At 71.5% G+C, this 47,812-nt stretch carries 40 protein-coding genes; 35 read left to right on the top strand and 5 right to left on the bottom strand.

Annotated features, from left to right (window positions below):
- The first annotated feature begins 494 nt into the window (after window positions 1–494).
- The 25 genes from VLK66_RS03705 (at window position 495) to hslU (ending at window position 29,567) form a co-directional block, all read left to right on the top strand.
- Window positions 495–1,214, top strand: coding sequence for a ribonuclease HII (locus VLK66_RS03705; protein WP_325308026.1), 720 nt, complete (start codon window positions 495–497; stop codon window positions 1,212–1,214).
- Window positions 1,204–1,626, top strand: a complete 423-nt coding sequence (locus VLK66_RS03710) for a hypothetical protein (RefSeq protein WP_325308027.1) — start codon at window positions 1,204–1,206, stop codon at window positions 1,624–1,626. The genes VLK66_RS03705 and VLK66_RS03710 overlap by 11 nt, the downstream gene beginning before the upstream one ends.
- Before the next feature lie 193 nt (window positions 1,627–1,819).
- The gene (locus VLK66_RS03715) at window positions 1,820–2,644 is read left to right on the top strand and encodes an energy transducer TonB (RefSeq protein ID WP_325308028.1); all 825 of its coding nucleotides are present in this window, start codon (window positions 1,820–1,822) and stop codon (window positions 2,642–2,644) included.
- A 198-nt stretch (window positions 2,645–2,842) separates the two neighbouring features.
- On the top strand, window positions 2,843–4,351 hold the full coding sequence (locus tag VLK66_RS03720) for an APC family permease (protein ID WP_325308029.1): 1,509 nt from the start codon (window positions 2,843–2,845) through the stop codon (window positions 4,349–4,351).
- A 271-nt stretch (window positions 4,352–4,622) separates the two neighbouring features.
- Window positions 4,623–4,823 carry a hypothetical protein gene (locus tag VLK66_RS03725; RefSeq protein WP_325308030.1) on the top strand — a complete coding sequence of 67 codons (201 nt, stop codon included), beginning with the start codon at window positions 4,623–4,625 and terminating at the stop codon, window positions 4,821–4,823.
- 82 nt (window positions 4,824–4,905) lie between these two features.
- Window positions 4,906–6,105, top strand: a complete 1,200-nt coding sequence (locus VLK66_RS03730) for a sensor histidine kinase (protein WP_325308031.1) — start codon at window positions 4,906–4,908, stop codon at window positions 6,103–6,105.
- Window positions 6,102–7,463: a sigma-54 dependent transcriptional regulator gene (locus tag VLK66_RS03735; RefSeq protein ID WP_325308032.1), complete on the top strand. Its 1,362-nt coding sequence runs from the start codon at window positions 6,102–6,104 to the stop codon at window positions 7,461–7,463. The genes VLK66_RS03730 and VLK66_RS03735 overlap by 4 nt, the downstream gene beginning before the upstream one ends.
- Window positions 7,464–8,078: 615 nt before the next feature.
- Window positions 8,079–8,543, top strand: coding sequence for a GspH/FimT family pseudopilin (locus tag VLK66_RS03740; RefSeq protein WP_325308033.1), 465 nt, complete (start codon window positions 8,079–8,081; stop codon window positions 8,541–8,543).
- A gap of 143 nt (window positions 8,544–8,686) precedes the next feature.
- A complete protein-coding gene (locus VLK66_RS03745; protein ID WP_325308034.1) occupies window positions 8,687–9,154 on the top strand; it encodes a GspH/FimT family pseudopilin in 468 nt (155 codons plus the stop codon).
- On the top strand, window positions 9,144–9,548 hold the full coding sequence (locus tag VLK66_RS03750) for a type IV pilus modification PilV family protein (protein ID WP_325308035.1): 405 nt from the start codon (window positions 9,144–9,146) through the stop codon (window positions 9,546–9,548). The genes VLK66_RS03745 and VLK66_RS03750 overlap by 11 nt, the downstream gene beginning before the upstream one ends.
- The gene (locus tag VLK66_RS03755) at window positions 9,535–10,431 is read left to right on the top strand and encodes a type II secretion system protein (protein WP_325308036.1); all 897 of its coding nucleotides are present in this window, start codon (window positions 9,535–9,537) and stop codon (window positions 10,429–10,431) included. Before VLK66_RS03750 ends, VLK66_RS03755 begins: the two co-directional genes overlap by 14 nt.
- Before the next feature lie 2 nt (window positions 10,432–10,433).
- Window positions 10,434–11,708: a hypothetical protein gene (locus VLK66_RS03760; RefSeq protein WP_325308037.1), complete on the top strand. Its 1,275-nt coding sequence runs from the start codon at window positions 10,434–10,436 to the stop codon at window positions 11,706–11,708.
- Between the two features lie 140 nt (window positions 11,709–11,848).
- Window positions 11,849–12,895, top strand: coding sequence for a type IV pilus assembly protein PilM (pilM, locus tag VLK66_RS03765; RefSeq protein ID WP_325308038.1), 1,047 nt, complete (start codon window positions 11,849–11,851; stop codon window positions 12,893–12,895).
- 46 nt (window positions 12,896–12,941) lie between these two features.
- Complete coding sequence (locus tag VLK66_RS03770; protein ID WP_325308039.1) at window positions 12,942–13,700, top strand: PilN domain-containing protein; 759 nt, start codon at window positions 12,942–12,944, stop codon at window positions 13,698–13,700.
- Window positions 13,700–14,326: a type 4a pilus biogenesis protein PilO gene (locus tag VLK66_RS03775; protein ID WP_325308040.1), complete on the top strand. Its 627-nt coding sequence runs from the start codon at window positions 13,700–13,702 to the stop codon at window positions 14,324–14,326. Before VLK66_RS03770 ends, VLK66_RS03775 begins: the two co-directional genes overlap by 1 nt.
- The gene (locus tag VLK66_RS03780) at window positions 14,310–14,969 is read left to right on the top strand and encodes a hypothetical protein (protein ID WP_325308041.1); all 660 of its coding nucleotides are present in this window, start codon (window positions 14,310–14,312) and stop codon (window positions 14,967–14,969) included. The genes VLK66_RS03775 and VLK66_RS03780 overlap by 17 nt, the downstream gene beginning before the upstream one ends.
- 32 nt (window positions 14,970–15,001) lie before the next feature.
- The gene (locus VLK66_RS03785) at window positions 15,002–16,789 is read left to right on the top strand and encodes an AMIN domain-containing protein (protein WP_325308042.1); all 1,788 of its coding nucleotides are present in this window, start codon (window positions 15,002–15,004) and stop codon (window positions 16,787–16,789) included.
- Window positions 16,790–16,827: 38 nt separating this feature from the next.
- Window positions 16,828–19,386 carry a hypothetical protein gene (locus tag VLK66_RS03790; protein ID WP_325308043.1) on the top strand — a complete coding sequence of 853 codons (2,559 nt, stop codon included), beginning with the start codon at window positions 16,828–16,830 and terminating at the stop codon, window positions 19,384–19,386.
- A gap of 74 nt (window positions 19,387–19,460) precedes the next feature.
- Window positions 19,461–20,669, top strand: coding sequence for a chorismate synthase (gene aroC / locus VLK66_RS03795; RefSeq protein WP_325308044.1), 1,209 nt, complete (start codon window positions 19,461–19,463; stop codon window positions 20,667–20,669).
- A 216-nt stretch (window positions 20,670–20,885) separates the two neighbouring features.
- Window positions 20,886–21,431 carry a shikimate kinase gene (locus tag VLK66_RS03800; RefSeq protein WP_325308045.1) on the top strand — a complete coding sequence of 182 codons (546 nt, stop codon included), beginning with the start codon at window positions 20,886–20,888 and terminating at the stop codon, window positions 21,429–21,431.
- A 20-nt stretch (window positions 21,432–21,451) separates the two neighbouring features.
- Entirely contained in the window at window positions 21,452–24,199 is a 2,748-nt protein-coding gene (topA, locus tag VLK66_RS03805) for a type I DNA topoisomerase (RefSeq protein WP_325308046.1), read from the top strand.
- A gap of 510 nt (window positions 24,200–24,709) precedes the next feature.
- A complete protein-coding gene (gene trmFO / locus VLK66_RS03810) occupies window positions 24,710–26,068 on the top strand; it encodes a methylenetetrahydrofolate--tRNA-(uracil(54)-C(5))-methyltransferase (FADH(2)-oxidizing) TrmFO (RefSeq protein WP_325308047.1) in 1,359 nt (452 codons plus the stop codon).
- The gene (locus tag VLK66_RS03815; RefSeq protein WP_325308048.1) at window positions 26,065–27,018 is read left to right on the top strand and encodes a tyrosine recombinase XerC; all 954 of its coding nucleotides are present in this window, start codon (window positions 26,065–26,067) and stop codon (window positions 27,016–27,018) included. The genes trmFO and VLK66_RS03815 overlap by 4 nt, the downstream gene beginning before the upstream one ends.
- A 437-nt stretch (window positions 27,019–27,455) precedes the next feature.
- Window positions 27,456–27,998, top strand: a complete 543-nt coding sequence (hslV, locus tag VLK66_RS03820; protein WP_325308049.1) for an ATP-dependent protease subunit HslV — start codon at window positions 27,456–27,458, stop codon at window positions 27,996–27,998.
- 45 nt (window positions 27,999–28,043) lie between these two features.
- Entirely contained in the window at window positions 28,044–29,567 is a 1,524-nt protein-coding gene (gene hslU, locus VLK66_RS03825) for an ATP-dependent protease ATPase subunit HslU (protein WP_325308050.1), read from the top strand.
- Window positions 29,568–29,726: 159 nt separating this feature from the next.
- On the opposite strand, the gene VLK66_RS03830 is transcribed toward hslU, so the two are convergent.
- Window positions 29,727–30,065, bottom strand: coding sequence for a hypothetical protein (locus tag VLK66_RS03830; RefSeq protein ID WP_325308051.1), 339 nt, complete (start codon window positions 30,063–30,065; stop codon window positions 29,727–29,729).
- Window positions 30,066–30,136: 71 nt separating this feature from the next.
- Complete coding sequence (gene hutH, locus VLK66_RS03835; RefSeq protein ID WP_325308052.1) at window positions 30,137–31,666, bottom strand: histidine ammonia-lyase; 1,530 nt, start codon at window positions 31,664–31,666, stop codon at window positions 30,137–30,139.
- A gap of 706 nt (window positions 31,667–32,372) precedes the next feature.
- On the opposite strand from hutH, the gene VLK66_RS03840 reads away from it, so the two are divergent.
- Complete coding sequence (locus VLK66_RS03840; RefSeq protein WP_325308053.1) at window positions 32,373–33,266, top strand: hypothetical protein; 894 nt, start codon at window positions 32,373–32,375, stop codon at window positions 33,264–33,266.
- 160 nt (window positions 33,267–33,426) lie between these two features.
- Here the strand turns inward: VLK66_RS03840 and VLK66_RS03845 are convergent, their stop codons facing one another.
- From VLK66_RS03845 to VLK66_RS03855, 3 genes are all read right to left on the bottom strand, one after another.
- Window positions 33,427–34,080 (bottom strand): energy transducer TonB, encoded by a 654-nt coding sequence (locus tag VLK66_RS03845; protein WP_325308054.1) that lies wholly within the window; start codon window positions 34,078–34,080, stop codon window positions 33,427–33,429.
- 141 nt (window positions 34,081–34,221) lie between these two features.
- Complete coding sequence (locus VLK66_RS03850; RefSeq protein WP_325308055.1) at window positions 34,222–34,644, bottom strand: hypothetical protein; 423 nt, start codon at window positions 34,642–34,644, stop codon at window positions 34,222–34,224.
- A 157-nt stretch (window positions 34,645–34,801) separates the two neighbouring features.
- Window positions 34,802–35,839 carry a ComEC/Rec2 family competence protein gene (locus VLK66_RS03855; RefSeq protein WP_325308056.1) on the bottom strand — a complete coding sequence of 346 codons (1,038 nt, stop codon included), beginning with the start codon at window positions 35,837–35,839 and terminating at the stop codon, window positions 34,802–34,804.
- 531 nt (window positions 35,840–36,370) lie between these two features.
- Between VLK66_RS03855 and VLK66_RS03860 the strand changes: the two genes are divergently transcribed.
- From VLK66_RS03860 to VLK66_RS03900, 9 genes are all read left to right on the top strand, one after another.
- Complete coding sequence (locus tag VLK66_RS03860) at window positions 36,371–37,267, top strand: cytochrome c oxidase assembly protein (protein ID WP_325308057.1); 897 nt, start codon at window positions 36,371–36,373, stop codon at window positions 37,265–37,267.
- 352 nt (window positions 37,268–37,619) lie between these two features.
- The gene (locus VLK66_RS03865; RefSeq protein WP_325308058.1) at window positions 37,620–38,123 is read left to right on the top strand and encodes a YMGG-like glycine zipper-containing protein; all 504 of its coding nucleotides are present in this window, start codon (window positions 37,620–37,622) and stop codon (window positions 38,121–38,123) included.
- Between the two features lie 236 nt (window positions 38,124–38,359).
- On the top strand, window positions 38,360–39,028 hold the full coding sequence (locus VLK66_RS03870) for a response regulator transcription factor (RefSeq protein ID WP_325308059.1): 669 nt from the start codon (window positions 38,360–38,362) through the stop codon (window positions 39,026–39,028).
- A gap of 5 nt (window positions 39,029–39,033) precedes the next feature.
- On the top strand, window positions 39,034–40,296 hold the full coding sequence (locus VLK66_RS03875; protein WP_325308060.1) for a sensor histidine kinase: 1,263 nt from the start codon (window positions 39,034–39,036) through the stop codon (window positions 40,294–40,296).
- Between the two features lie 424 nt (window positions 40,297–40,720).
- Window positions 40,721–41,467: an AcvB/VirJ family lysyl-phosphatidylglycerol hydrolase gene (locus VLK66_RS03880; RefSeq protein ID WP_325308061.1), complete on the top strand. Its 747-nt coding sequence runs from the start codon at window positions 40,721–40,723 to the stop codon at window positions 41,465–41,467.
- 766 nt (window positions 41,468–42,233) lie between these two features.
- Window positions 42,234–43,577 carry an NAD(P)/FAD-dependent oxidoreductase gene (locus tag VLK66_RS03885; RefSeq protein ID WP_325308062.1) on the top strand — a complete coding sequence of 448 codons (1,344 nt, stop codon included), beginning with the start codon at window positions 42,234–42,236 and terminating at the stop codon, window positions 43,575–43,577.
- A 196-nt stretch (window positions 43,578–43,773) separates the two neighbouring features.
- Window positions 43,774–44,358 (top strand): hypothetical protein, encoded by a 585-nt coding sequence (locus VLK66_RS03890; protein WP_325308063.1) that lies wholly within the window; start codon window positions 43,774–43,776, stop codon window positions 44,356–44,358.
- A gap of 315 nt (window positions 44,359–44,673) precedes the next feature.
- On the top strand, window positions 44,674–46,611 hold the full coding sequence (gene dxs / locus VLK66_RS03895; RefSeq protein WP_325308064.1) for a 1-deoxy-D-xylulose-5-phosphate synthase: 1,938 nt from the start codon (window positions 44,674–44,676) through the stop codon (window positions 46,609–46,611).
- On the top strand, window positions 46,608–47,501 hold the full coding sequence (locus VLK66_RS03900; protein ID WP_325308065.1) for an NAD(+)/NADH kinase: 894 nt from the start codon (window positions 46,608–46,610) through the stop codon (window positions 47,499–47,501). The genes dxs and VLK66_RS03900 overlap by 4 nt, the downstream gene beginning before the upstream one ends.
- Window positions 47,502–47,812 lie beyond the last annotated feature (311 nt).

A 47,812-nucleotide genomic window follows, 5' to 3' on the forward strand; every position in this document is an offset into this window, starting at 1 on the left:
GCCGATCGCCAGCACCAGCGTGTCCCCGCCCGCCGCGGTTCCCGAGGCCGTCGTGGTTCCCATAAGCTCCTCCTGGTTGAGTGACTTCCTCCAGGTTCAGCTTATCACCACGGCGGCCTCGCTCACATGGAATCTCACGCAGGTGCGCGTCCGCGGGCCTCGCGCCGCCCTCACCCCGCGCCTGAGAGCGCTCGCCCTCTCCCGTCCCGGGCGAGGGGGGCTGTCCGGCATGCGTGGGGGCCTGCAACTTCTGGCGGCGGAAGAGTTTCCGTGTGGCGGCGATGCCGGATGGCTACCTCTCCCGGTACGGGAGAGGTGGACGGCCTCGGCCGGCCGGAGAGGGCGCGGCGCCGCGGAGTCGCATCGAGCTCCGTCCCGCGGTGAGTTCCCCCTCCCTGCGGCATCGTTGTCAACCCGTTGTGTCCGCGCGCGGAATTGGGTATCCATTCTCCGTCCATCTTCATCCCCCTGCTCTCCACCCGACCGCGCCTGAAGTGCCCGCCGCGAAGAAACCGCCTCGCAGGAAGACGCCGAAGCGCGCGCGGAAGCCGACCGCCGCGCGGCTGCGCAAGCTGCTCGCGACCGAGTTCGGGTTCTGGGAGGGCGGTTGCCTGCACGTGGCCGGCGTCGACGAGGTGGGGCGCGGGCCGCTGGCCGGGCCGGTGGTGGCCGCGGCGGTGATCCTGCCGGAGGGGTGCTGGATCGACGGGGTGGACGACAGCAAGAAGCTCACGCACGAGAAGCGCCTCGCGCTCTATGACCGCATCGTCGATTCCTGCATCTGCTGGGGGGTGGGCGCGGCCAGCCCGGCGGAGATCGACCGCATCAACATCCGCCGCGCCACCGCGCTGGCCATGGAGCGCGCCATCCGCCGCCTGGCCTGCCCCCCCGGGCACCTGCTGGTGGACGGCCTGGCCGTTCCCGAGCTGGGGCTGGAGGGGCAGACGGCGATCGTGGACGGCGACGCCAAGGTGCACTGCATCGCCGCCGCGTCGATCCTGGCCAAGGTGACGCGCGACCGGCTGATGGAGCGCCTGGCGGTGCGCCATCCCCACTACGGGTGGGAGCGCAACAAGGGCTACGGCACGCCGGAGCACCTGGACGCGCTGGACCGCCACGGCCCCACGCGCCACCACCGGCAGAGCTTCCAGCCGGTGCAGTACACCTTCGAGGAGATGCTGAACGTGGCCGAGCTCGCCGCCGATGCAAACTGAGCATCTGAGCAACGTCCGCCCCGGCACCCTGCTGCTGGGCTGGTTCATCAGTGCCGCGGTGGTCTCGCTCGCCGTGTTCGCCATGATCGCCGTGGGCCTGCTGAACCGCGAGGGCACGGGCGGCACGGCGTGGGGGCTGCTGGCGACCGCGGTCGGCTTCATGGCGGGCGGATGGTACGTCGGCTGGCGCGCCGGCGCCGCGCCCATCCTCTACGCCGTGGGGATGGCGCTCGTCTCCCTCCTGGTCTGGCTGCTGGTGAACCTGATTCCCGGCGCGCTGCTGGACGCCGAGAGCTGGAGCGTGGGCGGCGCCTACGCGGCCGGCCTCCTCCTGCTCCAGATCGTGGCCGCGGCCATCGGCGGCCGCATCGCCTCGCGCGAGGCCCGCGCCGCCGCCGCGCGCTCGAGCTGATCTCCATCCCCCGATCCCGTTGTTTGTCTCACGCACAGCCGCGGAGACGCAGAGAGCCGCGGTTCCTCTGCGTCTCCGCGGCTCCGCGTGAGGTCCAGGTGGTTCGTCCGCGCACGGCTCGTGCGGCATCCATCGGAAACACCAGCCGTTGAAGCTGGTATCAGGTGGGATGCCCGCCGATGGTCGGCGGGCGGTGAAACGCGGAGCGGAGCCGGGCGTGTTCGAGGTCGTCGGCAGGACGAAGAAGGAAGGGCGCCCGTCTCCTGGCGGGATGGCGGTGGCCGTGCTGGTGCACGCGGCCATCGTCTTCGTGCTCTTTTTCGGCTTCCGCCAGACGATCCTGCTGGCGGGCGAGGGCTCGCGCCAGGACCGCGTGAGCGGCCCGGACGCGGGCGGCGGGGGTGGCGGCGGTGGGGGCGAGCAGGTAAGCTACTACGACGTTCCCCCGCCACCGCCGCCTCCACCCCCCGCACCGCCCGAGCCCGACGCGCTGGTGCCGCCGGTGGTCCTGCCGCCTCCACCGCCCGTGCCGGTTCCGCCCACGGTGACGCCGAAGCCGGCGCCCGCCCCGGCCGCGCCGGTTCCCGCACCCGCGGGCGCGGGAACGTCGCCGGGAGCGGGCCAGGGGCCCGGCGCCGGGCCGGGGCAGGGACCGGGGAGCGGAAGCGGCACCGGCGGCGGGAACGGCTCGGGGAACGGCCCCGGCAACGGCTCGGGCACGGGCCCGGGGAACGGCCCCGGCGGGGGCACCAACCTCATCACCCCGCCGCGCACCGACCTGCTGCTGCTGCCGCCGCCCAACGCGCCGCGCTCGGCCAAGGGAAAGGACGTGGTGCTGCGGCTGACCGTGGACGAGCGCGGCAACGTCTCCAACGTGGAGCTGCTCACGCCCACGGGGAGCCGCGGCTACGACGACCAGCTGAAGCGCACCGCGCGCGACTGGAAGTTCACCCCCGCGCGCGAGGTCGCCACGAACCGCGCGGTCGTGGGCAACATCGACGTGACGGTAAGTCTGTAGAAGAAAAGAAGTCCTGAGTCCCAAGTGCCAAGTCCTAAGTGAAACTGCAGAGATTCTGGCTGGTCCACTTAGGACTTGGGACTTAGGACTTAGGACTTAGGACTTGGGACTTAGGACTTGGGACTTAGGACTCAGGACTTCGGTTCCGAAATCCCCCGACGGATCCGTTCCCCTATCCACATCCACCCGCCGACCCGAATGCCCCCTCCCGCATCCGCCCCCGCCGCGCCGCGCCGGGCGCCCGGCACCAGCTCCGAGGGCGAGTTCAAGCGCGCCCTGTCGCTCGTCGACGCCACCATGCTGGTCGTGGGGTCCATGATCGGATCCGGCATCTTCATCGTCTCCGCCGACATCGCGCGGACCATGAACTCGCCGGGGGGGCTGATCGCGGTGTGGATCGCCACCATGCTCATCACCGTGTTCGGCGCGCTGAGCTACGGCGAGCTGGCGGCCGCCATGCCGCACGCCGGGGGGCAGTACGTCTTCCTGCGGGAAGGATTGGGGAACCTCCCCGGCTTCCTGTACGGGTGGACGCTGTTCATGGTCATCCAGACGGGGACCATCGCCGCGGTCGCCGTGGCCTTCGCCAAGTTCCTGGGCGTCTTCATCCCCGCCGTCTCGCCGGACCTGTTCGTGAGCTTCGGCAAGATCCCCATGCCCGGCGGCGAGATCGAGCTGGGGCTCAGCCCGCAGCGGGTGGTGGGGATCGTGATCATCGCGCTGCTCACGTACGTGAACATGCGCGGGCTGCGCGAGGCCAAGTGGATCCAGCGGATCTTCACCGCGGCCAAGACCGCGGCGCTGCTGGGGCTGGTGATCCTGGGGCTCACCGTGGGGCGCAACGCCGCGGCCATCACCGGCAACTTCGGGCACTTCTGGGCCGACCTGCCGCATGGGACCACGCCCACGCCGTTCCTGGGGATGACGCTGGCCTTCCCCGCGCTGGCGCTGGCCTTCGGCGCGTCGATGGTGGGCTCGCTGTTCAGCGCCGACGCGTGGAACAACGTCACCTTCGCCGCCGCCGAGGTGGAGCGGCCGCAGCGCAACCTTCCCATCGCCCTGGCGCTGGGAACGGGCGGGGTCACGCTGATCTACGTCCTGGCCAACTTCGCCTACCTCTCCACGCTGAAGCTGTCGCAGATCCAGACGGCGCCGCAGGACCGCGTGGGCACGCTGGCGCTGCAGCACATCTTCGGGCCCGTGGGCGCGTACCTGATGGCGGGGGCCATCCTCATCTCCACCTTCGGCTGCATCAACGGGCTGATCCTGGCGGGCGCGCGCGTCTACTACGCCATGGCGCGCGACGGCGTGTTCTTCGAGCGGGCGGGGCGCATCTCGCACAAGACGCACGTGCCGGTGTGGGCGCTGGGCGTTCAGGGGGTGTGGACGGCGTTCCTGACGCTCACCGGGAGCTACGGGCAGCTGCTGGACTACGTGATCTTCGCGGCGCTGGTGTTCTACGTGATGACCATGGTCGCGCTCTTCGCGCTGCGGGCCAAGCGCCCCGACATGGAGCGCCCGTACCGCGCCTTCGGCTACCCGGTCATCCCCGCGCTGTACATGCTGGCCGCGCTGTCGATCGCGGTGATCCTGCTCTTCGCCAAGCCGCAGTACACCTTCGCGGGGCTGGCCATCGTGCTCCTGGGCATCCCGGTCTACTACGTCTGGCGCGCCATCCGCAAGCCGGCCGTGGTGTCGGATTCGTAGACGCTGCTCCGTTCCTCCAGGATCGCTGGATCTCACGCGGAGACGCGGAGACGCGGAGGTGCATGCCCGCCACCTCCGCGTCTCCGCGTCTCCGCGTGAGATCAACGGTCGCAGGGAGAAACGCGGAGATGCCCGGGCCGGCGTCAGGTCTTCCCCCTCGCGCGCGGGCGCGGCGGGGATTACTGTACGAATGCAGGTCAATGGAGACGAGGCTCCCCGCCGACCCACGAGGCGCGGGAGCGCGCAAGACGCACAGCCCGCGGGAGGTACCATGAGGAAGCCGGTCAGCAAGCACGCGCTGCGCAGGGCGCTGGAAGCCGTCCAGGCCGAAGGCCGCATCGGGTGGGAGCAGCCCACCGGGGCCGTGGTGGACAGGATCTGGCACCACATCGAGAAGCAGGCCCATGGCGGCCCGCGCAGGAAGCCGGTATCCCGTGACAGCGTTCGTGCCGGGGAGCCCGCCGCCGTCTGAGGCGGGCGGGCTCCCGCGGCGCCGGGCCGGCGACTCCGCGGCCGCCGCCCCGGCAAAGAGCCCCGGCCGGCGCCGGGGCTCTTTGCGTGCGGAGCTCCTCTTCAACCTCTCCTTCCTGGCCGTTGCCGCCCTCCTGCTGGCGTGGTGGACGAACACCGTGCTGCGCATCGCCGGGCCGCGCCCCTCGTGGGTGCTCCTCCTCCTGGTGGCGGTCGACGTCGCCGTCTTCGTCCTCCTGGGCCGCATCCTCATCGACCGCCTGGTCGTCCATCCGCTCCGCGAGGCCGTGGCCACCGCCGAGGCCATCGCCGGCGGCGACTTCGGCCGCCGCGCGCCCCAGGGCGACACGCGCGAGATCGCCGCGCTGAACGGCGCGCTGAACCGGATGACCGAGCAGCTGCTGCACAACCAGGAAACACTGGCCGACAACGTCCGCTCGCTCGACGAGACCAACCGCCTCCTGCTGGCCACCCAGTACGACCTCGTCCAGGCCGAGAAGATGGCCTCCATCGGCCGGCTGGCGGCGGGGATGGCGCACGAGGTGGGGAACCCGCTGGGCGCGCTGCTGGGCTACGCCGCCGTCCTCCGCCGCCGCGGCGTGGATCCCGAGCTGCTGGCGGGGGTCGAGCGCGAGACGCGCCGCATCGACGTCATCGTCCGCCGGCTGCTGGACTACTCGCGCCCGGCCCCCGCGCGCCGCGAGCCGGTGGACGTGAACGCCTCCATCGCCCGCGTCTTGGCGATGCTGGGCGAGCAGGGGACGCTCGGCGGGGTGGAGGTCGACACCTCGCTGGCCGAGGGGCTGCCGCCGGTGCTGGCCGACGCGCATTTCGCCGACCAGATCTTCGTGAACCTCTTCGACAACGCGCGGCTGGCCATGAACGGCAGCGGCCGGCTGACCGTGCGTACCATGCTGGACCGCTGGCACCCCGGCCGCCCCATCCCCTTCCGCCGCGCCAGCGACCCGCCCGGTGTCAGCTACGCGCACCTGCGCCGGCCGCGCTACGGCACGCACCGCGACGCGCAGATCATCGCCGAGGGGGCCGAGATCGTGCGCGTGGTGGTGGCCGACACCGGGCCGGGGATCGCCCCCGAGCACATCGACGCCATCTTCGACCCCTTCTTCACCACCCGCGCGCCGGGCGAGGGCACGGGGCTGGGCCTTGCCATCGTCGCCAGCACCGTGGCAGACTTCGGCGGACGCATCGAGGCCACCTCCGCCCAGGGCGGGGGCGCCGTATTCACCCTCTCCTTCCCCACCCACCGCCCCGAGCCCACGTGAGCCAACCACGCGTCCTGGTCATCGACGACGAGGCGGGGCTGCGCCACACCCTGCTCCTGATCCTGCGCGACGAGGGATACCAGGTGCAGGTGGCCGACGACGGCGAGACGGGGCTCAGGATGGCGCTGGGCGACCAGCCGGACCTGGTGCTCTGCGACGTGCGCATGCCGCGCCTTGGCGGGCTGGAGTTCCTGGACCGCTACGTGGAGGGCGGCGGCACCGGGCTGGTGGTGATGATGAGCGCGTACGGCACGCTGGACACGGCGGTCGAGGCCATGCGCCGCGGCGCGTACGACTATATCTCCAAGCCCTTCAACGCCGACGAGGTGCTGCTCACCCTGCGCAAGGCGCAGGAGCGCGAGCAGCTGCGCCGCGAGGTGGCCCGGCTGCGCAAGGAGGTGGCGCACGTCTCCGGCTTCGAGGGCGTGGTGGGCGCCAGCGCGGCCATGCGCGAGGTGATGGACCTGGCCATGCGCGTGGCCCCGTTTCCGTCGACGGTCCTGCTGACGGGGGAGAGCGGGAGCGGCAAGGAAGCCGTCGCGCGCGCCGTGCACCGCGCCAGCCCGCGGAGGGACGCGGCGTTCGTGGCGGTCAACTGCGGCGCCATCCCCGAGAACCTGCTGGAAAGCGAGCTCTTCGGCCACGAGAAGGGCGCCTTCACCGGGGCCGACCGTGCGCGCGAGGGGTTGTTCGAGGAGGCCGACGGCGGCACGCTCTTCCTGGACGAGATCGGCGAGCTGACCATGCCGCTGCAGGTGAAGCTCCTGCGCGTGCTGCAGGAGCGCACCATCCGCCGCGTGGGCGGCACCGGCGAGCGCGCGGTGGACGTGCGCGTCCTTGCCGCCACCGCCCGCGACCTGGTGGCCGAGGTGAAGGGCGGCCGCTTCCGCGACGACCTTTTCTATCGCATCAACGTCGTCCAGATCCACATTCCGCCGCTGCGCACGCGCCCGGAAGACATCCCGCTCCTGGCCGAGCACTTCCTCCGCCGCCACGCCGAGCGGCTGCGCATCACCACGCCGGGGCTGCCGCGCTCGCTCGTTCCCGTCCTCGCCGCGTACGCCTGGCCGGGGAACGTGCGCGAGCTGGAGAACGCCATCGAGCGCGCGCTGGTCCTGTCCGGCGGCGACATCGGCGAGGAGCACCTGCCGGCGCACGTGCGCACCGGCCGCCAGCTCTTCGACCTGAGCGACGACGACGGCGACCTGTCGGTGAAGCGCCGCCTTCCCGCGCTGGAGAAGACGCTCATCCAGCGGGCGCTGGAGCGCTGCAACGGCAACCGCACCCGCGCGGCGGAGCTGCTGGACCTGTCGGTGCGCGCGCTCTCGTACAAGATCCACGACTACGGCCTGGAATAAGTGCGGAAGTGCGTGAGTGCGCTCGGATTCGCGCGAACGACCAACGCACTTCCGCACTTCCGCACTCACGCACTTCTTTTTACTTGGGCGTGTTGGGCGCTGAGGCGCCCAAACGGGCTGCGCGCGCCGTAGGGCACGATACTACTGTGCCCAACGGCGCCGGGCCCCCACCGCGCTACATACATCCGGACATTTTCCTCTGCATCCGTCGCGCGCGGCGGGGTCCCGGCCCTCCGGGCGCGCATCCCTCACGCAGTCGCGTCTCCTCACCGTCCGTTTTCCCGATGTCCGACTGTTGTCCAGCCGTCGCGCCCTTGCGGACACGGGTGTGCTGGAATTATCGGATTTTCTGGACAGCGGCGGATATTCCCATCTTTCCTCATCCTTCCGCTTCTTCCTTCTCCCTGCTCGTAATCCCAACCCCCATCTTCGGATATCCGCAGTCCGGGTGAGCGGCGGGTCCTAAGAGCCTGCCGAAACCCAGCCGCTCGAAAGCGGCCGGGTCGGGAAACTTGCGGTCCGGACAGGTGAAGTGTATCGTGTGCACACTCGCTTGGCGCCCTGCCGGATGGCGGGTGCGCGGGGGTTGGGGCGGACGCGGGAGGGGAGGCGGTCGTGCGGAAGAGTCCGGGGTTCAGCCTGCACGAGGTGCTGGTCACGCTGGTGATCGCGTCGGTGGCCGTGTCGATGGCCGTTCCGCGGCTGGAGGGCGTCATCCGCCGCGAGCGGGTGCGCGCCGCGCTGAACCGGCTGGCGGGCGACCTGGAGTACACGCGCATCACCGCGGTTCGCACCGCCCGGCCCACGGTGCTGCGCTTCGTGCGCGACGCGCGCTGCCCGGGAAAGGGCGGCGGGCGCGCCTGGGTGGTGGCGCGCCGCGGCAGCGCCGCCCCGCTTCGCCGCGGCGGCATGCCCGACGACTACCCGGCCTGCTACTCCAGCTCCAACTCCGACAGCGTGACCTTCGGCTCGCACGGGCTGCTGGCGCCCTACAACAACCGCACGGTCCGCGCGGTCGACGGAACGGTGCGCGACTCGCTCACCATCTCGGCCGTGGGGCGCATCTACCGGCGGTTCTGAAGCGGCGCCGCAACACGCAATGATCCGGAAATCTTTTCCACCCCCGGCAACGATGTGGCTGCTACGCACTTGCGTGTCAGCACGGAAACCTTTGTACCGCAACGATTTTTGCGGCGGCACAAAGCTTCCTTTGCCGCGGTGGCATGCCGACACCTGCTCGCGCCCCCAGCGCCGGCCGGGAGGGTTTCTCCCTGGCCGAGATTCTGATCGTCCTGGTCATCATGTCCCTCCTGACCGCCATGGCCCTTCCCCGGATCCAGGGGATGGTCCAGGTGAGCTCCATCGAGGGCGGCCTGAACGGCGTGGCCACCGACCTGGCCGTGGCCCGCATGCGCGCCATCCGCACCGCGCGCCGCGTGACCACCACCATCTCGGCCGACGGAAAGTCGTACACCATCGTGGTGGACCCCGCGGGGACCCCCACCACGCTGAAGACGGTGGCGTTCTCCACCAACTATCCGGGGCTGGAGCTGACCCCGCACTCGGCCGTCATCAGCTTCGACAGCCGCGGGATGACCTCGGGAACCACCAGCACGCTCACCGCCAGCCGCGGCGGCCACAGCGCCACCCTCACGATCTCCGGAGTGGGAAGGATCTACCGTGGATACTGAGCGCGCCCCGCGCCGCGACGCGGGCTTCACGCTGATCGAGGTGCTCTTCGCCATGCTGATCCTGTCCATCGGCCTTCTGGCGCTGGAGTCGATGGGGATCGGCGCCGCCGCGGCCGTGCGCCGCGCCGACGTGCAGAGCACCTACGCCGCGCTGGCCACCGACGAGATGGAGCAGACGCTGAACGAGATCCAGCGCACCCCGCCCGTGGTGAACAGCCAGAACCGCACGACCGCGAGCGGGGTGCGCGTGTTCCGCACCATCACCACCAGCGCGGTGGCCGGCACCACCTACACCCTGTACACCATCAAGGTGCGCGTGCTGCCCCCCGTGAGCGGCGCCGGCGTGGTGAAATCGTCCGACAGCATCAACGTGACCTCCAATGTCGTCCGCTAGCCGCCGGCTGGGCCGCGAGGGCTTCACCCTGGTCGAGGTGCTGGTGGCCATGGTGCTGGCCGTGCTCCTGGGGGGGGTGATCTTCGAGGTGGTGCGCGGCGAGGGCCGCTTCGCCGCCGTGCAGAGCGCCCGCCAGGAGGTGCAGCAGAACGCCCGCGGGGCGCTGGAGATCCTGTCGAGCGAGCTGCGCGCGGCCCAGGCGTCGGGGCTGGTGCGCGCCGACGCCGACGGCATCTCGTTCCTGGTCCCGCGCGCCTGGGGCGTGTCGTGCGGCGGCGGGAGCGCCGCACAGCGCTTCGCCGTGTTCCCCGACGTTCCCGACGCGGGGGCGCTGATGTTCGAGGTGAACACCGCCACCGGCGTGCTGGGGAACACCGGGACCGACGCGGCGCCGGTCTGGGCCCCCAACCCGAACCCCGACGCCGCCGCGCGCGCCACCGTGAACAGCATCGTCACGCTGGACCTGAACGCGGCCGGGAACGCCTGCATCGGCATCCGTCCCAACGGCGACGGAGCCACCGTGCGCGGGGTGACCATCAACGGCGCCAACCTTCCCGCGGTTCCCGCGGGGAACACGCTGTACCTGTACCAGTGGGTGCGTTACGACGTGAGGCAGGACGGCACCGAGTGGTGGATCTATCGCAGCCTGGGCGTGGGCGACGGAACCACCCAGCAGCCGCTGGCCGGGCCGCTCACCGGCGCCGACGGGCTGCAGCTGACCTACTTCACGGCCAACGGCGCCGCCCTGGCGGCGCCCGGCACCACCCTGGCCAACCTGCAGCAGGTGGCGCGCATCGGCATCAGGGTGAAGGCCGCCAGCCGCACGAAGGGCCGCACCAACCAGGTCGACGAGCTGTCGGCCTCCGTCCAGCTGAGGAACTGACCATGATCCGCGCTCTCCGCAGCGCCCGCGCGCTCCTCCGCCCCAGCGTCCTGGGCAGCCGGGGGATCGCGCTCCCGCTGGCCCTGCTGGGGCTGGTGGCCGTGACCCTGCTGGTGACCACCGTGCTGCTGACCTCGGGAACCGAGTTCGCGGTGAGCTCGGGGCAGAAGGACGCCTCGAAGAGCCTGTTCAGCGCCGACGGCGCGCTGGAGAGCTACGTGGCCCAGCAGGCGGGGCTGGGCTCCGGCGTGGTCAACAAGTTCGCCGACGGGACCGCCGCCTTCACCTTCGGCGGCAAGCCCTACACCATGACGCTGGCGCGGCTCAGCCGGCAGGTGGTGGACCTGAACGCCAACACCACCCAGTCCACCGAGGTCTACTCCATCATCGCCAGCCCCGACACGGCGGGGCGCGGGGTGGGCGCGCTGGTGCGGGTGCAGCGCACGCTGAACAAGATCTTGCTGAACATCGACGCCGGCGCCACCTCGGGCGGCGACCTGAAGATCGCCGGCAACGCCACCATCTCCAACGGCCGCACCAACCAGTCCGGCTGCGCCGAGGGCGACACCTCGAAGTACGCCATCCAGGTGACCGCGGGCGCCAGCGTGGACACGGTGGGCAACAGCGCCACCATCGAGGGGAAGTCGGTGACCACGGCCGTCAGCAAGGACACGCTGCAGAGCTTCATCCTGGGGCACGGGATGACGCTGGACTCGCTGACCAAGTACGCGAACATCAAGTTCGGCCCGCGGTTCGGGCGCCCGGACTGGAGCCAGACGCGCGTGAACTCCACGCACGTCTCGCCCACCGACACCATCTACAACTGGGGGTGCCCGTACTACGAGCTGCTGGGCACCACGCAGTCGTGCGTGAACGGCAGCACGTTCACCGCCGACACCGCGCGGCGGGTGGTGGTGGCCATCGACGCCGAGGGGAGCAGCGTCACCATCAACGGCGACTACGGGCAGGGGATCATCATCGTCGTGAACGGCAGCCTGAAGATCCAGGGCAACTTCGTCTTCCGCGGCATCATCCTGGTGGAGAAGGACCTGACCGTGGGCGGCGGCGGCGGGCAGTTCGACGGCAAGATCGAGGGCACGGTGGTGGCGTTCGGCGCGGCCAGCACCGTGGAAGACAACGTGCAGGGGCGCGCGGTGATCCGCTACAACAAGTGCTCCATCACGGCAGCGCAAAACGCCCTCAACAGCGGGCGTATCGACACCATGCCACAAGCGCTTGTGGCACCTACGTTTGCATGGTTCGAGCTGGTGCGGTGAGAAAGCGGCATGTGCGGGCGTGCTTGACGCCCGCACGACCCCGCGCTATGTTCTCGCCATCCCCCCACACCGACCACGCCTAACCGCCCCCCGCCGCGGCACCATTGCGGCGCAGCCCGACGGACCCTTTCGCGCGTCCAATGGTCTCGTTCCTACGCCGCAACCGTACCACGGTGGGGCTCGACATCGGCAGCGGCCTGATCAAGGTCGCCGTGGTGGACCACTCCGGCCCCGAGCCCGAGCTGGTGCACGTGTCGCACACGCCGCTCCTTCCCGACGCGATCGTGGAAGGCGAGGTGATGGACCCCCAGATCGTGGTGGAAACGCTCCGCCTTCTCTTCGACACCGCGCAGCTGAAGCCGCGCCGCCTGGTCAGCAGCGTGGGCGGCCGCGACGTCATGGTGAAGAAGATCGCCATGGACCGGATGAAGGAGGCCGACGCCCGCGAGGTCATCCGCTGGGAGGCCGAGCAGCACGTGCCGTACGACATGGAAAGCGTGCAGCTGGACTTCCACATCCTGGACCCGCTGGACGACGGGCTGCAGATGAACGTGCTGCTGGTGGCCGCCAAGCGCGAGCTGGTGGAGGGGCGCGTGGGGCTGCTGCGCGACGCGGGGCTTTCTCCCGCGGTGGTGGACGTGGACGCCTGCGCGCTGCAGAACGCCTTCGAGTACAACTACCCCGAGGCGCTCACCGGCATCGTGGCGCTGGTGAACGTGGGCCACGAGGTCAGCACGGTGAACGTGCTGCAGGACGGCACGCTGATCCTGACCCGCGACATCCCCTTCGGCAGCCGCCGTCTGCGCGAGGAGCTGCGCCGCCTGCACGGCCTGAGTGCCGACGAGGCCGAGGCGGTGCTGCAGGGGCGCAGCGAGCGCACCCGCGAGTTCCGCGAGCTGCTGGCGCAGGGGTGCGAGGAGCTGGCCGTGGGGGTCGAGCGCGCGGTGGCCTTCCTGGCGGTGAGCGACGCCGGCGGCGGGCTGCAGCGCGCCTACGTGACCGGCGGCGGCGCCCGCATCCCGGGGCTGGTGGACGTGGTGGCGGCGCGGCTGCGCGCGCGCACCGAGGTGGCCACCCCGCTGCAGCGCCTGCGGGTGCGCCCCGGCGCCGCCGCGGGAATGCCGGTGGACGAGCTGGCGCCCATGCTGATGCTGTCGGTCGGGCTGGCGCTGCGGAGCGCGGCCTGAGCGGCCGCCGCCCACGACCGGTCCCACACACCCGGGGATTCTTCCTTTGATCGAGATCAACCTTCTCCCCAGCGGCGGCGGCGCCCAGCGCCGCCCGGCCGCCCGGCGCGAACGCGCCCTGGGGCTTCCCGTGGCGGGCGCCGACCCGCGCGTGGCCGCGCTGGCGGGGGCCGCGGTGCTCATCCTGGCGCTGGGGGCCTTCGGCTTCTGGAAGCAGGGCACGCACCGCGACGAGCTGAACGCGCAGATCGACCGCGAGCGGCAGGACAGCGTGCGGCTGGCGCGCACCATCACGCTCATGCGCAGCCTGGAAAGCCGCCGCGACACCATCGAGCAGAAGATGGCGGTGATCCGCAGCGTGGACGGGCGCCGCTACGTGTGGCCGCACCTGATGGACGAGATCAGCCGCGCGGTGCCGCCGTACACCTGGCTCACCAAGGTGACCGCCGAGGCCCCGGCCGCCGGCCCCGCCGCGGCCCCGCGCCCGGCCGGCGCCGCCCCGGCGCCCGCGCCCGCCGCGGGCGACACCTCGCACAAGGCCGCGGGCGACACGGGGAAGGTGGCCATCGCCCCGCCGCCGCCCCCGCCGGCCTTCAACGTGGAGGGCGCGGCCGCGACCACGCAGGCGCTCACCCGCTTCATGAAGAACCTCGAGGCCAGCGCCTTCATCCGCGACGTGGCGCTGGTCACCAGTGAGCAGACGGTGACCGAGGGGCGCACCTACCTGAAGTTCACCCTCGAGGCCCGCTGGGAGCAGCCCGACTCCACCCTCGTCGAGACCGTTCCGGTCGTCCCGGTGCACTGATGGCGCTACCGCCGCTGGACCCCAAGACGCGCAAGAACCTGATCTACGGCGCCCTGCTGCTGGCCGTGGTCACGGGCTTCGCCTACATGCAGTTCTACTCGCCGCGCCAGGCCGAGAACGCCGAGCTGGAAACGCAGCTGGCGGCGATCCAGCAGGCGAACTCGCGGGCGCGCGGGCTCACCCGCGGGGCCACCAGCCCCGAGGAGGCGCTGGAGCTGTTCCGCCGGCAGCTGGCCGTGGTCGAGGGGCTGATCCCCAGCAGCGAGGAGCTTCCCGACCTGCTGGACGCCATCAGCGCCGAGGCGCAGCGCACCGGGGTGGAGATCTCGCTGATCCAGCCGGTGTCGGCCACCGAGGAGCGCTACTACACCAAGCGCATCTACGACATGGCCGTGCTGGGGCAGTACCACGACATCGGCGAGTTCCTGACGCGCGTGGCCTCGCTGCCGCGCATCGTGACGCCCGTGGACCTGCGGCTGGCCACTCCGGCCAACGCCCCCGCGGCGGCCGCCGCCGCGCAGCGCGGCACCCCCGGGGTGGAGGGGCCGCCCAAGCTCGAGGCCCGCTTCTCCATCGAAACCTACGTGATCCCCTCCGCGCCGCTCCGCGATGCGAAAGCCGAATAATCCCGCCCTCGCCCTGATGGCCGTGCTGGCGCTGGCCGCGCCGCTGGCCGCGCAGGCGCCGGCCCCCGCGCCCGCCGCGTCGCCGCTCGCCGCGGGCGCGCCCGACGCGGCCTCGACGGCCACGCTTCCCGCGGGCGACGTGTACCGCCGCGAGGTGTTCCGCTACCAGCGCGGCGGCCGCCCCGACCCGTTCCAGCCGCTGCTGACCGCGGCCGAGCTGGGCTTCCGCGTGGAGGACCTGCGGCTCACCGCCATCATCTACTCGCCCGACGCGCGGCGCTCGGTGGCGGTGTTCGCCGAGGGCGACAGCGCGCGCCGCTACCGCCTGCACCAGGGGCAGCGGCTGGGGACCATGACGGTCACCCGCATCTGGCCGCAGCGCGTGGACGTGCGGGTGGACGAGTTCGGCGGCAGCCGCCTGCAGACCGTGCTGCTGCAGCGCACCGCGCGGCAGCAGCAGGCGGTGGCGGCCGACCAGGCGCCGGCCGCGCAGCAGATCCCCGTGACCATCGCCCCGGCGGCGCAGCCGGCCGCGCCGCGCGTGCTGCGCCGCGGCGCGCAGGCTTCCCCGCCGGCGGCGCCGGCCCCGCAGCGCTCCGTGAACCCGCGGAGCCCCACGTACACCACGACCGGTCACCCGTGATGCGGCCGAACCCGAACGCAAGGAACCGAACGATGCTGCGCAATCTTGCGATCGCGCTCCTGGTGCCCGCGCTGGCGGCGGCGGCGAACGCCCCGCGCCCCGCAGAGGGCGACGTCTCGGCGCTCAGGCTGGAGGGGCGCGACGGGCGCACCGAGCTGACCGTGCAGATCGCCGGCGGCGACGTGCGCTGGACCGACTTCCCGCTGCAGGGCCCGCCCCGCGTGGTGGTCGACATCCAGGGCGCCCGCAGCGGGCTGTCCGGCGGCCGCTACGACGGGATCGACCGCGGCGGGGTGAAGGGGGTGCGCACCAGCCAGCACGCGCCCGACGTGGTGCGCGTGGTCATCGACCTGGAGCGCGACTACCGCTACGCGGTGACCCGCTCGGCCGACGGGCTGAAGATCACCCTGGAGTCCGGCTCGCAGGCCTTCCAGCCGTGGAATTCAGGGACCAGCCAGTACGCGCGCGCCGCGGAGCGCCCGGCGGCGCCGAACCCCAACACCTCGCAGGTGTCGACCGGAACCAGCCGTCAAGCGCCCACGCAGGTGCAGCAGCGGAGCCGCGCGCGGCCCATCACGGTGACCTTCGAGAACACCGACATGCGCGACGTGCTGGCCACCTTCGCCGAGCTCACCGGGCGCTCCATCGTGCCCGGCTCGGAGGTGGGCGGCATCCGCGTCGAGTACGTGACCTTCACCAACCAGCCGTGGGACCTGGCGCTGCGCTCGCTGCTGCAGGCGTACGGGCTGGCGGCGCAGGAAGACCCCCAGAGCGGGATCATCCGCGTGGACCAGATCACCAAGCTGGCCGAGCGCGAGACGCTGGAGCCGCTGGTGACCCGCACCTTCCGCATCAACTACGTGCCGGTGGAGGAGATGCAGAGCACCCTCGAGGCGCTGAAGAGCGACCGCGGGTCGGTGAGCATCAACAAGAGCACGAACACGCTGATCGCCACCGACGTGCCCAGCGTGGTGGAGGACTTCGAGCGGCTGGTGGGGCAGCTGGACGTGCGCACGCCGCAGGTGGCCATCCAGGCCAAGATCGTGTTCATCAACCGCACCGACGCCGAAGACCTGGGGATCGTCTACGACATCAAGGACTCGCGCGGGAACTCGCTGAACAAGGTGGTGAGCGTTCCCGACCCCACCGACCCGACCACGACCACCAACGACAACGTGGTGTCGCTGGGCGGCAGCTCCATCGCCGCGCTGGGCAACGCCAACACCCGCGTGCAGGACCCGGCGCTGCAGGTGCTGACCTCGCTGGTGCTGGGCCGCTACACGCTGATCAACTTCATCGAGGCGCTGCAGCGCGCCGAGCTGTCGGACGTGCAGGCCGCGCCGGTGGTGACCACCACCAGCAACCACGAGGCGCAGATCTGGGTGGGCGAGCGCACCCCCATCCGCGTGGTGGACCTGGGCTCGACCAACGTGGGGACCACCTCGGCCAACGCGGCGCCGCGGGCCACCGCGCAGCTGGTGGAGACGGGTATCCGCCTGATCGTGACCCCGCAGGTGACCAACGACCGCCGCGTGCTGCTGCAGCTGCACGCCGAGCGCTCGAGCGCCGCCCCGGCGGCCGGCGAGATCGGCGTGCAGTTCCTGCAGCAGCAGGGCGACACGCGGGTGATGGTGAAGGACGGCGAGACCGCGGTGATCGGCGGGCTGACGGTGACCGAGGTCACGCAGTCGCGCACCGGCATCCCCTTCCTGATGGACATTCCCTTCCTGGGCTCGCTCTTCCGCACGAGCCACAGCCAGGAGGTCAAGCGTGACCTGCTGATCATGGTCACGCCCCACATCGTCGAGGAGACTCCTTGATCTCCCGGCACGGCAGTTCCCACCCACGGAGGTTTCTCTTGGCCCGTGCATTCCGGCGGCGCCTGGCCGCACCTTTCATTGCCCTTGTGGCCGCCGGCCTGGTGCTGGCGGCCTGCGAGGGGAGCAACGCATTCAGCACCCCGCCGGGCGGCGGAAACAACGGCGGCGGCAGCTCCGGCCAGACCGACGCCACCGCGCCCACGGTAACGCTCGAGAAGCCCGACAGCGCCTCGAACGTGGCGGTCGGCGAGCAGCTGTACGTGCAGGCGCACGTGACCGACAACGTGGCGCTGGACTCGGTGGTCATCCGCGCCTTCGAGCAGCGCGGGAGCGTGGAGCTGGGCACCGACACTTCGGTGGCGCGCTACGTGGCCAAGACGGTGCGGCTGGGCGGCACCTCGACCGCGGTGAAGGACACCGTGATCAAGCGCTTCCTGGACCCGGTGTCCGACTCGTCGCGCGCCAGCAACGTGCGCGTGGTGGTCATCGCCTTCGACACGGCGGGGAACCAGAAGGCCGACACCACGCTGGTGAACCTGGGCGGCCCGCGGGTGCAGATCCTGGGGCCGCTGGCGGGGGCCGAGTTCTTCGGCGGCACCACCATTCCCGTGAACGTGCTGGCGGTCGACTCGGCGCAGCTGATCCGCTCGGTGCGGGTGCGCGGCACCGGGGCCTTCACCTTCGACACCACAGTCACGATCTCGCCCGCGCTGCAGGCGGTGAACGACACCTTCGTGGTGCTGGTGCCCGCGTCCGTGGGCGGCACGGCGGTGCAGGGGACCGAGACGGTGGTGGCGGTGGCGACGACCGCGGGCGGGAAGGACGCCACCAGCACGCCGGTGGCGGTCACCATCCGCCCCTCGCAGCCCGACGTGGCGGCGCCGCAGGTGACCTTCAACGCCGACGTTCCCGGGCGGGTGGAGGCCGACGACACGCTGCACATCACCGCGCAGGCCACCGACCTGACCCGCGTGGACACGCTGGGGATCACGGTGTTCGCCATCCGGCCGCGCGCCGGGGGCGAGGACACGCTGGCCACGTTCACGCGCAAGGTGCGCGCGTCGGCCGACTCGATGGCGGTGCTGCTCACGGGGGTGCCGCTGACCGGGCTGGACACGGTGTCGCTGCGCTTCGCGGTGACCGCGTGGGCGGTGGACCCGGCGGGGAACTGCGGGGCCGCGGTGTCGCCCAACACGCCGCAGAGCCAGCCGTGCGTGGCGGCGGCCGCGGGCGGGCGGGTGGCCAACGTGGCGGGGTGGAACTACCTGACCTTCGTGGCGCGCGGGCTGACCGTGCCGCCGCCCAACCAGGGCGACGTGCTGGCCGACCTGCTGGCCGACAGCAACCGCGTGTACATGTCGAACTTCACCCGCAACCGGGTGGAGGTCATCCCGCTGGGCTCCACCACCTACTCGGCGCCGGTGCGGGTGGGGTCGGAGCCCTGGGGGCTGGCGCTGGGGCGGTTCCGCGACTCGCTGTACGTGGCCAACAGCGGCGGCACCAACATCTCGGTGATCCCGCTGAACGGCGCGGTGCTGGCCGAGTCGCAGGAGAGGCGCATCTTCACCGAGAACGAGCGGCTGTTCTCGGTGGAGTTCTCGCCCGACCCCGGGCAGTCGGTGAACACGGTGGTGCTGTACGACTACTCCGACCGCCCGCAGTTCATCGCGCAGGCCAGCAACGGGCTGCTGGTGTACAGCACCAAGCCCACGCTGGCCGACACCAACGGCACCGTGCGCATCTACGACGCGCGCAAGCTGCGCTCGGAGATCTTCACCGGCTACGTGGACCGCCACACGCCGGGGCGCGCCATCGTGGTGAACGCCGACTCGGCCTTCTTCACCGCGGCCAAGACGCTGCTGGTGTGCCCGCGCAAGCGCTTCGGCGACACCACCAGCCCGCCCTGCATCGAGGGCCGCCCCAGCGACGTGGCCGACTCGCTGCTGGTGCTGCGCAACCTTCCGCCCAACGCGGCGGGCGGGAAGTACGACACGCGCGTGGACGTGGGGGCCAACATCACCGAGGTGGGCTTCAGCGACACCACCTTCGTGGCGGCCAGCGGCGACCGCAACTACATCGCGGTGGGCGAGGGCGCGCGCATCAACGCCCGCATCCCCATGTTCTTCGCGCCCGCCGGCGGCGACTCGCTGATCCTGGTGGGCGACGTAAAGGACCTGATCAGCAACGCCGCCGAGCGGGTGATCGGGCTGGGGATCAACTTCGACGGCTCGCTGGGCGTGGCGCGCGGCAGCCAGGCCTACTACTTCGGGCCCAGCCTGCGCCTGCAGGGCGTGGTGGCGGCGGGCTCGCCCACGGGCGGCGTGGCCATGCACCCGGCCAACGCCGGCTATCCCGGCGGCAGCTTCCGCCTCTCGTTCGTGAGCGGGATCGACGAGAAGGCGCCGTACGTGGACGTGATCGACAACTTCAACTTCTTCCGGGTGAAGCGCGTGTACACGCGCGACCCCGTGGTGGGCGCGCTGGCCGTGGCGCCGCGCGCGCCGGGCGACCCGGGATCGGTGGCGCTGCGCATCTACGCGCTGACCACCCGGGGGGTGCTGGCGCTCAGCATCACCAACGCCGACCTGGTGCCGTAAGCTCCGGCGCAGGTGTCCTTGACGGGCGGGGGTCTGGCGTCGGCCGGGCCCCCGCTGTTTCTTTCACGCGTATGATGACCCGCTTCCGCTTCACCACCGCCGGCGAGAGCCACGGGCCCGCGCTGGCCGCGATCGTAGAGGGGCTTCCCGCCGGGGTGCCGGTTTCGGCCGAGGAGATCGACCGCGAGCTGCGCCGCCGCCAGGGGGGCTACGGCCGCGGCGGACGGATGCGCATCGAGAGCGACCGCGCGGAGATCCTTTCCGGCGTGCGGCACGGCGAAACGCTGGGCTCGCCCGTCACCCTCCTCGTGCGCAACCGCGACTGGGCCAACTGGACCGCGGCGATGTCGGCCGCGCCGGTGGAGAACGAGGGCGACGACGAGGCCATGCGCCGCGTCTTCCTCCCGCGCCCGGGGCACGCGGACCTGGTGGGAAGCCTGAAGTACGACCGCACCGACGCGCGCGACATCCTGGAGCGCGCCAGCGCGCGCGAGACGGCGGCGCGCGTGGCGGCCGGCGCGCTGGCGAAGCGGCTGCTGGCGGAGGCGGGGATCACGGTCGGGAGCCACGTGGTCTCCATCGGCGGGATCGTGGCCGGGCGGCCGGACGAGATGCCGGAGGACCTGAACGCCGCGTCGGATCCCTCTCCCGTGCGCTGCCTGGACGCGGAAGCCGAGGGGCGGATGATCGACGCGATCGACGCCGCGAAGCGCGCGGGGGATACGCTGGGCGGCGTGGTGGAGGTGGTGGCGCGCGGGGTGCCCGCGGGGCTGGGCTCGCACGTGAGCTGGGACAGGAAGGTCGATGGGCGGCTGGCGGGCGCGCTGATGTCGGTCCAGGCGATCAAGGGGGTGGAGATCGGCCTGGGCTTCGAGGCGGCGATGCGGCCGGGGTCGCGCGTGCACGACGCCATCCGGCTGGACGACGCGCTGGAGCGGGGCGGGGGATACGGCCGCGCGGGGAACAACGCGGGCGGGCTGGAGGGCGGGATCACCACCGGGCAGCCGGTGATCGTCCGCGCGGCGATGAAGCCGATCTCCACGCTGATGCAGCCGCTGGAGACGGTGGACCTGCGCACCGGCGAGCGCGCGGAGGCCGTGCGCGAGCGCTCCGACGTCTGCGCCGTGCCCGCGGCCGGCGTGGTGGCCGAGGCGATGGTGGCGATGGTGCTGGCCGACGCGCTGCTGGAGAAGGTCGGCGGCGACTCGCTGGCCGAGGTGCGCCGCAACCTGGACGGCTACCTGGAGCGGATCCGCGAGCGCGGGGTGTTCGCGGGGGCGTGAGGAACTCCGCGCGGGAGTGGAGACGGTGCGTCTCCGCGGCATCGCGCCCTCTCCGGCCGGCCTAGGCCGTCCACCTCTCCCGTACCGGGAGAGGGTCGCGCCCTCCGGCGCGGGGTGAGGGCGGCGCGAGCGCTCGGACGCGCAGCCCGGGTCCGCGCCTCGGGCGCGGAACACGCCCGAGCCTTGTAGTTTCAAAGCAAACCCGCCTCGCGCCGCATGCCCGCCGATCCGCAGAACCCCATCGAACGCGTCGTGCTGCTGGGCTTCATGGCGGCGGGGAAGACGGAGACCGGGGCGGAGCTGGCGCGGCTCCTGGGGTGGGCGCACGTGGACCTGGACCGCGAGATCGAGCGCCGCGCCGGGCGCCGCGTAGCCGAGATCTTCGCCGCGGACGGCGAGGCCCGCTTCCGGGAGATGGAGGCGGAGGCGACGCGGGAGACTGCCCGCCGCTCCGGCATCGTGCTGTCGCCCGGCGGGGGGTGGATCACCCGCGCGGAGAACCTGGAGGCGCTGGGGGCGGGGACGCTTTCCGTGTGGCTCCAGGTCTCCGCGGAAGAGGCGGTGCGGCGGGCGGCGTCCAGGCCGGGGGAACGCCCCTTGCTGGCCGGGCCGGACCCGCTGGCCGCGGCCCGCCGGCTGCTGGACGAGCGCGCGCCGCTGTACGCCCGCGCCGCGCTGCACCTGACGACCGAAGCACGCTCGCCCGCCCAGGTGGCGGCGATCATCGAAGCTGAATTGCGGGCCCGTGGCGGCCCGGCCTGATCAAACCCGCACACCAATTCATGGCGGACAAGAAGAAGACCCGGCTGGTGGTGGTGGAAAGCCCCACGAAAGCCAAGACCATCCGCTCGTTCCTCCCGGCCGGCTACCGCGTGGCCGCGTCGATGGGCCACGTGCGCGACCTTCCCGAGTCGGCCAGCGAGATCCCCGCCACGCTGAAGGGGCAGGAGTGGGCGCGCCTGGGCGTGAACGTGGACAACGACTTCGAGCCCGTCTATGTGATCCCCGGCGGGAAGCGCAAGGTGGTGAGCGAGCTGCGCGAGCTGCTGAAGGACGCCGACGAGCTGGTGGTCGCCACCGACGAAGACCGCGAGGGCGAGAGCATCGGCTGGCACCTGGTGGAGGTCCTGAAGCCCAAGGTGCCGTGCTCGCGGATCGTCTTCCACGAGATCACCCCCGAGGCTATCCGCGCCGCGCTGGAGCACCCGCGCCGCATCGACGACGACCTGGTGCGCGCGCAGGAGACGCGGCGCATCCTCGATCGTCTCGTCGGCTACACGGTCAGCCCGCTGCTGTGGAAGAAGATCGCCACCGGGCTATCCGCCGGCCGCGTGCAGTCCGTCGCCGTCCGCCTGCTGGTCGTCCGCGAGCGGGAGCGGCGCGCGTTCCGCTCGGCCGTGTACTGGGACCTGAAGGCGTCGCTGCTGCGGGGCGTTGCGCCCTTCTCCGCGATGCTGCAGTCGGTGGGCGGGAAGCGGGTGGCCACCGGGCGCGACTTCGACGAGAACACCGGGCGGCTGAAGACGCAGGGTGTCGTCCTCCTCGGATCGGAGGAGGCCACGGCGCTGCGCGAGCGGCTGCAGGACGCGGCGTGGAAGGTGGTGGAGACGGAGGAGAAGCCCTCCATCCGCCGCCCCTACCCGCCGTTCACCACCTCCACGCTGCAGCAGGAGGCCAACCGCAAGCTGCGCCTGTCCTCGCGCGACACCATGCGCATCGCGCAGCGGCTGTACGAGGAGGGGTTCATCACCTATATGCGCACCGACTCGGTCCACCTTTCGGACCAGGCGATGAAGGCGGCGCGCACCCGCATCCGCGCACTGTACGGCGAGGAGTATCTCAGTCCGTCGCCCCGCCAGTTCACGACGACGAGCAAGGGCGCGCAGGAGGCCCACGAGGCCATCCGCCCCGCGGGGACGGAGATGCGCACGCCCGAGGAGACGGGGCTGCGCGGGCAGGAGGCGGCGCTGTACGAACTGATCTGGAAGCGCACGGTGGCCAGCCAGATGGCCGACGCGCGCCAGACGCACCTGACGGCGCTGATCGAGGCGGCGGACGCGGTATTCCGCGCAAGCGGCAAGCGGATCGACTTCCCCGGCTTCTTCCGCGCCTACGTGGAGGGATCGGACGATCCGGACGCGGCGCTGGAGGACCGCGAGGAGCCGCTTCCGCCGCTGGCGCGCGGCGACAGCGTGGCGCTGCGCGGGCTGGAGGCGCTGAAGCACGAGACCCAGCCGCCGGCGCGCTACACCGAGGCCACGCTGGTGAAGATGCTGGAGGCGGAGGGGATCGGCCGCCCGAGCACGTATGCGTCCATCATCGGCACCATCATCGACCGCGGCTACGTGGAGCGGGTGTCGAACCAGCTGGTGCCCACCTTCACCGCCTTCGCCGTCACCACGCTGCTGGAGAAGAACTTCCCGCACCTGGTGGACACGCGCTTCACGGCGCGGATGGAGGAGCAGCTGGACGAGATCGCGGAGGGCGAGGCGGAGTGGCTGCCGTACCTGCGCGACTTCTTCTCCGGCCCCGAGGGGCTGGGCGAGATGGTGAACCGGGGGCAGGCGGAGATCGACCCCCGCGAGGCGAGTACCGTCCACCTGGAAGGCCTCCCGGCGCGGGTGCGGATCGGGCGCTTCGGGCCGTTCGTGGAGCGCGAGGAGGGCGAGGGGACGGTGACCGCGTCGCTCCCCGACGGGATCGCGCCGGCGGACCTCTCCGAGGAGCAGGTGGAGCGCCTGGTCCGCGCGAAGACGGAGGGGCCGGAAAAGCTGGGGATCGATCCCGATACGGGGAAGCCGGTGCTGATGCTGGAGGGGCGCTTCGGCCCGTACGTGCAGCTGGGCGAGGCGACGGAGGACGAGAAGAAGCCCAAGCGCGCCTCGCTGCCCAAGGGGATGAACCCCGCGGAGGTGACGCTGGAGATGGCACTGCGCTGGCTCTCGCTCCCGCGCACCCTTGGCAAGCACCCGGACGACGGCGAGGAGGTGAAGGCGGGGATCGGGCGCTTCGGCCCGTTCGTGGTGCACGGCAACGACTTCCGCTCGCTGGAGAAGACGGATGACGTGTACACCGTGGCCTTCGAGCGCGCGATCGAGCTGCTGTCGAAGCCCAAGGGCGGGCGCGGCCAGCGGAAGGCGATCGAGCCGCTGCGCACGCTGGGCGCGCACCCGGCGAACGGCGAGCCGGTGACGCTGTGGGAGGGCCGCTACGGCCCCTACGTGAAGCACGGCGACGTGAACGCGTCGCTGCCGAAGGGTGTATCCCCCGACGACTTCACGCTCGAGGCAGCGGTGCCGCTCCTGGCCGAGCGCGCGCTGACCGCCAAGCCCGCGAAGGGCCGGCGCGGGGCGGCGAAGCGCGGCGCGGCATCGTCGCCGCGCTCCACCACGCGCACGGCAAAGTCGGCGGCTACGAAGGCGTCCGCGGCGAAGAAGCCCTCAACCGCCAAGCCGAAGTCGAAGACGGCGGCGAGCGCAAAGAAGGCCGCCGCGAAGAAGGCGACGACGCGGCGGGCGGCTCCGAAGTAGGAATTGCGGGACGAAATTCGGCGCGATTCCGCGGCGCCGCGCCCTCTCCGGCCGGCTTAGGCCGTCCACCTCTCCCGTACCGGGAGAGGTAGCTGGGCGAGATCTGTGCTCGGGGCGATATCTTGCCCGCCCGGCTGGGCTCGGACAGCGTCACCGGCACGCAGAAGCTTGAGTGTCATGGTGGGTTGCAGGGCGCACCAATGCCGGATAGCCCCCTCGCCCGGTACGGGAGAGGGCGAGCGCTCCAAGGCGCGGGGAGAGGGCGGCGCGAGGCCTCGGGCACGCACCGCAGCCGGGTAGCGCGGAACTGGCGGCCGCAGCGATGTGGGGTAGACGAGCGAGGCCGCCGCCGCAGTCCGCGAAGGCGGACTTTGTGCTTTTGTTGCAGCGAATTTATTCGCCTTTCCGGGGCTGAGTGGGGGCCTCCGGTGCCCGGTTCAGCCTCGGATCAGATTCCGAGCCTGAGTCTTCGGCTGGGGCGAATTCGATCCATACTGGGAGATTGAAGGCATGGCGGAAGTGACGGTCGTCGGGGGCGGGCTCTCGGGCTCGGAGGCGGCGTACCAGCTGGCGGAGCGCGGGCACGACGTGACCCTGCACGAGATGCGGCCGGTGCGCGGCACCCCCGCGCACCAGACCGACCGGCTGGGCGAGATCGTCTGCTCCAACACCTTCAAGAGCGAGGACCCGCACAACGCGCACGGCCTGCTGAAGCTGGAGATGGACGAGCTGGGCGCCGGCGGCTCGCTCCTGCTGGCGTGCGCGCGCGAGAGCCGCATCCCCGGCGGCACGGCGCTCACCGTAGACCGCATCGAGTTCGCCGGGCGGATGACCGCGGCCATCGAGGCGCACCCGCGCATCCGCATCGCCCGCGGCGAGGTGGAGAATCTCCCGTCCGGCCCCGCCATCGTGGCCACCGGCCCGCTGACCTCCGACGCGCTCTCGCTCTCCATCCGCCGCGCGCTGGGGAGCGACCACGGGCTGGCCTTCTTCGACGCCATTGCCCCCGTGGTCAGCGACGAGTCGCTGGACAAGGAGCAGCTCTTCGCCGCCAGCCGCTGGGGGAAGGGCGAGGGCGACGACTACCTGAACGCGCCGATGACGAAGGAGCAGTACGACGCCTTCATCGAGGCGCTGCGGACGGGCGAGGAGTACGCCGGGCACGACTGGGAGAACGTTCCCTACTTCGAAGGGTGCCTGCCGATCGAGGTGATGGCGCACCGCGGGCCGGAGACGCTGCGCTTCGGGCCGATGAAGCCCGTCGGCCTCCCCGTCCCCCAGTGGGGTGGGAAACGGGCGTGGGCGGTCATCCAGCTGCGCCGCGAGGACCGCGCGGGGCAGATGTGGAACCTGGTGGGCTTCCAGACGCGGCTGAAGATCCCCGAGCAGAAGCGCATCTTCCGCACGATTCCGGGGCTGGAGAACGCCGAGTTCCTGCGCTGGGGCTCCATCCACCGCAACACGTACCTGAACTTCCCCGCGGCGCTCACCGCGCACGGCTCGCTGCCAGACCGGCCGGAGCTGATGTTCGCCGGGCAGATTACGGGCGTGGAGGGGTATACCGAGTCGACCGCCATCGGCATCCTGGCCGCGGCGAACCTGGACCGCGTGGTCCGCGGGCTCGACCCCGTCATCCCCCCGCCGACCACCATGATGGGCGGGCTGATGCGCTACCTGCGCGAGAGCGACCCGGCGCACTTCGCCCCCATGAACTCCAACTTCGGGCTGATCGACCCGCTGGAGACCGGCGGGAAGAAGATGAAGAAGGAGGAGAAGCGCGAGCGGCTGGTGGAGCGCGCCCGCGCCGACTTCGGCGCGTGGATGGACGCCCACGACCTGCGCGTGGCCGAGCCCGCCGCGCGGGGATGACGGACGCCGCCCGCCCGCCCGTGCCGCTGCCGCCGCGCGACGAGGCCGGCGACTTCCTGCGCTGGATCGCGCACGAGCGCCAGCTCTCGCCGCAGACGGTGCGGGCGTACACGGACGACCTGGGCGAGTTCGAGGCCTTCCTGGACCGCTACTACGGCTCCGGCGAGTGGACCTGGGCGGGGGTCGACCGCCTCTCCATCCGCAGCTTCATGGGTGACTGCGCCACCCGCCGCGGGCTCGCGAAGAGCAGCATCGCCCGCAAGCTGTCGGCGATCCGCTCGTTCTACCGCTACCTGCACGTGGAGGAGCGGGTGGACGCGAACCCGGCGAAGGCCGTCCGCACGCCGAAGAAGGACCGCACGCTTCCCGGCTTCCTGACGCGCGAGCAGATGGACGCCATCTTCGCCGACGCCGAGGTGCGCGCGGGCGACGGCGGCTTCCACGGAATGCGCAACCTGGCCATCGTGGAGCTGTTCTACTCCACGGGGATGCGGCTGAGCGAGCTGCAGGGGCTGAACGTAGACGACCTGGACGTCGTGAGCGAGCGGGTGAAGGTGCGGGGGAAAGGGCGCAAGGAGCGCATCGTGCCCGTGGGCCGGCTGGCGGTGCGCGCGCTGCGGCACTACTACGAGGGGCGCGCGCTGGTCCTCGCCGCATCCACTCGGGGAGACCGGCGGGCGATCTTCGTCGGCCAGACGGGAAAGCGGCTGACGGTGCGCGCGATCCAGAACATCGTGAAGGCGTTCCTGAAGCAGGTGGGCGACGAGCACGGGCTGTCCACGCACTCGCTCCGCCACACCTTCGCCACGCACCTGCTGGACGGCGGCGCGGACCTGATGGCGGTGAAGGAGCTGCTCGGCCACGCCAGCCTTTCGACCACGCAGATCTACACGCACACGTCCAAGGAGCGGCTGAAGCAGGTGTACCGGCAGGCGCACCCGAGGGCATGAACAGAAGTACGAAAGTACGGAAGTACGGAAGTACGAAACTGATCGGCATCTCCCGATGTTTGTGGGGGGAAAATGCGGCTGAAGCCGCGGCTACAACGGCACACAGTCCGCCTTCGCGGACTCGCGCTGGCGTGGGGCGCGGCGGCGGTGCGCGCCCGAGGCAACGGGCGAAACCGCGAGGAATCCGGCGCGTAAATCGGATGCGCGCTTGCGGTGTACAGAGCAGGGAGCGAGCTTGCCCCAGCCGGAGCGCTGGGGTAAATCGTTTCGGGACCGCGGCGTCGCGGCGGAATGCGCGGGAATGAAGTCCGCGAAGGCGGACTGCGTGCGGTTGTAGCCGCGAGTTTACTCGCATTTTGGGATATCCATCGCTCGCGTCTTCTTCGCCTGGGACGCGAGCGGGATTGGGATCGGACGAGACCGGTTACGGGAGATAGATGAGCATTCAGACGTGGCACGCCACCACCATCCTGGCCGTCCGCCGCGACGGCAAGGTCGCGCTGGGCGGCGACGGGCAGGTGACCACCGGCGACATCGTGGCCAAGAGCACCGCGGTGAAGGTCCGCAAGCTGCGCGACGGGCGCATCCTGGCCGGGTTCGCCGGCTCGGTGGCCGACGCCTTCACCCTGTTCGAGAAGTTCGAGGAGAAGCTGGAGCGCTACCCCGGCAACCTTTCCAAGGCCGCCGTGGAGCTGGCCAAGGAGTGGCGCAACGACCGCTACCTGCGCCGCCTGGAGGCGCTGCTGGCGGTGGCCGACCGGCAGCACACCTACATGATCAGTGGCACCGGCGACGTGATCGAGCCGGACGACGACATCGTGGCCATCGGCTCGGGGGGCGCGTACGCGCTGGCGGCGGCGCGCGCGCTGAAGGAGCACTCCTCGCTCACCGCGCCCGAGATCGTGCGCCGCGGGCTGGAGATCGCCGGCGAGATCTGCATCTACACGAACACCAACATCACCGTGCTGGAGCTGGAGTGAGCGGGTTTCATCTCCATCCCCCCGCTCCCCTGAGACAGGAATAGAATGGCGACGAACGACACCGAGATCCGGCAGGACCCCCCGAAGCCCGCGCGCAGGGATGGCGGCAAGACCGAGGACGGCGAGCCGCAGCCCTGGCTGGACGAGCTGACGCCCCGCGGCATCGTGGCCGAGCTGGACAAGTACATCGTGGGGCAGCGCGAGGCCAAGAAGGCCGTGGCCATCGCGCTGCGCAACCGCTGGCGCCGCCAGCGGGTGGACGACGAGCTGCGCGACGAGATCGTCCCCAACAACATCATCATGATCGGCCCCACCGGCGTGGGGAAGACCGAGATCGCCCGCCGCCTGGCCCGCCTGGCCGGCGCGCCGTTCGTGAAGGTGGAGGCCAGCAAGTTCACCGAGGTGGGCTACGTGGGCCGCGACGTGGAGTCGATGGTCCGCGATCTCGTCGATGCCGCCGTGAACATGGTGCGCACCGACCGCGAGGACGAGGTGCAGGAGGTGGCCGAGCAGCGCGTGGAGGAGCGGCTGCTGGACCTTCTCATCCCCCCGGTGGAGGGCGAGAAGCAGGGACCGCCGCAGGCGCCCGCCCCGCCGAAGGACGCCGACGGGACGCCGCGCGTGTTCGTGGCCGGTCCGCAGGGCTCCGTGGAGCGCCGCGAGGACGCCGAGGTGCGCGAGCGGCGGGAGCGGACGCGCGAGAAGTTCCGCCAGCTGCTGCAGGACGGGAAGCTGGAAGACCGCGAGGTGGAGGTCGAGGTCACGCAGAGCATGCCCATCGAGAACATGATGATCCCGATGGGCGGCGGGATGGACGGGATGGACGGCAACCTGATGGACATGCTGCAGGACATGCTGCCCAAGAAGTCCAAGCGCCGCAACGTGACCGTGAGCGAGGCCCGGCGCATCCTGCTGCAGGACGAGCTGGACAAGCTGGTGAACATGGACGAGGTGGTGAACGAGGCGCTGGACCGCGTGGAGGAGATGGGGATCATCTTCCTCGACGAGATCGACAAGATCGCGGGCGACCACGGCGGCGCGGGCCCCGACGTGTCGCGCGAGGGGGTGCAGCGCGACCTGCTGCCCGTGGTCGAGGGCTCGACGGTGCAGACCAAGTACGGGATCGTGCGCACCGACCACATCCTGTTCATCGCCGCGGGCGCGTTCCACGTGGCCAAGCCCAGCGACCTGATCCCCGAGCTGCAGGGCCGCTTCCCCATCCGCGTGGAGCTGAAGTCGCTCACCGAGGCGGACTTCGTGCGCATCCTCACCGAGCCGAAGAACGCGCTGCTGACGCAGTACCGCGCGCTGGTGGCGGCCGAGGGAGCCACGCTTGAGTTCAGCGACGACGGGGTGAACGAGATTGCCCGCATCGCCGCGCAGGTGAACGAGCGGATGGAGAACATCGGCGCGCGCCGCCTGCACACGGTGCTGACGACGCTGCTGGAGGACATCCTCTTCGACCTCCCCGAGCTGGAGATGAAGGAGATTCGCATCGACGCCGACACCGTGCGCAACCGCCTGAAGGACATCGTGGAGGACGAGGACCTGCGGAAGTACATCCTGTAGATCTCCATCTGTCGAAGCACAGGAAAGCGGCGCATCCACCGATCGCATGGATGCGCCGTCTTCCTTGGACCTCACGCGGAGACGCGGAGACGCAGAGAACTCAACGCGAGCACGAAGTTCTCCGCGTCTCTCCGCGTCTCCGCGTGAGATCTGCCGTTTCTACCGGTCGCGCACCTCGTCCGGCGTGGTGCTCTCGACGCGGCGGCTCTGCGCCTCGAGGGCATCGCGGTTGCGCTCGGCGTTCTCCACGTGCGACTGCGCGGCGGAGGTGTCCTCGGAGGCGCCGCCGGTGCCCGAGCCGCTCATCTCGCCGCCCTGGCCCTGGCTCGGGTCGAGCCCGCGGATCGGCTGGTCCACGCTGTCCGGCGCCGTGGCCTCGGTGCGCCGGGCCTGCGCCTCCAGCGCGTCGCGGTTCTCCTCCGCGCTGCGCACGTGCTCGCGCGCCTGCGACGGATCTTCCGACCCCTGCCCGTTGCTGCCGCCAGAGAACTGGTCCATCGTTCGCTCCCGGTGATCGTTCCCGCCTGTGCATGGACCGGCCGGGAGGGGCAACTTCCATTCCGATCCGCCTACCCGCCCGTCCAGATCCCGGCGAAGACGCCGCTCCGCACCAGCTCGGCCGCAGCCTCGATGTCGGGCGCCAGCACGCGATCGCGGTCCAGCGGGGGGATGCGCTCGCGGACGAGGGCGTACGCGCGCTCCACGCCGCGCCCCGGGCGCAGCGGCTTGCGGTGCTCCAGCCCCTGCGCGGCGATCATCAGCTCCAGCCCCAGCACCGTCTGCACGTTCGCCAGCACGCGCCGCAGCTTCAGCGCGCTCGCCATCCCCATGCTCACGTGGTCTTCCTTCCCCGCGCCGGTGGGGATGGAGTCCACGCTCGCGGGCGTCGCCAGCACCTTGCACTCGTTCACCAGCGCCGCGGCGGTGATCTGGGCGATCATGAAGCCGCTGCTGACGCCCGCGTCGCCGGTCAGGAAGGGCGGCAGGTCGCCCGACAGGTCGGGGTTCACCAGCCGCTCGATCCGCCGCTCGGAGATGGACGCGAGGTCCGCCAGGGCGATGGCGAGGAGATCCAGCACCTGCGCGATCGGCTGGCCGTGGAAGTTGCCGCCGCTGATCACCAGCCCGCCGTCCTCGTCCGGGAAGATGAGCGGGTTGTCGGTGGCGCTGTTGGCCTCCGTCTCCAGCACCTGGCGCACGTAGGCGAAGGCGTTGCGCGCGGCGCCGTGCACCTGCGGCATGCACCGCAGGGAGTACGCGTCCTGCACGCGCGGGTCGCCGTAGCGATGGCTCTCGCGGATCTCGCTGTCGGCCAGCAGCGCGCGCAGGCGCTCGGCGCTGGCGGCCTGGCCGGGGTGCGGGCGGGCGCGCATGATGGCCGGATGGAAGGCGTCCGGCGTCCCCCGCAGCGCCTCGAGCGACATCGCCCCCGCGACGTCCGCCGTCTCCACCGCGCGCTCGGCGCCGAGGAGGGCGAGCGCGCCGATCCCCGTCATCACCTGCGTGCCGTTGTTCAGCGCGAGGCCCTCCTTCGCCTGCAGCCTGAGCGGCTCGACGCCCGCGCGGCGCAGCGCCTCGGCTCCGGAGACGACCTCGCCGCCGATCTCCGCCTCGCCCTCGCCGACCAGCACGAGGGCGAGATGGGAGAGCGGTGCCAGGTCGCCCGACGCGCCGACGGAGCCCTGCTCGGGGATGACGGGGTGGACGCCGCGGTTCAGCAGGTCCAGCAGCCGCTCGACGACCACCGGGCGGACGCCGGAGAAGCCCTTGGCGAGGACGTTGGCGCGCAGCAGGGTGATGGCACGCACCTCGGCGCGCGCAAGGCCGGGGCCGGTGCCGCAGGCGTGCGAGCGGATGAGGTTGATCTGCAGCTCCTCGATGCGGTCCAGCGGGATCACCGTCTCCGCCAGCCGCCCGAAGCCGGTGGTCACGCCGTACACCACCGCGCCGCGATGGATGGCGTCCTCCACGATGGCCCGCGAGCGGAGGATGCGCTCCTCCACCCCCGCCGCCAGCGCGACTTCCGCGTCGCCGCCGGCCGCCACGCGCTCCAGCTCCTCCAGCGTCAGCCCGTCTCCGTCGATCTCGACCCGCTGCATCACGCCTCCGCGTTCGGTGATTGTGGGCGCGAAGAATAGCCGCCCGATCGCACACGCGGCAACGGAGCGCGAGTCCGGCATCCCGGGATCTCACGCGGAGACGCGGAGACGCGGAGGTGTGTTCCCGGCGTCTCCGCGTCCCCGCGGCACATCCCCGCGGACGGAGATTTCATGCGAAGCGGCAGAAGGAGCTGATCGGAAAGGGGATCGGAAGCCTCGCGCGCGCTGGGGAACAAGAGAGGAGAGAATCAATTCTCCCATTCACGTGCCCCTTGACGGGAGATGGAGGAACGATGATTCATTGCGTGTAACGAGTGGCACGAGGGGCAATCCCCGTATCAAGGAGAGAACGATGCCCACGAACACGACGCTCGCCTGCGGCGAGGAGCACCCGACCACCAGCTCCGTTGCGTGCGAGGAGGACTCGTACGCCGCGGTGTCAGTGGACAACCCGTTCGGCTCGTTCTGAGCCGGCGGTCCACACGGCCGGCCCTTTTCCGGCCGGCCCTCACGCACAGGAGGACGCATGACATCCACCACCACCGCCGTGTGCGGCGAAGAGGCCGTTTCCATTCCCCGGTGCGAGCAGGACCGGGACGTCGGCGTCGCCGTCGACAACCCGTTCGGCTCGTTCTGAGCCACGGCGCCGCGGGCGGCCTCCCAGGCCGCCCGCTCTCGTTTTCACTTCTGGCTGGAGATTCGGAGCGTGCTGCTGATCGCGGGCGGTGAGGCGGACTTCAACGTGGAATCCATCGTCACGCGCATGCGGGAGCGCGGGATGGATGGCGAGGTGCTGCGCGTCGGGAAGTCCATCAACCCCGCCGTGACCTGGGACTTCCAGCGCGACCGGCTGAAGCTGGACGGCCGGGAGATCCATCCTTCCGGCGTCTTCCTGCGCTACGACGTGTTTTCCGTGCTGGCCGACAACCGGCCCGCCACGCAGCTCCGCTCGCAGGCGTGGCACATCACCCTGCACGGGTGGCTCCTGTCGCACCCCGGCATCCGCATGCTGAACCGGCGCTACCGCGGCGAGACGAACAAGGCGTTCATCCTGGACCTGGCGCGGCGCGTGGGGCTCGCCATCCCCCGCACGCTCATCACCAACGAGCTGGACGAGCTGGAGCGGCGGGCGGGCGAGCTGGGGCCGATGATCGCCAAGCCGGTGCCCGGCGGCGGCTACGCGCAGATGGTGGAGGACCTGCTGGAGAAGACGGAGCGGCGCGAGGGGCGGTCCGCGGCGCCCGCGTTCGTGCAGCAGCGGCTGGTTCCGCCCGAGGTGCGCGTCTACGGCGTGGGCGCGGGCGAGCGGCGGCGCTTCGTCGCCTTCCGCGTGGAATCCACCGAGCTGGACTACCGCGTGGACAACGAAAGCCGCGTCGTGCACCTCCCCATCGGCGAGGTGGACGCGGCGGCGGTAGCGGGGCTGGGGCGGTTGATGGACGCGCTGGAGATGGACTACGGCGCCGCGGACTTCAAGGCGGACGCGGAGACGGGCGAGCTGCGCTTCCTGGAGGTGAACTCGGGCCCCATGTTCGCCGCCTTCGACGCGGCGAGCGGCCACGCGGTCAGCGACGCGATCCTGGACTGGCTGTCGGGCTGAACGATCGCGCCGGCCGAGCTTGCGGCGCCAGCGGAGGCGGAATCGAGCGGAGATGCCGAGGCTGGGAGTCCGCGAAGGCGGACTTCGGGCCGTTGTTGCCGCGATTTCAATCGCCCTTCGATCCACGCCCAGCCCTCCCACCGGCGGCTGAAGATCGGCCCTACGCCTCGCCGACGACGAAGTGGAGGGGGAAGGTCATCAGCGCGTCCACCGGCTGGCCGGCGGCCTGCGCGGGGTTGAAGCGCATCGTCCGCGCGATCTCCAGCGCCGCGGCGTCGACCGTGGCGTTGCCGCTGGAGCGGGCCACGCGCGCGAACGGCACGTCGCCCTCGCGCGCGACCACCAGCTGAAGATCGACCCGCATCCCGCGCCGCCCCTCGAAGAGCGCGGTGAAGTGGTCGCTCACGAAGCGCAGCACGCGCCGCCGCACCTCCACCGGGTTCTGGATGGTGGGCCGGCTCTGTGCCGCGCCCGCATCCGCCGCCGCGTCCAGCCGGAAGTGCAGCACCACCGGCTGCGCGGCCGCCAGCGCGCCCATCCCCGCCTTCGCGCGCTGGAGCACCGGCGCCAGCGTGCTGTCCGCGACCGTGGCGTGCGCCAGCTTCAGCTCCGCGCGCCCCGCCGCCGGCTCCGCCGCGAACACCACCAGCCCCTTCGCTCCCGCACCCGCGGATGCACGCGCGTCCGCCGCCAGCCGCTGCAGGAATGCGCTCGCGGCGGTGTCGCGCGGCGCGGCCGCGGGCGCCTGTGCGTGAAGGCCGCGCGCGCCCAGCAGGGCGGCGAGGGCGAGGATCGGAGGGCTGAAGCGCGTCATCAGCGGGCGCGGTGTGGGGCGCGGAAGATCGGCACCTGCGTCGCCGCAACGGCCGGCGGCCGCGCGGGGACGATGTCGTGCGTCGGTGCGTCGGGGAACGGATGGAGTTTCGGAAGATTCGTGGCCCGGCGCAAGCGCTCGTCACTCCAGCTCGCCGCGGCGGGCGATGAAGGCGAGGGAGCAGGAGAGGACCACGAGCTGCGCCAGGAAGGTCCACGCCAGCAGCACCAGCGAGATGATCAGCGCGCCGTTCCCCGGCTCGAACGCGACCGCGGCGATGCGCCCGAAGCGCGCGAGCCCGGTCAGCACCCACGCGGCGAGGACGATCCCCAGCACCAGCGCCCACCGCCTCCGCCGGCCCAGCCCGATGTACACCGCCACCGCCGCGAACGCCTCCGCGGCGATGATGAGGTACGACAGCACCTCGCCCCACCGGTCCAGCCGGGGGACGGGAAGGCCGAGCAGGAAGAAGCAGGCGATGGGGAAGAACAGCAGCTCGGCGACGCGCACGGCGCGGAGCAGCCCCGGCAGCCGCGCCACGGCGCCCGAACGGGTGAAACGCATTGAAATCGGCTGCGTCTGGAGATCAGGTGAGACGGGACGCCCGCAATCTCCGCCGCGCCGACGGGCGCCGCAACCGCGGGGCTCACGCAGAGCGGCCGAGGGAGCGGAGAACGCGCATCTCCGCTCCCTCGGCCGTCCTGCCTTGAGGCAGCGTGATCTACGGCTTCGCGCGCGAGGTCCGGACGGCGAGCACGGTTCCGGTGGAGTCGACGTCGATCACCAGGTCGCCGTCCCAGCAGGTGCAGTAGACGGCCTTCGCGACGGCGCGGCTGCGGCGGATCGCGCGGACGGAATCCATCGTGTAGGCCGTGGCCGGCGGGGTGCGCGCGTCGAGCGTGGCGCGCTCGATGGCGGCCACCGCCTGCTCGCGCGGGTGCCCGTACGCCATCGCGTTGAACAGCGGCGGCGCGTCCACGCTGTCGCCCGCGGAGATCACGGAGATGCGCGGCGAGAGCGCGGCCAGGTACGCGTCCGTCTCGCCGTTGGGCGAGCCGTGGTGGTCGGCCACGTACGCGTCCACGTTCAGCAGCGAAGTGCCGAAACGCGTCATCATCCGGTCGATGGCCGAGGTGCACGTGGCGTCGTCGGTTTCCGCGTCGCCGGGGACGAGCATGGAGAAGGCCCGGTAGCGCACCAGCACGGCCAGCGAGTTGTTGTTCTCGTTCTCGCACCGCGTGGAGCCGTTCAGGAAGCGCACGTCCACCCCCGAGCCCGTCCTGATCGCCCGCAGCATCAGCGGCTGGTAGCCGCCCGCGCCGATCCGTGCGTCCGGCACCTTGTTGTAGATCACGTCGTGCGCCGCCGCCCACGTCCGCGCCTGCCGCACCTGCGGATACCCGCTCGCGCTGCGGCTGCGCCCGCCGTCCACCAGCTCGCGCACGGTGTAGCCGCGCATCACGTCCATCAGGAAGCGCGTGTGGTCGATGTGGGGATGGGTGACGATGACGGCGGACAGCGTGCGGTTCAGGTCCGGCCGGCGGACGAAGAAGGTGTCGAGATAGGCCACCAGGTGCCGCCGCACCACCGTCCCCGGATCGCCGCCGGCGTCGATCAGCACGGCGTCGTGCGCCATCTCCAGCAGCACCGACTGGCCCTGCCCGACGTTCACGACGTGCGCGTGCATCTGCGCGCGGGCGGCGGACGCGCACGCGAGCGTCATCGCCGCCGCGAGGGTAAGGGCGGATCGCGGATTCATGGGTGCGGCTCCATTCCGGGAGATGGGACGAATCACGTCCGCGCGATGGCGGGAAGATGCGGCGATGTGTGCGATCAGCGGGCAGGGAACCCGGCAACAACAGTAGTGCCGGGTGATGGAATTGGGGAGGAAACGTATGATACCGGATCTTGCAATCACCCGTGTATTACAAACGCACAGAAAGACGTCATCCTGAGGCCGCCCACACGGTCGTTGCCTCCACACGAGCGATCGCAGGCCGAAAGATCCATAAGCGAGGTCGCACGTGCGCTGCCGGATTGCACGATCGATCCCCGAATTCGGTATGAGGGGACAGGGGACGGCAGGACGGCCAGCGATTGGGGCGGCCTGCGCGGATCGGGACGATGCCGCTCTCCGCGATGTACCGGTGCTGGCCGGCTTCGTGCGTCGATCGGCGGCGTCTCCGCGAACCCGACGAACCGGCGATTTGCCTTGTCCCGCGCCGAATCTTCTACCCGATCGATCCGTTCAGGATGGCACGCCGCGGCGCTCGCCGGCACCGCCGCGCTCGTGCCCGCGCCGCTGTGGGCGCACACGGGGGCGCCGCCCGCGCCGCACGACCTGTGGCGCAGCTGGGCGCTCGCGCCGGGCGTCGTCATCCCCCTGTTCCTGACGGCGTGGCTCTACACCCGCGGCCTGGAGGCGGTGTGGCGGCGGGCCGGGCGCGGGCGCGGCATCCGCCCCGCGCAGGCGGCCTCGTTCGCGGCGGGGATGCTGGTGCTCGCCGTGGCGATGGTGTCGCCGGTGGACCGCGTGGCGGAGTCGCTGTTCTGGGTGCACATGGTCCAGCACCTGTTGCTGATCGCCGTCGCGCCGCCGCTGCTGGTGCTGGGCGCGCCCCAGGCGGCCATGGCGTGGGGACTGCCGCGGCGTCGCGTCGTCGCGCGGTGGTGGCACGCGCGCACCGGGCTCCGGGCGGCAGTCGCGTGGTTGGCGCGGCCGTGGCCGGCGGTGGCGCTGCACTCGGTCGCGCTCTGGGCGTGGCACCTCCCCGGCGCGTACGACGCGGCCGTGGCGAACCCGTGGGTGCACGCGCTGGAGCACACCAGCTTCCTGGGCACGGCGCTGCTCTTCTGGTGGGCGGCGCTGCATCCGCGCGGCTCGCTCCGCCGCGTCCCCGGTCTGGCCATGCTCGCGCTCTTCGCGCTGACGATGGAGGGCGGCGCGCTGGGCGCCCTGCTCACCTTCAGCACCGCGCCGTGGTACGCTTCGCACCTGGCCACCACCGCCGCCTGGGGCCTGTCGCCGCTGGAGGACCAGGAGATGGCGGGGCTGGTGATGTGGATCCCCGGCACGCTGGCCTATCTCGCCGCCGCCGCGTGGGTGTTCGTGGGATGGATGGCGCGCTCCGGGCGCCGCGACCGGGCGCCCGAGCTGATCGCGGGCGAATCGGCGGCCGGAGTGTAGAGATCGAGAGCATCGTCCGTCGATTCTGTTCGATTCTTTCGATGTACGCGCATGGCGACGCCCGTTGTCACCTGAAAATGCCATCTGCTCCACGATTTTCGCGAAACTGCGACATTCCGGAGTATCAGGCAGGTGCGCGAATCTGCCTAAGGTGTTATATTATCTGCACTTAAGAATACGGGCGCGGTGTGGCACCGACCGTGCTAGATAGTCTCGTGAGCAGACAAGGGCGTGGAGACGCGGCGGACCGGCAAAAGTCCGCACGACAGGCGGCAAAGCAGGCCGCGCGAACCGATCCGCCCCGGGATCCCACAGGAGGAGCAGACCGATGCGTGTCCTTAAAGTTGCAGTGATGATGTCCACCCTGGTGGGCGCAGCGGCCTGCGGTCGTGACGCGAAGCCGGCCGAGACCCAGCAGCACCTGAGCTGGCTGGACAGCATGATGGTGCAGCCGGCGCAGCCCCAGGCGGCCACCGCGGTGGAGCTGAACCAGGCGCCCATCCCGCAGCCCGCGGCCGCGCCGCAGGCGCTGGCCAGCGTGGCCGAGAAGCCGGCCACCTCGAGCACCACGCACCGGTCGTCCTCGACCCCGCGCCACCGCTCCACGCGGCGCAGCAGCAGCTCGGGAAGCAGCAGCGGCTCGTACGCGGGGCCGGTCTACCGCCAGCCGCAGACGCGCACCGTGAAGCACACCCGTCGTGACGCCGCCATCGGCGCCGCCGGCGGCGCGGTGATCGGCGCGGTCGCGGGCGGCGGGCGCCACCGGGTGCGCGGCGCCATCGTGGGCGGCGTGCTGGGCGGCGTGGCCGGCGCGGTGATCGGCAACAACGTCGACAAGCACAAGATCCAGTACTGATTCGCCGGTCCGGCGAAAAGTCGAGGCGCCTCCCCCGTTCTCCGGGGGAGGCGCTTCGTCTTCCGCCGTATCCCCCCGAAAGACCTGTTTCACGCAGATGGGCAGGGAAACGGAGAATCGCATCTCCGCATCTTTTTCCCGATGGTGAATCCCCCCGCTTTCCCAATCTCCTCCGCAAACCGATCTTTCCGCCGCAGAGAGTGCACGTCGGCCCGAAACTTCTCCATCTTTCCGGCATGCGAATCCTGGTGGTCGAGGACGATCCCGCGCTCCTGGCGATCCTGGAGGCGGGGTTCCGCGAGAACCGCATCGACGTGGTGACGGCGCGCACCTTTCACGAGGGGCGCGAAAAGGCCGCGCTGGGCACCTACGCCGTCATCATCCTGGACGTGGGCCTTCCCGGCGGCAGCGGCTTCGACCTGTGCAAGCGCATCCGCTCCAACGCCATCTCCACCCCGGTGCTGATGCTGACCGCCCGCGACGCCGTGGACGACCGGGTGTACGGACTGGAGTCCGGCGCCGACGACTATCTCACCAAGCCCTTCGCCTTCAAGGAATTGCTGGCGCGGGTGCAGGCGCTGGCCCGGCGTCCGCCGCAGCTGGCGCCCGAGCGGCGCAGCGTGGCCGACCTGGAGGTGGACCTGCGCACCCGCGACGTCCGCCGCGCGGGGCGCACGCTGCAGCTCACGGCCAAGGAGTTCGAGCTGCTGGAGTTCTTCCTCCGCCACGAGGGCGTGGTGGTGGACCGCGCCGCCATCACCGCGGCGGTGTGGGACGACAACCACGACCCGTTCACCAACGTGCTCGAGGTGCTCGTGCGCCGGCTGCGCCGCAAGATCGACGACGAGTTCGAGCCCAAGCTGATCCACACCCTGCGCGGCGCGGGCTACCGCTTCGGCACGTGAACCACATGCGCGCGCCGCTCCGGCGCCTGCGCCACCGCCTGACGGCGTGGTACGCGCTCAGCTTCGCCGCCATCCTGGTGGTGGTGGGCGGGGGGATGTACTGGGTCACGAGCCGCGAGGTCGAGGCGCAGCTCACCCGCACCCTGCACGCCGCCACCAACGAGGTCGTGCGCGCCGCGCAGATCGGCGAGAGCGACGGCATTCCCTCGGACGAGGCGGCGCTGGACGCGGTGGAGGAGATGGAGGTGCCCGGGAGCGAGCTGTACCTGCTGGACGCCGCCGGCCGCGTGGTGACGCCCGACACCGTGGACCGCGAGGTGCGCGACGCGGCCATGGAGGCGCTCCGGCGCGGCGCCGCGGACCGCGGCTACGAAAGCGAGGGCGGCCAGTGGCGGGTGCACGCGCTGCGCTTCGCGCTGGCCAACCGCCGGCCGTACGTGGCCGTGGCCGTGGCCGACCTGGGGCAGATCGAGGCGCAGTCGCTGCGCCTGATCGAGACCTTCGTCACCGGCGCCTTCGCGGCGCTGGTGCTGGTGGCGCTCATGGGGCACTACCTGGCCGAGCTCTCGGTGCGCCCTGTGGAGCAGACGTACGAGCACATGCGCCGCTTCATCGCCGACGCCGCGCACGAGCTGCGCACCCCCGTCTCCGTGCTGCGCGCGCGCGCCGAGGTGGCGGCGCAGCGCGAGCGCCCGCCCGGCGACTACCGCCGCGCGCTGGAGGAAGTGGGGCGCGAGGCCGAGGTGCTGGGGCGCATCGTGGAGGACCTGCTGATCCTGGCGCGCGTGGAGTCCGGCGTGCGGCCGGTGGCCGAGGAGCCGGTGTACCTGGACGACCTGGTGAGCGACGCCGCCTCGGCCGCCGGGGTGCTGGCAGAGACGCGCGGGGTGCGGCTGCGCGTGGGCGAGTTCGACGAGGCGCGGGTGACGGGCGACGCGCCGCTGCTGCGCCAGCTGCTGCTGATCCTGATGCAGAACGCGGTGAAGTACACGGCCGAGGGGGGCGAGGTGACGGTGGACGTGCACTCGCGCGGCGGGTCGCCCACGGTGGTGGTGGCCGACACCGGGATCGGCATCGCCCCGGCCGAGCTGCCGCACGTCTTCGAGCGCTTCTACCGCGGCGAGGGCGCGCGCGGCATCACCGAGGGCGCGGGGCTCGGCCTCTCCATCGCCCGCCGCATCGTGGACCAGCACAAGGCCCGCATCTCGGTCGAGTCGCACCCCGGGCAGGGGACGCGGGTGACGCTTGTGTTTCCGCCGGCCGGCTGACGAAAGTTACGAGAAGTACGGAAGTACGATGGAGATTCGGAGCCGGCCTCGCATTCGCGCGCGGGCCGGCTCTCTCGTTTTCGCGCGGAGACGCGGAGACGCAGAGAACTAAGCGCGTGCACGGAGTCCCCCGCGTCTCCGCGTCTCCGCGTGAGATCCCGCGATGCCCCGGGCGCGATCCGGCGCAGGTTTACCGCCGAAATGGAGTCCGCGAAGGCGGACTGCGTGCCGTTGTAGCCGCGAGTTCACTCGCATTTTCACGGTTTCCGGATCGTCCGATCCGCGGTTAATCCTCCAATAATCTTTCTCCCCTTCGTGTAATCTCCCTGACAGCTTCCGTGGATAGCTTTGCATCCGTAAGCGGCGCGGGAGAAGCGCCGGAGCGGACCGGGACGAGCGGAGCGGCGAGAGCCGGGGGCGGACGATGAGCCGGGCGACGGGGTGCCGGATGTGGATCGGAGCCGCGCTGGTCGCGGCGGGCGCGCTGAGCGCCGCTCCGGCCGCGGCGCAGGCCCCGGTGACCGGCCTCCCGCTGGTAGAGGTCCCCGCGGCGGGGCCACGCTCCGGCGACCTGATCGCGGTGATCCTGACGGCGGACGGAGGGTGGGCGGCGCTGGACCGCGGAGTCGCGGACGACCTGGCGCGCGGCGGGATCCCGGTGGTCGGGTGGAGCAGCCTGGACTACTACCGGAAGCCCCGCACCCCCGACGAGGCGGCGGGCGACCTGGCCCGGGTGCTCCGGCACTACCTCCCCGCGTGGGGCGGACGCCGGGCCCTGCTGATCGGCTACTCGTTCGGCGCCGACGTGCTCCCGCTGCTGGTGAACCGCCTGCCGGTGGACCTGCGGGCGCGCATCGCCGGGATCACGCTGATCGGGTTCAGCCCCAGCGCGGTGTTCGAGTTCCACATGACGGAGTGGGTGGGGATGGTGCGCGGGCGGCAGTACGCCACCCTTCCCGAAGTCCGGCGGCTGCGCGACGTGCCGGTCCTGTGCGTCTACGGGGTGACGGACCACGCCGAGGCCTGCGGACGGCTGGGGATGGCGAACGCCACGCTGGTGGCCATTCCCTCGGGGCACAGCATGGGGTCGGTGTCGGGGCGGGTGGGCGCGGTGGTGCTGCGGCAGGCGCGCGAGCTCCTGCATCCGGCGGCCGCGCAGGCCGGAACCTGACGGATTTGAAAGATTTCCAGACCGCGGAGGCGCAAGCCGAAGCGGTTCGGGTGAGGGGGCCGGGGGGTGGGCCCCGGTTCCCCTCACTACCCGAAAATAGATGCGCCGCGCCCGTGCAAGCGGGACGGTGCAGCGGGGGCCGGGGGGTGGGCCCCGGTTCCCCGCAACCAGGTCCGCGTCGGCGCAAGCCGCGCGGCGGGTGGGGGGCGCTGGGGGGTGGGCCCCGGTTCTCCTCACCCGTTTTCCCGAACCGCGTTGGCGCAAGCCGCGCGGCGGGTGCGAGGGCTGGGGGGTGGGCCCCGGTTCCTTGCACCCGGAACTACAGCCGCGACGGTTCGGCCGCGCGGCACCAGGCGAGAGGGCCGGTGGGTGGGCACCGGTCCTCTCGTCTTTTTTGCGCCGTCTCCTCGAAGGGAGACGGCGCTTCGGCGTTGTGTGGCGATCGGCCCGCGGAGCTCGCCCGGCGAATGGAATTCGCCGGCAACAACCGCACAAAGTCCGCTCCGCGGACTGCTCGCCCGCATCCCGGCGCGCCCGGGCTTCGACGCTGGGAAGGTCTTGCCAGCCTGCGATTGCCCGGAAGCTGATCTTGGGGTTGACGGCATCCGGCAGTCCGCGAAGCGGACTTTGTGCCGTTGTTGCACCGGATTTCCAATCCGGGTGCCAGGAGATGCCTGCCCACCTTTTGCCGCCCGCTGGCGCGCCGCCCGCGCCCGCGCCAACATCACTCGCGACGAACAGCGGACCACAAGGGGATGGGGAGAGGATGATGGCCGACGGCGGCGTGCGGGACGTGGTGGTGATCGGCGGCGGGGTGGCGGGGCTGGCGGCGGCGCGCGACCTGGCCGACGGCGGGGCCGACGTGGTGCTGCTGGAGGCGCGGGGACGGCTGGGCGGGCGCATCCACACGCTGTACGACCCCGCGTACCCGCTCCCCATCGAGCTCGGCGCCGAGTTCGTGGACGTCCCCGGCCCCGCGTTCGACGCGATCCGCACGATGGGCGGCGCGGCGTACCGCAGCACCGGCGGCGCGTGGGACGTAGCGGATGGCATCGCCACCTGCCTGGACCTGGATGATTCCATCGCACGCATCCTCGGCCGGCTGGACCCGCCGCCCGAGCGCGACCAGCCGTTCGCCCAGTGGCTGGCGGAGTGCTGCGCGGACGAGGACGAGCAGGCGCGCTCGCTGGTGCAGCGCTACGTCGAGGGCTTCCACGCGGCCGAGCTGGACCGCGTGGGCGTGCAGTGGCTGGCCAGGACGATGCAGGGCTCCGGCGGCGGCGGCGGCCCGGTGCGCCACCACCCGCTGGGCGGCTTCGGCCTCGCCGTCCGTGGCCTTGCGGCGCGGCTGGGGGGGCGGTGCGACGTCCGCCTCGGCGCCATCGTCAGCGCCGTCGACTGGCGGCGCGGCCAGGCCGAGGTGCGCTGCCGCACCCGCTTCGGCGCCGCGCTGGAGCCGGTGCGCGCGCGGCGCGTCCTCGTCACCCTCCCGCTCGGCGTGCTGCAGGCGCCCGAGGGGAGCGGCGGCGCGGTCCGCTTCTCCCCCGCGCTGGACGGGAAGCGGGAGATCGTGTCGAAGCTGGCGATGGGGATTGTGGTGAAGGTGACCTTCCGCTTCCGCGAGCCGGTCTGGGACGATGCGCTGGAGTGGCGGGGAGACGAGGCGGGGACGCGCGAGCACAAGTTCCTGATGGCGTCGGGAGATATTCCCGGATGGTGGACCCCGTCCCCCGTCGAGGCGCCGGTGCTGACGGCGTGGGCGGGCGGCGGCGCGGCGCGGCGGCTCCTGGCCCGCGGCGGCGATCCCGCGGCCCGCGCGCTGGACGACCTGGCGGCTCTCCTCCGCCTCCCCGTCGCCCGCGTGCAGGAGAGCGTGGCCGACTGGCGGCGGCACGACTGGCACGCGGACCCGTTCGCCCGCGGCGCGTACTCGTACGTTCCCGCCGGCGCGCTCCTGGCGCAGCAGGCGCTCGCCGAGCCGGTGGAGGACACCCTCTTCTTCGCGGGCGAGGCTACGGCGGAGGACGGCTGGAACGGCACCGTCGACGGTGCCATCCACACCGGCGAGCGCGCCGCGAAGGAGATCCTGCGCTCGCTCGCATCTCCCTGAACCGCTTTTTTCCGTTCCCTCCGTTTCCTCCGTGTGATTCATCTCGCTTTCCGGCACACGGAGGAAACGGAGAACGGCACGGGAGGTCGACTCGTCCCAAACTCTTGTGCCGCATCCGGATCGCGGCTAGTTTACGCGCCAGTTGTTCCCGCCTCGGCAGTCCCCTATCCCAACTTTAATCCCATCCATCCCGCCCATGGATACCCGTCCCTGCCGTGACTGCGGCCAGCAGACGAAGCTGGTCGCGCGCTCCTGCCCGCACTGCGGCATCATGAACCCCGTGCTGCAGTGGGTGGCGCTCCCCGACGGCGCGCACGAGAACTTCCGCGTGCCGATCACCGCGTACAGCGCCATGACGCAGGCGGCCCGCGGCGCCGCGGTGCTCAGCCGCCCGCCCAAGCGCGGGATGGAGCGCTTCTTCGGCTCCGTCGACGACGCCGAGGAGGCCAACGAGGCCATCGACACCTGCACCGGCATCTTCTTCCTCATCGCCGGCCTGAACGCGCTGCAGGGGCTCTTCTTCGACCCCGCCTTCTACTTCGACGCGGCGCTGATCTTCTGCGTCGCGCTCTGGCTGCGCATGTCGAAGAGCCCGGTCGCGGGCGGGGTGATGCTGGGCCTGGCGGTGCTGCTGATGGGCCTGCGCATCGCCGCGCTGGCGGGGATGGCGAGCGGCTTCGGCGGCGGCGGGAGCCCGCGCGCGCTGATCCTGGGCGTCCTCTCGCTCGGCCTGGCGTACCGCGCCTTCAACGCCACCGCTCTTCTCAAGCGGGGGTATTGATCCCCATTGTCGTTTCCTCGTCGGCGGAGGAACCGCGGAAGAGACGCAGCCTCGTGTCTCTGGTCCTCCGTGCCTCCGTGTGAAAACAGGATCGCCAGGGCTGGACGGATGCCGAACGGCGCGCACCGGAATCTCCGGGCGCGCCGTTCCGTATTGGGGGATGGAGTTCGCGCCGGAACCCCTTGAGCCGCGCTCACTTCCCCCGTGGCGCGCGAGATTTGATGAACGGGCGGTGTGAACGTAGATTCCACCCTGCCGGCGCGTCCAATGTTTGCGCGCCCGCCACACGCGACTTGGAAGGGAAGGGCTTCCCACGTGTCGATCCTCGACAAGATCCACTCTCCCGCCGACGTCCGCGCGCTCGGCGACGCGGCGCTCCCCGAGCTCTGCGCCGAGGTGCGCGACCGGGTGATCGACGTGGTGTCCGCCCACAAGGGCGCGCACTTCGGCTCCAACCTGGGCACCGTGGAGCTGGCGGTGGCGCTGCACCGCGTGTTCGACACCCCGCGCGACCAGCTGGTGTGGGACGTGGGCCACCAGGCATATCCGCACAAGATCCTCACCGGGCGCAACGAGCGGATGCCGTCGATCCGCAAGCGCCACGGCCTGTCGGGCTTCCTGCGCCGCGACGAGAGCGAGTACGACGTCTTCGGCGCCGGGCACGCCGCCACCTCCATCTCCGCCGCCACCGGCATCGCCGCCGCGCGCGACATCAAGGGCGAGGACTTCGAGGTCGTGGCCATCATCGGCGACGGGAGCATGACCTGCGGGCTGGCGTACGAGGCGCTGAACAACGCCGGCCATACCGACCGCGACCTGATCGTCGTCCTGAACGACAACGGGATGTCGATCAGCCCCAACGTGGGCGCGCTGCACAAGTACCTGGGCGTGCACAACCGCCTGACCGACGTGCGCACCAACCCGCTGTACAACCGCATCCGCGAAGAGGTGAAGAAGGTCATCCACGCCGCGCCCCGGCTGGGCACCATCGGGGAGATGGTGGAGCACTTCGCGGTGCGCTGGGACGACGCGCTGAAGGGGATGTTCGTGGCCGGGATGCTGTTCGAGGAGCTCGGCTTCCGCTACGTGGGCCCGGTGGACGGGCACGACGTGAAGCGCCTGACCGAGACCTTCGAGCAGGTGAAGAAGATGAAGGGGCCGCGGCTCGTCCACGTCCTCACCACCAAGGGAAAGGGCTTCGCCCCGGCCGAGGCCGACCAGGTGAAGTGGCACGCCGCGGCCATGTTCGACCGCGAGACCGGCGCGCCGCTGAAGCCCGCCGCCGCCGGCCTCCCGCGCTGGCAGAACGTCTTCGGGCAGGCGCTCACCGAGCTGGCGGCCGAGCACTCCGACGTGGTCGCCATCACCGCCGCCATGGCCACGGGGACCAGCACCGACATCTTCGAGAAGGCGCACCCCGCGCGCTTCTTCGACGTCGGCATCGCCGAGGCGCACGCGGTGACCTTCGCGGCGGGGCTGGCCACGCAGGGACTGAAGCCGGTGGTCGCCATCTACTCCACCTTCCTGCAGCGCGCGTACGACTCCATCGTCCACGACGTGGCGCTCCAGGACCTTCCCGTCACCTTCGTCATGGACCGCGCGGGGATCGCGGGCGACGACGGGCAGACGCACCATGGCGGCCTCGACATCGCCTACATGCTGGCCGTGCCGGGGATGACCATCACCGCCCCCAAGGACGCCGACGAGCTGATCGCGCTCATGCGGCTGGCCATCGAGTGGAAGGCGGGCCCCTTCTGCATCCGCATCCCCCGCGACGCCGTGCCCGCGCTGCCGAAGCCGGTGCGCGAGATCGCGCCGGCGGAGCACGGCACGTGGGAAACGCTGCGGCAGGGGAAGGACGTCGCCATCCTGGCGGTGGGAACGATGGTGCTCCCCGCGCTGGCCGCCGCCGAGCAGCTGCAGCGCGAAGGCGTCTCCGCGACCGTGGTCAACTGCCGCTTCGTGAAGCCGCTGGACGAGGCCACGCTGGAGCGCCTCTTCCCGCACCACCAGCACCTGCTGACGGTGGAGGAAGGCACGGTGGTGAACGGCTTCGGCACCTTCGTCCGCGCGTACGTGAACGGGCGCTGGCCGGGCGTCCACGGCGACAGCCTGGGCCTTCCCGACGGCTTCGTGGAGCACGGCGAGCGGGCCGAGCTGCTGGCCGACCTGGGGCTGAACGCCGACGGGATCGCCGCCCGCGCGCGCGCCGTGCTGGGGCGCCCGCTGCGGACGCTGCTCGAGACCGCTTGAGCGCGCCGCGCCGCATCGGCGTGGTGGGGCATCCCCGCTACGCCCAGTTCGTCGAGGCCCTCGCCCGCCTGGTCGCGCTCGCCCGGCGGGAGGGGGCCGAGCTGTATTTCGAGGACCAGCTGCTCGAGGAGCAGGCCGGCGGCCGGTGCCTCACGCCCGACGTGGTTCCCTCGCTGGACCTGCTGCTGACGCTGGGGGGCGATGGAACGCTCCTGCGCGGCGCCCGCATCGTGGCGCACGAGCGCATCCCCGTGCTGGGGATCAACCTGGGGCACCTGGGCTTCCTCACCTCCGCCGCGCCCGAGGAGATGGAGCGCGCGCTGGGGATGTGGTTCGCGGGCGAGTTCTCGCTCGACGAGCGGATGGCGCTGTCGGTGACCTTCTCGCTCCCGGACGGCACCGACGGCGGGGGGTACCTGGCGCTGAACGACGCCGTGCTGCACAAGGGCGGCGCCGCGCGGGTGATCCGCCTGGCCGTGCGCGCCAGCGGCGAGGAGGTGGGCACCTACTCGGCCGACGGCATCATCCTCTCCACACCGACCGGATCGACCGCGTACTCGCTTTCCGCCGGCGGGCCCATCGTCTCCCCGTCGGTGCACTGCATCGTGGCCACGCCCATCTGCCCGCACACGCTCGGGGTGCGCCCGCTCGTCCTCCCCGCCGAGGCGCTGGTCACCGTCGAGGTGCTGTCGCCCACCGAAGAGCTGGTGCTGACCATCGACGGGCAGGAGCACGAGCGGCTGCAGCCCGGCGCCAGCATCTTCGTCTGCCGCGCGCCCGACCCGGTGCGGCTGGTGCGCTTCGCCGGCCAGACCTTCTTCTCCACCCTCCGCCGCAAGCTCAACTGGGGCGACCTGGAGGAGCGCGACCGCAACCCCGTCATCCCGTAGGCGGGCGGGGGGATTCAGCGGAAAAACACGTCGCCCCGCCGACATCGTCCTGAGTGGATGAAAGAAGGTCGCCGTGAGCGCCGATGCCGCGGAATAAGCGGATCAGCCTCGCGCAGTTTGCGAGGCTTCCCGTCGTTGTTGCTGCGGCTTCAGCCGCCGGTGCGCGGCCTCATACCGTATCTGGAGATTACCTGTGCATTTCCGCTCAAGACTAGGGAGACGTCATCCTGAGGCCGGCCACAGTGCAAGCTGAATCTGCACAGGTATTTGCAGGCCGAAGGATCTATAGCCGGTGCCGCACGTTCGCTGAG

It is taken from the genome of Longimicrobium sp. (genome assembly GCF_035474595.1).
In the GTDB taxonomy this organism is placed as follows: domain Bacteria; phylum Gemmatimonadota; class Gemmatimonadetes; order Longimicrobiales; family Longimicrobiaceae; genus Longimicrobium.

Bases quoted from the DNA above. Each gene is read 5' to 3' on its own strand.
- VLK66_RS03755 (WP_325308036.1), top strand. From the start codon at position 9,535: ATGTCGTCCGCTAGCCGCCGGCTGGGCCGCGAGGGCTTCACCCTGGTC.
- VLK66_RS03710 (WP_325308027.1), top strand. From the start codon at position 1,204: ATGCAAACTGAGCATCTGAGCAACGTCCGCCCCGGCACCCTGCTGCTG.
- VLK66_RS03880 (WP_325308061.1), top strand. From the start codon at position 40,721: ATGAGCCGGGCGACGGGGTGCCGGATGTGGATCGGAGCCGCGCTGGTC.
- VLK66_RS03800 (WP_325308045.1), top strand. From the start codon at position 20,886: ATGCCCGCCGATCCGCAGAACCCCATCGAACGCGTCGTGCTGCTGGGC.
- trmFO (WP_325308047.1), top strand. From the start codon at position 24,710: ATGGCGGAAGTGACGGTCGTCGGGGGCGGGCTCTCGGGCTCGGAGGCG.
- VLK66_RS03865 (WP_325308058.1), top strand. From the start codon at position 37,620: ATGATGTCCACCCTGGTGGGCGCAGCGGCCTGCGGTCGTGACGCGAAG.
- topA (WP_325308046.1), top strand. From the start codon at position 21,452: ATGGCGGACAAGAAGAAGACCCGGCTGGTGGTGGTGGAAAGCCCCACG.
- VLK66_RS03885 (WP_325308062.1), top strand. From the start codon at position 42,234: ATGATGGCCGACGGCGGCGTGCGGGACGTGGTGGTGATCGGCGGCGGG.
- VLK66_RS03815 (WP_325308048.1), top strand. From the start codon at position 26,065: ATGACGGACGCCGCCCGCCCGCCCGTGCCGCTGCCGCCGCGCGACGAG.
- VLK66_RS03830 (WP_325308051.1), bottom strand. From the start codon at position 30,065: ATGGACCAGTTCTCTGGCGGCAGCAACGGGCAGGGGTCGGAAGATCCG.
- VLK66_RS03875 (WP_325308060.1), top strand. From the start codon at position 39,034: ATGCGCGCGCCGCTCCGGCGCCTGCGCCACCGCCTGACGGCGTGGTAC.
- VLK66_RS03855 (WP_325308056.1), bottom strand. From the start codon at position 35,839: ATGAATCCGCGATCCGCCCTTACCCTCGCGGCGGCGATGACGCTCGCG.
- hutH (WP_325308052.1), bottom strand. From the start codon at position 31,666: ATGCAGCGGGTCGAGATCGACGGAGACGGGCTGACGCTGGAGGAGCTG.
- VLK66_RS03745 (WP_325308034.1), top strand. From the start codon at position 8,687: ATGCCGACACCTGCTCGCGCCCCCAGCGCCGGCCGGGAGGGTTTCTCC.
- VLK66_RS03870 (WP_325308059.1), top strand. From the start codon at position 38,360: ATGCGAATCCTGGTGGTCGAGGACGATCCCGCGCTCCTGGCGATCCTG.
- VLK66_RS03890 (WP_325308063.1), top strand. From the start codon at position 43,774: ATGGATACCCGTCCCTGCCGTGACTGCGGCCAGCAGACGAAGCTGGTC.
- VLK66_RS03720 (WP_325308029.1), top strand. From the start codon at position 2,843: ATGCCCCCTCCCGCATCCGCCCCCGCCGCGCCGCGCCGGGCGCCCGGC.
- hslU (WP_325308050.1), top strand. From the start codon at position 28,044: ATGGCGACGAACGACACCGAGATCCGGCAGGACCCCCCGAAGCCCGCG.
- VLK66_RS03785 (WP_325308042.1), top strand. From the start codon at position 15,002: ATGCTGCGCAATCTTGCGATCGCGCTCCTGGTGCCCGCGCTGGCGGCG.
- VLK66_RS03760 (WP_325308037.1), top strand. From the start codon at position 10,434: ATGATCCGCGCTCTCCGCAGCGCCCGCGCGCTCCTCCGCCCCAGCGTC.
- VLK66_RS03845 (WP_325308054.1), bottom strand. From the start codon at position 34,080: ATGACGCGCTTCAGCCCTCCGATCCTCGCCCTCGCCGCCCTGCTGGGC.
- VLK66_RS03850 (WP_325308055.1), bottom strand. From the start codon at position 34,644: ATGCGTTTCACCCGTTCGGGCGCCGTGGCGCGGCTGCCGGGGCTGCTC.
- pilM (WP_325308038.1), top strand. From the start codon at position 11,849: ATGGTCTCGTTCCTACGCCGCAACCGTACCACGGTGGGGCTCGACATC.
- VLK66_RS03725 (WP_325308030.1), top strand. From the start codon at position 4,623: ATGAGGAAGCCGGTCAGCAAGCACGCGCTGCGCAGGGCGCTGGAAGCC.
- aroC (WP_325308044.1), top strand. From the start codon at position 19,461: ATGACCCGCTTCCGCTTCACCACCGCCGGCGAGAGCCACGGGCCCGCG.
- hslV (WP_325308049.1), top strand. From the start codon at position 27,456: ATGAGCATTCAGACGTGGCACGCCACCACCATCCTGGCCGTCCGCCGC.
- VLK66_RS03780 (WP_325308041.1), top strand. From the start codon at position 14,310: ATGCGAAAGCCGAATAATCCCGCCCTCGCCCTGATGGCCGTGCTGGCG.
- VLK66_RS03775 (WP_325308040.1), top strand. From the start codon at position 13,700: ATGGCGCTACCGCCGCTGGACCCCAAGACGCGCAAGAACCTGATCTAC.